Annotated in this window: 43 protein-coding genes and 1 riboswitch; of the genes, 33 read left to right on the top strand and 10 right to left on the bottom strand. The window is 67.4% G+C overall.

The annotated features are described in order from the left end of the window. The first annotated feature begins 5 nt into the window (after window positions 1-5). Window positions 6-1,010, top strand: a complete 1,005-nt coding sequence (cydB, locus tag ASE66_RS01550) for a cytochrome d ubiquinol oxidase subunit II (protein ID WP_057187814.1) — start codon at window positions 6-8, stop codon at window positions 1,008-1,010. A gap of 75 nt (window positions 1,011-1,085) precedes the next feature. After that, window positions 1,086-1,976 (top strand): neutral zinc metallopeptidase, encoded by an 891-nt coding sequence (locus ASE66_RS01555; RefSeq protein WP_057187815.1) that lies wholly within the window; start codon window positions 1,086-1,088, stop codon window positions 1,974-1,976. 4 nt (window positions 1,977-1,980) lie between these two features. On the opposite strand, the gene ASE66_RS01560 is transcribed toward ASE66_RS01555, so the two are convergent. Continuing rightward, window positions 1,981-2,481 carry a hypothetical protein gene (locus ASE66_RS01560; RefSeq protein ID WP_057187816.1) on the bottom strand — a complete coding sequence of 167 codons (501 nt, stop codon included), beginning with the start codon at window positions 2,479-2,481 and terminating at the stop codon, window positions 1,981-1,983. Window positions 2,482-2,597: 116 nt separating this feature from the next. Here ASE66_RS01560 and ASE66_RS01565 point away from each other — a divergent pair, with 116 nt between their 5' ends. The 5 genes from ASE66_RS01565 to ASE66_RS01585 all read left to right on the top strand — a co-directional run bounded on the left by ASE66_RS01565 (window position 2,598) and on the right by ASE66_RS01585 (window position 7,650). After that, window positions 2,598-3,785 carry a PA0069 family radical SAM protein gene (locus tag ASE66_RS01565; protein ID WP_082613123.1) on the top strand — a complete coding sequence of 396 codons (1,188 nt, stop codon included), beginning with the start codon at window positions 2,598-2,600 and terminating at the stop codon, window positions 3,783-3,785. Window positions 3,786-3,846: 61 nt separating this feature from the next. Continuing rightward, entirely contained in the window at window positions 3,847-4,740 is an 894-nt protein-coding gene (locus ASE66_RS01570) for an alpha/beta fold hydrolase (protein WP_057187817.1), read from the top strand. 60 nt (window positions 4,741-4,800) lie between these two features. After that, on the top strand, window positions 4,801-5,421 hold the full coding sequence (locus tag ASE66_RS01575; RefSeq protein ID WP_057188634.1) for a ribonuclease HII: 621 nt from the start codon (window positions 4,801-4,803) through the stop codon (window positions 5,419-5,421). Between the two features lie 16 nt (window positions 5,422-5,437). Continuing rightward, the gene (locus tag ASE66_RS01580; RefSeq protein ID WP_244494770.1) at window positions 5,438-6,229 is read left to right on the top strand and encodes a PhzF family phenazine biosynthesis protein; all 792 of its coding nucleotides are present in this window, start codon (window positions 5,438-5,440) and stop codon (window positions 6,227-6,229) included. A 218-nt stretch (window positions 6,230-6,447) separates the two neighbouring features. Beyond that, window positions 6,448-7,650 (top strand): site-specific DNA-methyltransferase, encoded by a 1,203-nt coding sequence (locus ASE66_RS01585; RefSeq protein ID WP_156411985.1) that lies wholly within the window; start codon window positions 6,448-6,450, stop codon window positions 7,648-7,650. Here ASE66_RS01585 and mutY read toward each other — a convergent pair. Further along, complete coding sequence (gene mutY / locus ASE66_RS01590; RefSeq protein WP_057187819.1) at window positions 7,647-8,717, bottom strand: A/G-specific adenine glycosylase; 1,071 nt, start codon at window positions 8,715-8,717, stop codon at window positions 7,647-7,649. The two genes, ASE66_RS01585 and mutY, sit on opposite strands and share 4 nt — an antisense overlap. A 94-nt stretch (window positions 8,718-8,811) precedes the next feature. Here mutY and ASE66_RS01595 point away from each other — a divergent pair, with 94 nt between their 5' ends. From ASE66_RS01595 to ASE66_RS01630, 8 genes are all read left to right on the top strand, one after another. Further along, window positions 8,812-9,309, top strand: a complete 498-nt coding sequence (locus ASE66_RS01595) for a DUF721 domain-containing protein (RefSeq protein WP_057187820.1) — start codon at window positions 8,812-8,814, stop codon at window positions 9,307-9,309. A gap of 82 nt (window positions 9,310-9,391) precedes the next feature. Beyond that, window positions 9,392-10,012, top strand: coding sequence for a DsbA family protein (locus ASE66_RS01600; RefSeq protein WP_057187821.1), 621 nt, complete (start codon window positions 9,392-9,394; stop codon window positions 10,010-10,012). A 27-nt stretch (window positions 10,013-10,039) separates the two neighbouring features. Then, window positions 10,040-13,495 carry a chromosome segregation SMC family protein gene (locus ASE66_RS01605; RefSeq protein WP_057187822.1) on the top strand — a complete coding sequence of 1,152 codons (3,456 nt, stop codon included), beginning with the start codon at window positions 10,040-10,042 and terminating at the stop codon, window positions 13,493-13,495. 181 nt (window positions 13,496-13,676) lie between these two features. Beyond that, a complete protein-coding gene (locus tag ASE66_RS01610) occupies window positions 13,677-14,186 on the top strand; it encodes an AtpZ/AtpI family protein (protein WP_244494771.1) in 510 nt (169 codons plus the stop codon). 48 nt (window positions 14,187-14,234) lie between these two features. Then, the gene (locus tag ASE66_RS01615; RefSeq protein WP_057187824.1) at window positions 14,235-14,981 is read left to right on the top strand and encodes a F0F1 ATP synthase subunit A; all 747 of its coding nucleotides are present in this window, start codon (window positions 14,235-14,237) and stop codon (window positions 14,979-14,981) included. 61 nt (window positions 14,982-15,042) lie between these two features. Beyond that, the gene (locus ASE66_RS01620) at window positions 15,043-15,270 is read left to right on the top strand and encodes a F0F1 ATP synthase subunit C (protein WP_057187825.1); all 228 of its coding nucleotides are present in this window, start codon (window positions 15,043-15,045) and stop codon (window positions 15,268-15,270) included. A 124-nt stretch (window positions 15,271-15,394) separates the two neighbouring features. Then, window positions 15,395-15,949 (top strand): hypothetical protein, encoded by a 555-nt coding sequence (locus tag ASE66_RS01625; protein WP_057187826.1) that lies wholly within the window; start codon window positions 15,395-15,397, stop codon window positions 15,947-15,949. Between the two features lie 4 nt (window positions 15,950-15,953). Beyond that, a complete protein-coding gene (locus ASE66_RS01630) occupies window positions 15,954-16,445 on the top strand; it encodes an ATP F0F1 synthase subunit B (RefSeq protein ID WP_057187827.1) in 492 nt (163 codons plus the stop codon). 95 nt (window positions 16,446-16,540) lie between these two features. On the opposite strand, the gene ASE66_RS01635 is transcribed toward ASE66_RS01630, so the two are convergent. Beyond that, window positions 16,541-17,851, bottom strand: a complete 1,311-nt coding sequence (locus ASE66_RS01635) for a L,D-transpeptidase family protein (protein WP_057187828.1) — start codon at window positions 17,849-17,851, stop codon at window positions 16,541-16,543. A gap of 166 nt (window positions 17,852-18,017) precedes the next feature. Between ASE66_RS01635 and ASE66_RS01640 the strand changes: the two genes are divergently transcribed. Together ASE66_RS01640 and ASE66_RS01645 are read left to right on the top strand one after the other, a co-directional pair. Continuing rightward, complete coding sequence (locus tag ASE66_RS01640; RefSeq protein ID WP_057187829.1) at window positions 18,018-18,281, top strand: type II toxin-antitoxin system Phd/YefM family antitoxin; 264 nt, start codon at window positions 18,018-18,020, stop codon at window positions 18,279-18,281. Then, window positions 18,278-18,706, top strand: a complete 429-nt coding sequence (locus ASE66_RS01645) for a type II toxin-antitoxin system VapC family toxin (RefSeq protein WP_057187830.1) — start codon at window positions 18,278-18,280, stop codon at window positions 18,704-18,706. Before ASE66_RS01640 ends, ASE66_RS01645 begins: the two co-directional genes overlap by 4 nt. A 5-nt stretch (window positions 18,707-18,711) precedes the next feature. On the opposite strand, the gene gcvPB is transcribed toward ASE66_RS01645, so the two are convergent. From gcvPB to ASE66_RS01675, 6 genes are all read right to left on the bottom strand, one after another. Further along, window positions 18,712-20,286 (bottom strand): aminomethyl-transferring glycine dehydrogenase subunit GcvPB, encoded by a 1,575-nt coding sequence (gene gcvPB, locus ASE66_RS01650; RefSeq protein WP_057187831.1) that lies wholly within the window; start codon window positions 20,284-20,286, stop codon window positions 18,712-18,714. Beyond that, a complete protein-coding gene (gcvPA, locus tag ASE66_RS01655) occupies window positions 20,286-21,626 on the bottom strand; it encodes an aminomethyl-transferring glycine dehydrogenase subunit GcvPA (RefSeq protein ID WP_057187832.1) in 1,341 nt (446 codons plus the stop codon). Before gcvPA ends, gcvPB begins: the two co-directional genes overlap by 1 nt. Before the next feature lie 104 nt (window positions 21,627-21,730). Then, window positions 21,731-22,105: a glycine cleavage system protein GcvH gene (gene gcvH, locus ASE66_RS01660; protein WP_057187833.1), complete on the bottom strand. Its 375-nt coding sequence runs from the start codon at window positions 22,103-22,105 to the stop codon at window positions 21,731-21,733. A gap of 26 nt (window positions 22,106-22,131) precedes the next feature. Continuing rightward, window positions 22,132-23,280, bottom strand: coding sequence for a glycine cleavage system aminomethyltransferase GcvT (gene gcvT, locus ASE66_RS01665; RefSeq protein WP_057187834.1), 1,149 nt, complete (start codon window positions 23,278-23,280; stop codon window positions 22,132-22,134). Window positions 23,281-23,441: 161 nt separating this feature from the next. Next, window positions 23,442-23,541: riboswitch (glycine riboswitch) on the bottom strand. A gap of 75 nt (window positions 23,542-23,616) precedes the next feature. Further along, entirely contained in the window at window positions 23,617-24,234 is a 618-nt protein-coding gene (locus ASE66_RS01670) for a hypothetical protein (protein WP_057187835.1), read from the bottom strand. Beyond that, window positions 24,231-24,740, bottom strand: a complete 510-nt coding sequence (locus tag ASE66_RS01675) for an invasion associated locus B family protein (protein ID WP_057187836.1) — start codon at window positions 24,738-24,740, stop codon at window positions 24,231-24,233. Before ASE66_RS01675 ends, ASE66_RS01670 begins: the two co-directional genes overlap by 4 nt. A gap of 363 nt (window positions 24,741-25,103) precedes the next feature. Between ASE66_RS01675 and coxB the strand changes: the two genes are divergently transcribed. The 12 genes from coxB to ASE66_RS01730 all read left to right on the top strand — a co-directional run bounded on the left by coxB (window position 25,104) and on the right by ASE66_RS01730 (window position 38,238). Continuing rightward, on the top strand, window positions 25,104-25,985 hold the full coding sequence (gene coxB / locus ASE66_RS01680) for a cytochrome c oxidase subunit II (RefSeq protein ID WP_057187837.1): 882 nt from the start codon (window positions 25,104-25,106) through the stop codon (window positions 25,983-25,985). 56 nt (window positions 25,986-26,041) lie between these two features. Then, the gene (gene ctaD, locus ASE66_RS01685; protein ID WP_057187838.1) at window positions 26,042-27,676 is read left to right on the top strand and encodes a cytochrome c oxidase subunit I; all 1,635 of its coding nucleotides are present in this window, start codon (window positions 26,042-26,044) and stop codon (window positions 27,674-27,676) included. Between the two features lie 132 nt (window positions 27,677-27,808). Further along, window positions 27,809-28,765, top strand: a complete 957-nt coding sequence (locus ASE66_RS01690; protein ID WP_057187839.1) for a heme o synthase — start codon at window positions 27,809-27,811, stop codon at window positions 28,763-28,765. Further along, window positions 28,762-28,938 carry a hypothetical protein gene (locus ASE66_RS31925; RefSeq protein ID WP_156411986.1) on the top strand — a complete coding sequence of 59 codons (177 nt, stop codon included), beginning with the start codon at window positions 28,762-28,764 and terminating at the stop codon, window positions 28,936-28,938. Before ASE66_RS01690 ends, ASE66_RS31925 begins: the two co-directional genes overlap by 4 nt. A 4-nt stretch (window positions 28,939-28,942) precedes the next feature. Continuing rightward, entirely contained in the window at window positions 28,943-29,521 is a 579-nt protein-coding gene (locus tag ASE66_RS01695) for a cytochrome c oxidase assembly protein (protein WP_057187840.1), read from the top strand. Window positions 29,522-29,570: 49 nt separating this feature from the next. Next, a complete protein-coding gene (locus tag ASE66_RS01700) occupies window positions 29,571-30,428 on the top strand; it encodes a cytochrome c oxidase subunit 3 (protein ID WP_057187841.1) in 858 nt (285 codons plus the stop codon). Window positions 30,429-30,502: 74 nt separating this feature from the next. Next, a complete protein-coding gene (locus tag ASE66_RS01705; RefSeq protein ID WP_057187842.1) occupies window positions 30,503-30,877 on the top strand; it encodes a DUF983 domain-containing protein in 375 nt (124 codons plus the stop codon). Continuing rightward, on the top strand, window positions 30,874-31,641 hold the full coding sequence (locus ASE66_RS01710) for an SURF1 family protein (protein WP_057187843.1): 768 nt from the start codon (window positions 30,874-30,876) through the stop codon (window positions 31,639-31,641). The genes ASE66_RS01705 and ASE66_RS01710 overlap by 4 nt, the downstream gene beginning before the upstream one ends. 225 nt (window positions 31,642-31,866) lie before the next feature. Further along, window positions 31,867-33,282 (top strand): threonine synthase, encoded by a 1,416-nt coding sequence (gene thrC, locus ASE66_RS01715; RefSeq protein WP_057187844.1) that lies wholly within the window; start codon window positions 31,867-31,869, stop codon window positions 33,280-33,282. After that, a complete protein-coding gene (locus tag ASE66_RS01720) occupies window positions 33,279-34,631 on the top strand; it encodes a M16 family metallopeptidase (protein ID WP_082613125.1) in 1,353 nt (450 codons plus the stop codon). The genes thrC and ASE66_RS01720 overlap by 4 nt, the downstream gene beginning before the upstream one ends. A 5-nt stretch (window positions 34,632-34,636) precedes the next feature. After that, entirely contained in the window at window positions 34,637-35,248 is a 612-nt protein-coding gene (locus ASE66_RS01725; protein WP_057187845.1) for a GNAT family N-acetyltransferase, read from the top strand. 137 nt (window positions 35,249-35,385) lie between these two features. Continuing rightward, window positions 35,386-38,238 carry an EAL domain-containing protein gene (locus ASE66_RS01730; RefSeq protein WP_057188638.1) on the top strand — a complete coding sequence of 951 codons (2,853 nt, stop codon included), beginning with the start codon at window positions 35,386-35,388 and terminating at the stop codon, window positions 38,236-38,238. A gap of 114 nt (window positions 38,239-38,352) precedes the next feature. Here the strand turns inward: ASE66_RS01730 and ASE66_RS01735 are convergent, their stop codons facing one another. Beyond that, entirely contained in the window at window positions 38,353-38,964 is a 612-nt protein-coding gene (locus ASE66_RS01735) for a YqgE/AlgH family protein (RefSeq protein ID WP_057187846.1), read from the bottom strand. A 206-nt stretch (window positions 38,965-39,170) separates the two neighbouring features. Between ASE66_RS01735 and ASE66_RS01740 the strand changes: the two genes are divergently transcribed. The 4 genes from ASE66_RS01740 to ASE66_RS01755 all read left to right on the top strand — a co-directional run. After that, window positions 39,171-40,010, top strand: coding sequence for a protein-disulfide reductase DsbD domain-containing protein (locus ASE66_RS01740; protein ID WP_057187847.1), 840 nt, complete (start codon window positions 39,171-39,173; stop codon window positions 40,008-40,010). 45 nt (window positions 40,011-40,055) lie between these two features. Further along, the gene (locus tag ASE66_RS01745) at window positions 40,056-40,541 is read left to right on the top strand and encodes a peroxiredoxin (RefSeq protein ID WP_057187848.1); all 486 of its coding nucleotides are present in this window, start codon (window positions 40,056-40,058) and stop codon (window positions 40,539-40,541) included. A gap of 224 nt (window positions 40,542-40,765) precedes the next feature. Beyond that, the gene (locus ASE66_RS01750; RefSeq protein WP_057187849.1) at window positions 40,766-41,215 is read left to right on the top strand and encodes a GNAT family N-acetyltransferase; all 450 of its coding nucleotides are present in this window, start codon (window positions 40,766-40,768) and stop codon (window positions 41,213-41,215) included. A gap of 245 nt (window positions 41,216-41,460) precedes the next feature. Beyond that, the coding region (locus ASE66_RS01755; protein WP_200964532.1) for an autotransporter-associated beta strand repeat-containing protein at window positions 41,461-44,589 on the top strand (3,129 nt) is incomplete at its 3' end.

Here is a 44,589-nt window from a genome sequence, read left to right on the forward strand (position 1 = left end):
CTACTATGGAATGGTATCTCCCCGTGATCTGGGCCGGGCTGATCGGCACCGCCGTGATCTTCTATGTCGTGCTGGATGGTTTCGACCTCGGCATCGCCATCCTGTTCCCGACGACCGGCGACGAAAGCGAGCGCGACCAGATGATGAACTCGGTCGCGCCGTTCTGGGACGGCAACGAGACCTGGCTGGTGCTCGGCGGCGCCGGCCTCCTGGTCGCCTTCCCGGTCGCCTATGCGGTGATCATGCCGGCCCTGTACCTGCCGGTGACGCTGATGCTGTTGTCGCTGATCTTCCGCGGCGTCGCCTTCGAGTTCCGCTGGGTGGCGAAACCGAAGCACCGGATCTGGGACCTCGCCTTCTGGCTCGGCTCGACCTGCGCGGCCTTCGCGCAAGGCGTCATCCTCGGCGGGCTGCTGCAGGGCATCAAGGTCGTCGACAAGCAGTTCGCCGGCGGTCCCTTCGACTGGCTGACCCCGTTCACGCTGATGTGCGGCGTCGGCGTCGTCATCGGCTATGCCACGCTCGGAGCGACCTGGCTGGTCTACAAGACCGAAGGGCCGGTGGCCGAGCGCGCCCGCCGGCAGGCGAAGACGCTGCTCATCGGCCTGCTCGCCTTCGCCGTGCTGGTCTCGCTGTGGACGCCCTATGCGCATCCGCGCATCGCCGAGCGCTGGTTCACCCCCTCGAACCTGATGCTGCTCTGGCCCTTCCCGGTGCTCACCGCCTTCTGCGGCTACATGGCCTGGAAGCGGCTGCACGGAAACCACGAGTTCACGCCCTTCGCCTTCACCATCGCGATCTTCGTGCTCTGCTTCCTCGGCCTCGCGATCTCGAACTTTCCCTATCTCGTGCCGCCGGGCCTGACGATCTGGGACACGGCGGCGGCACCGAGCTCGCACATCTTCGTGCTGATCGGCGTCAGCTTCCTCCTGCCGATGATCCTGTTCTACACCGCCTTCGTCTACTGGACCTTCCGCGGCAAGGTGAAGGCCGATAGCGGCTATCATTGAGGCGGCCTGCGCGACGGGGCTTGAGTTCCAGCGCCGCCTCGCGGACATTGGCGGCGCTGCAACAAGGGTTCGCGCATGCGTTGGGAAGATTACCGCCAGTCCGACAATCTCGAGGATCGGCGTGGCGGGGGCGGTGGCGAATATGCCGGCCTTCCCGGCGGACGCGGCGGCATCGGCATCGGCACCATGGTCGTGCTCGGCCTGCTCGGCTGGGCGCTCGGCATCGATCCGCGCCTCTTGATCGGCGGCGCCGAGATGATCGGCGGCATCGGCGGGCGCAGCGCACCGACACAGGACCAGCGCAAATCGGCCGGCCCGCCGCAGGACGAGATGGGCCGCTTCGTCTCGGCCGTGCTGGCGCAGAACGAGGACATCTGGGGCAAGGTGCTGCCGCAGCAGGCCAACCGCAAATACGTGCCACCGAAGCTGGTGCTGTTCAGCGGCGTCGACCGCTCGGGCTGCGGCACGGCCCAGGCGGCGATGGGGCCGTTCTATTGCCCCAACGACCAGCGGGTCTATCTCGACCTCTCCTTCTTCCAGGAGATGCAGCGTAAGCTCGGCGGCGGCGGCGACTTCGCCTATGCCTATGTCGTCGGCCACGAGGTCGGCCATCACATCCAGAACCTGCTCGGCATCCTGCCCAAGGTGAACGAGCTGCGCCAAAGGGTCTCCGAGCGCGAATCGAACCAACTCTCGGTGCGGACAGAACTGCAGGCAGACTGCTTCGCCGGCGTCTGGGCCTACAACATCCAGGCGATGGACCGCATTCAGCCCGGCGACATCGACGAAGCGCTGCGCTCGGCCTCCGCGATCGGCGACGACAAGCTGCAGCAACAGGGGCGCGGCGTCGTCGTGCCTGATTCCTTCACGCACGGCTCTTCGGCGCAGCGCACACGCTGGTTCAACACGGGCTTCAAGTCCGGCAACATGCAGAGCTGCGACACCTTCCGCACCAACCAGCTCTGAAACGTCAGAGCGCGGCGCGCTCGCGGCGGACGGCGAGCCGGCGCGGCGCGCGCGCCAGCCGGCCGGACAGAATCTGCGTCTTCGGCGCCAGCAGCCCTGCCCTGACGCCGCGCGAGCGCAGCGAGACCGCACCCCATTCGCACAGCGCCGCGGCCATGCCGCGCAGCGGCATCAAGGCCGGCCGCATCGCCATCGTCAGCAAATGCCGCTCGATGCTCGGCGTCCATTGTGGCTCGGGCAGATCGCCGGCTTCGAGCAGGATGACCCAGTCGCCGCGCGCCTGGGCGACCCCACTGGACCAGGCCTCGCCGTTCTTGGCCAAATTCTTGGCCCTCACATAGCTGGCGCCGGTCTCGTCGGCGAGACGTTCGATCGCGGCATCATCCGCTTCGTCGATCACCACGGCATGGCCGATCACGCCCTGCGCGACCGCGGGAATCAGCACGGACAAGGTCGCTGCAAGCGCTTCGACGTCGCGATTGGCCCGGATGACGGCGGTGATCATGGGCGATCAGCTTATGACGCAGTGCAACATGTCGCAATCCTGTCACTTGCATTCTGTTCCTGTTATGTTCACATTCCTTGGTCTGGGAACAACCGATTCCGCCGGGAGACGAAGCCATGTTGCAGGCCAGGCCCTCAGCCAGGGCGCAACCGCTCAAGCGCCGCGACACCGAGCCCGGAAGCGTTTCGGCGCCGGCACGGCCCCTGCCGGTCGATCCGCTCGCCCATGTCGGCAGCCAGATCGACCCCGAGCGGCGGCGCGGACGCGGCGCGACGATCAATCCCGGCGGCCGCTACGAGGCCGAGACACGCATCAGCGAGGATGACGGCTGGGGCTCGCTCGGCGAGCTGCCGCCGTTCAAGACCGAGGTCTCGGTCGAGAAGCCGCGGACGATCATCACCAGGAATGACTCGCCGGATATCTCGTTCGACCGCTCGATCAACCCCTATCGCGGCTGCGAGCATGGCTGCGTCTACTGCTTCGCCCGGCCGAGCCACGCCTATCTCGGGCTGTCGCCGGGGCTCGACTTCGAAAGCAAGCTGACCGCCAAGCCGGACGCGGCACAACTGCTGGAGAAGGAACTGTCATCACCGAGCTACCAGCCGCGCACCATCGCGATCGGCACCAACACCGACGCCTACCAGCCGATCGAGAAGAAGCTGCGGATCATGCGCGGGATCCTGGAGGTGCTGGCGAAGTTCAACCATCCGGTCGGCATCGTCACCAAATCGGCGCTGGTGCAGCGCGACATCGATATCCTTGCGCCAATGGCCGCGAAGGGGCTGGTCAAGGTCGCGCTTTCGGTGACGACGCTCGACCCCAAGCTTGCCCGCAACATGGAGCCGCGCGCCGCTTCACCCGCCAGACGGATCGAGACGATCCGCAAGCTGACGGAAGCCGGCATTCCTGTGACAGTGCTGGTCGCCCCGATCGTGCCGGCGATCAACGAGCACGAGATCGAGCGCATCCTCGATGCCGCGAAGGCCGCGGGAGCGCGCGAGGCCGGCTATGTGCTGCTGCGCCTGCCGCTCGAGGTGAAGGACATCGTGCAGGACTGGCTGGTGACGCACCATCCCGACAAGATGCGCCATGTCGTCTCGCTGATCCGCTCGACCCGCGGCGGCAAGGATTACGACGCCGCCTGGGGCCAGCGCCAGGTCGGCTCCGGCCCCTATGCCTGGATGATCGGTCGGCGCTTCGAGATGGCGGCCGAGCGGCTCGGCTTCAACAGCGCGCGGCTGCGCCTGCGCACCGACCTCTTCGTCAAGCCGGAGAAGGAGAAGGCGCAGCTCAGCCTGTTCTGAGCGCTCAGCCTCGGCACCGATCGGACTGCCATGCGTTTCCGCCTATGAAGCGGAGGCCGTCATGGACGATTTCAGCAGCGAGATCATTGCAACGGAAGACGCCGAGATCTTCCTGCGGAGAAAGGGTTCCGGCCCGCCACTCCTGCTGTTGCACGGCTTTCCGCAGACGCATCTGATGTGGCGGGACGTGGCTCCGTTGCTGGCGGATGAGCTCACCGTCATCTGTGCCGATCTGCGCGGCTATGGCGCGAGTTCTTGCCCATCCTCGACCGCTGACCACGCGCCCTATAGCAAGCGTGCCCTCGCCGCCGACATGGTCGCGGTCATGGCGAAGCTGGGCTTCACGCGCTTCGCCGTGGCCGGGCACGACCGCGGTGGTCGCGTCGCCTATCGCCTGGCGCTCGACCATCCCGAGACGATCACCAAGCTCGCCGTGCTCGACATCGTACCGACAGCCGAAGCCTGGGATCGGGCCGATGCCCGCTTTGCCCTCGGCTTCTGGCCGTGGACGCTGCTCGCCCAACCCGAGCCCCTGCCCGAGCGCCTGATCGCAGCAGCTCCGGACGCGATCATCGACAGCGCGCTTAATGGCTGGGGCAGCCCGGCCTCGACCTTCTCATCTGCCGTGCGTGCAGCCTACATCGAAGCCCTTCGCTCTCCCGGCCACATCCATGCGATCTGCGAGGAGTACCGGGCGGCCGCCGCAATCGATCGCGAGCACGATGCCGAGGACCAGCGAGACGGACGGCGGATCGCCTGTCCCGTGCTCGCCCTGTGGAGTGCGGAGGGCGCTCTGGCGCAATGGTATCAAGCGGATGGCGGGCCGCTCGCGATCTGGCGTCGCTGGGCTGTCGCGGTCGAGGGCGGCGCGGTGGCGGGTGGGCATTTCTTCCCGGAAGAGCGCCCGATGGCGACCGTGGACGCCTTGCACATGTTCTTCATGGCTCCGGCCTGAGTTGTGGATGTGATCCAGCCGGCGGCAGACCTTCGCATCCCGATCTGGCATAGCGAGGCCATGACCGCCGATTTCAGCCGCGAGCAGGCCGCGATGATTGCCGGGCGCGCCCGCGTCGCCGGCGTGGACGAGGTTGGGCGCGGGCCCCTCGCCGGCCCGGTCGTCGCGGCCTCCGTCATTCTCGATCCCCTCGCGATCCCGGAGGGGCTGGCGGATTCCAAGGAACTTTCAGCCGCCCGCCGCGAGGAACTCGCCGTCCTGATCCTGGCCAGCGCGCTGGCCATCGGCATCGGCAGCGCCTCGGCGACCGAGATCGACACGATCAACATCCGGCAGGCGACCCTGCTCGCCATGCGGCGTGCGGTTGCAGCGCTGCCGCTGTCGCCCGATCTCGTGCTGGTCGATGGCAATGACCCGCCGGCGCTGGCCTGCGGTTGCGAGTCGATCATCGGCGGTGACGGGCTGATCGCCTCGATCGCCGCGGCCTCGATCGTCGCCAAGGTGATGCGCGACCGGATGATGGCGCGGCTTTCGCTGACCTACCCTGCCTATGGCTTCGCCAACCATGCCGGCTACGGGACCGCTGCGCATCGTGCCGCGCTGAAGACGCATGGCCCCTGCCCCGCGCACCGCTATTCCTTCTCCCCGATCAAAGGTGTCTGGTCGCGCTCGCTTGGCTGAGCTTGCCGGAGGCACCATGACCATTTTGACGATGCATCAGGTCGACGCCTTCACCGACCGAGTGTTCGCCGGCAATCCGGCCGCCGTCCTCATCCTGGACGACTGGCTGCCGGAAGCGACGATGCAGGCCATCGCCAACGAGAACAATCTCGCCGAGACCGCTTTCGCGCGCCCAAACGGCAACGGCTGGGACCTGCGCTGGTTTACCCCGGCCCATGAAGTCAACTTCTGCGGTCATGCCACGCTCGCGACCGCGCATGTCCTCGCCAGCGTCCATCGTGTCCGCGGCGATATGGAATTCGTCACCCGCGTCGGCCCGATCCGCGTTTCGCAGCTCGGGAATGGCTACCGGCTCGATCTGCCGGCCTTCGCTCCGGAGCCGGTCGAGGCACTGCCTCCCGCGATCGCCGCGCTCTTTCCGGTTCCGCCGCGCGCGCTCTTCCGCAATTTCGAGAACGTCTTCGCCGTTCTCGCGGACGAAGAGGCCGTACGGGCATTCATGCCCGATGCCGCTGCGATCGCGACCCTCGCCCCGCTCTGCTTCGGCATCACGGCGCGAGGCGAGAACCATGATTTCGTCTCGCGCTATTTCGCCCCCAGCGCCGGGATCCCGGAAGATCCGGTCACCGGCTCGATCCACGCGACTCTGGTCCCATACTGGGCCCGCGAGCTCGGCAAGACCCGCCTCGAAGCCTTCCAGGCCTCAGCGCGCGGCGGGCATCTCGGCTGCGAACTGGCGGGAGAGCGCGTGCTCGTCACCGGGCAGGCTGCGACCTTCATGAAGGCCGAAATCTACCTGCCAGAGTGACGCTCCGGAGCCCCGCGCAGAGCCCCAAACTGCCGCAACGGCAGCTGCAGGCCCCTTACCCTTCCTTAACTTCCGTTACGAATTTCATAACATATTCAAAGGGCTAGGCAAAATCTGCAGCCCCAGAATGGGACGCATTTTTTTCAACGCGGAAACCCGACCTTTACCCTGACCGGCCAGGATCGCGAGCATTGAAGTTGCGTAACGGTCTTGGCGTCATGAGTACCTCGCGTACCGGGACCGCCAGCGCTCCCGTCCGGATTCAGGTTTCGCGTACCGGACGGCCTGCGCTGGGGGCCCGGATGAAGGCCAAGAGCCTTCTCCACACCCAGATTCTCCCTCGGGAGCTGCCGCTCGATCAGGTGATCGTCGGCGATTGCGTCGCCGCGATCGAGGCCCTGCCGCCAGGCAGCGTCGACCTCGTCTTCGCCGATCCGCCTTATAACTTGCAGCTCGGTGGCGATCTGCGCCGCCCCGACGACAGCCTCGTCGACGCCGTCGACGACGACTGGGACAAGTTCGCCTCCTTCGCCGATTACGACGCCTTCACCCGCGCCTGGCTCACCGCCTGCCGCCGGGCGCTGAAGCCCGACGGCGCGCTCTGGGTGATCGGCTCCTATCACAACATCTTCCGGGTCGGCTCGATCCTGCAGGATCTCGGCTTCTGGATGCTGAACGACATCGTCTGGCGCAAGGCCAACCCGATGCCGAATTTCCGCGGCAGGCGCTTCACCAATGCGCATGAGACGCTGATCTGGGCGGCGCGCGGCGAAGCCTCGAAGTACACCTTCCATTACGAGGCGCTGAAGGGCGGCAATGACGACCTGCAGATGCGCTCGGACTGGTATCTGCCGCTGTGCACCGGCGATGAGCGCCTGAAGGACGAGAAGGGCACCAAGGTCCATCCGACCCAGAAGCCCGAATCGCTGCTTGCCCGCGTGCTGCTCTCGGCCAGCAATCCCGGCGACGTCGTGCTCGACCCCTTCTTCGGCACCGGCACGACCGGCGCCGTCGCCAAGGCGCTCGGCCGCCATTTCATCGGCATCGAGCGCGAGCAGGTCTACGCCAAGGCGGCGCGCGAGCGCATCGCTGCGGTTCAGCCGCTGCCCCCGGAAGCCTTCGCCACGGCGCCGTCGAAACGCACCGAGCCGCGCGTGCCCTTCCTCAGCCTGGTCGAGGCCGGGCTGGTGAAGGCAGGTGAGCGCGTCTTCGACGAGAAGCGCCGCCACAGCGCCACGATCCGCGCCGACGGCACCCTCGTGCTCGGCCCGGCCGTCGGCTCGATCCACAAGGTCGGCGCGCTGGCGCAGGGGCTCCCGGCCTGCAATGGCTGGACCTTCTGGCATGTCGAGCGCGAGGGCAAAGCCCTGCTGCTCGACGCGCTGCGCGGCGAGATCAGGACGCAGATGGCGGCGGCCTAAGGCCGCTGCAGATCTTCCAGCCCGGCCTCGAGCGCCTTCAGGAAGACATTGGGAAACGCTTCCTCCTTCAGCCGATTGAACGGCGTGAAGCGCATGCCCTCCGGCGCCTGCGTCTCCAGCGGCACGCGCCCGGCGAAGATCGTCAGCTCCAGCGAGAAATGCGTGAAGACGTGGCGGACCGGCAGCATCAGCCGGCGCCATTTCGCCGACACCGGCGCATCGCGCAGGGCATCATCCACCTCGTAATCCGCCCGCCAGTCGCCACCGGGCACTTCGACCATGCCGCCGAGCAAACCTTTGGCCGGCCGGGTGCGGACCAGCACGGCACCATCCTCGCGCATCGCGACGAAGGCCGCGCCATAGCGCGTCTTGCCGGTCTTCTTCGCCGCCTTGCGCGGAAAGCTCTCTTGCGTGCCGGCGATGCGCGCCCGGCAGGGCTCGCGCCAGGGGCAGAGCCCGCAGGCCGGCGAACGCGGCGTGCAGATGGTCGCGCCGAGATCCATCAGCGCCTGCGCGAAATCTCCGGGCCGGCCGTGCGACAGCAATGCCAGCACCCGCTCGCGGATCAGCGGCTTGGCGCCCGGCATCACGTCCTCGATCGCGAAGAGCCGGGTGATCACCCGCTCGACATTGCCGTCGACCGCGACCGCCGGCCGGTCGAAGGCGATCGCCGCGACGGCGCCTGCCGTATAGGCGCCGATGCCCGGCAAGACGCGCAGGCCCTCCTCGGTATCGGGGAATCGGCCGCCATGTGTGGCCGCGACCGCCTGTGCACAGGCATGGAGATTGCGGGCGCGGGAATAGTAGCCGAGCCCAGCCCAGGCCTGCATGACGTTCTCGGACGGCGCGGCGGCCAAGGCCTCGACGCTCGGGAAGCGTGCCATGAAGCGCTCGAAATAGGGCTTCACCGCTGCGATCGTGGTCTGCTGCAGCATGATCTCGGAGACCCAGACCCGGTAGGGATCGGCCCGCTCGCCCGGCAGCGCACGCCAGGGCAGGACGCGGCGATGGCGGTCATACCAGGTGAGGAGATCGGCAGCGCGGGCCTGGGGAGCGGAAGCGTCCATGGCTTCCGATGTAGCGCGGCAGCCAAGCTAAGCAAGCATCCCTTCGGCAGCGCAACGGGCTGTCTATCGGGAGCAGCAGTTGTAAGGTAGCGGCATGGTCGCAAAACCCCTCGCCGAACTGATCGACGACTGCCTCGCCCCCGCGCTCGCCGCGCAGGGCTTCGCCGGGCGCTCTGTCGTGGCGTTCTGGCCGGAGATCGTCGGCGAGCGGCTGGCGCAGCGCACGCGGCCGCTCAAGATCGACTGGCCGCGGCGGCGTGGCGCGCCGGGTGAGCTCTCGGACCCGGCGACGCTGGTGGTACGCGTCGAGGGCGCCTTCGCGCTGGAGATGCAGCAGCTCGGCCCCCTCGTGCTGGAGCGGGTCAACAGCCATCTCGGCTGGCGCGCCGTCGGCAAGCTGGTGCTGAAGCAGGGACCGGTCGCGCTGCCGGACGCGCCGAAGCCCGCCCCGCCGCCGGACCCGGCCGCTCTGGCCCGGATCGAGGCGCAGGTCGCAGGCGTCGAGAGCATCGAGTTGCGTGAGGCACTGGCGCGGCTCGGGCGCGGCATCGCGCAGCGGCGCCAGGCCGCGGCCGACGACACGGCTTCGTGAGCAGGAAGCGGCGAACCGATCTTGCCACAATCCTGCTGGTGACTATGGTCCGCAGCAATTACGTCGCATCAGGGATTGTCTCATGACCAGCCGCCGCCAGGTGTTGATCGGCTCCGCCGCCTTGGCCCTCTCGCCGCTTCTCGCCGGCCAGGGCGCCTCGGCCCAGACGCTTCCCGGTGTCGCCAACCCGCTCGGCGACGTCTGGCTCGGCAGCCCCGACGCCAAGGTCTCGATCATCGAGTACGCCTCGCTGACCTGCAGCCACTGCGCCACCTTCCACAAGGACACCTGGCCGGCGCTGAAGGCGAAGTACATCGACACCGGCAAAGTGCGCTTCGTGCTGCGCGAATTCCCGCTCGATCCGCTCGCCACGGCCGGCTTCATGCTGGCGCGCTGCAACGGCACCGACAAGTACTACCCGTTGACCGACCTGCTGTTCGCGCAGCAGCGCAACTGGGCCTTCACTGAAAAGCCGGTCGATGCGCTCTCCAGCCTGGTCAAGCAGGCCGGTTTCACACAGGAATCTTTCGAGGCCTGCCTGAAACGGCAGGACATTTACGACGCTGTCACGCAGGTTAAGGAAGGTGGGGCCAAGGCTGGCGTGGACTCCACCCCGACCTTCTTTATCAATGGGCAGAAGCGCTCCGGTGCACTCAGCCTCGCCGAGTTCGACAAGATCATCGAGCCGCTGCTCGGCAGCTGAGCCGGCCGATAGCGTGATGGCGCGTCGATGCATCTGACGCGCCTCAAGCTCGCCGGCTTCAAGACCTTCGTCGAACCGGCCGAGTTCCAGATCGAGCCGGGGTTGACCGGCATTGTCGGGCCCAATGGCTGCGGCAAATCCAATCTTGTCGAAGCCCTGCGCTGGGTGATGGGCGAAAGCTCGTTCAAGAACATGCGCGGCTCGGGCATGGACGACGTCATCTTTGGCGGCTCGTCCGAGCGCCCGGCCCGCAACATGGCCGAGGTCGCGCTCACGCTCGACAATAGCGACCGCAAAGCGCCAGCCGCCTTCAACGATGCCGAGGTTCTCGAGGTCACGCGCCGGATCGAGCGCGAGGAAGGCTCGACCTACCGCATCAACGGCAAGGAGGTGCGCGCCCGCGACGTACAGCTCCTCTTCGCGGACGCCGCGACCGGAGCGCGCTCGCCGGCGCTGGTGCGCCAAGGCCAGATCAGCGAGATCATCTCCGCCAAGCCACAATCGCGCCGGCGTATCCTGGAAGACGCCGCCGGCATCGCCGGGCTGCACAGCCGCCGGCACGAGGCGGAGCTGCGCCTCAAGGGCGCCGAGGACAATCTCAACCGGCTCGAGGACGTGCTCGCCGAGATCGACGGGCAGGTCGAGGCACTGCAGCGCCAGGCGCGCCAAGCGACGCGCTATCGCAACCTCGCCTCGGACATCCGCAAGGCCGAGGCCGTGCTGGCGCTGATCGCCCATCACGAGGCGCGCACGCAGGAGGCGGTGGCCGAGCGGGCCCTCGAAGCGGCGGTGCGCGAGGTCGCCGACAAGACCGGCGTGCAGGCGGAAGCGGCGCGGCTGCAGGCGATCGCGGCGCATGCGCTGCCGGCACTGCGCGAGAGCGAGGCGGCCGCGGCTGCGGCACTCGTGCGACTGAAGCGCGGCCTCGACGAGATCGAGGCCGAGAACCGGCGCGCCAAGCAACGCACCGAAGAATTGGCGAAGCGGCTCGCCGAGCTGCGGAGCGATCTCGCCCGGCAGGACAGCCTCGGCAAGGATGCGAGCGACAGCCTGTCGCGGCTGACGGCCGAGGATGAGGGCCTGCGACTGGAGGCCGAGGCTGCGGCCGGCGGCAGCCAGATTGCGGCGACCGAGCTCGCCGAGGCCGAGAAGGCGCTGGCAGCGGCGGAAGCCGAGCATGCCGCGGTGCAGGCCCGGCTGTCCGAGCTCGCCGCCCGGCGCGGCGCGCTCGAACGCGCCCTGCGCGAGGCCAGGGAACGCGAAGCCCGCCATGCCGGCGAGCGCGAACGACTGCAGCGCGACCAGGCGGCACTCGATGCCGACGGAACCGCCGCCTCGCTCGACGGCTTGCGCACCACGGTCGCGACTGCCGAGATGGCGATGCAAAGCGCAGATGCGGCCGCCGGCGCAGCGCGCAGTTCCCTCGCCGCGGCTCGTGAACACGAAACGCAATTGCGCGGGCCGGTCGCGGAAGCCGATCGCAAGGCGCAGCGCCTCGAAACCGAGGTCCGCACCTTGCAGAAGCTGCTCGCTCCGGCAGCGGGCGGACGCTGGCCAGCCGTGCTCGACGCGATCGCGGCCGCCAAGGGCTATGAGACGGCGCTCGGCGCAGCCCTCGGCGACGATCTCGACGCCTCGGCCGATCCGGCGGCGCCGGCGCATTGGTCCGAGAGCGGCGGCGGCGAGAACGACCCCGCCCTTCCCGATGGCGTCGAACCGCTCGCTCAGCATGTCCGCGGGCCGGCGGCGCTCGCCCGACGGCTCCGCCAGATCGGCGTCGTCGCCCGGGCGGATGGCGCTGCCTTGCGGCCGAAGCTGCTGCCGGGCCAGCGCCTGGTCTCGCGCGAAGGCGATATCTGGCGCTGGGACGGCTTCACCAGCGCGGCCGAGGCGCCCTCGCCCGCCGCCCGCCGGCTCGCCGAAAAGAACCGGCTCGGCGATCTCGAACGCGAAGCGCAAGCGGCGCGTGAGGCGTCCGAAGCGGCGCGTGATGGCCTCGACCAGGCGAGCGAGCACACCAAGGCTGCGGCACAGTCCGAGACGAAAGCACTGGAGGCGGCACGCGAGACGCGTCGCAATCTCGACCAAGCCCGCGAGCGGCTGGCCCAGGCCGAGCGCAAGGCCGGCGAGACCGCGGCCCGCCGCTCGGCCCTGACCGAGGCGATCGGCCGGCTCGGCCAAAACATCGCCGATGCGCAGGCACAGACTGAGGCCGCGAATCAGGATCTCGCCGGCTTGGCCGCGGCACCCGAATTGGAGAGCGCCCTGCTCGCCGCGCGGGCCGAACTGGGCGAGCGGCGCGCGGCAGCGTCCGAAGCCCGGGCGCGGGTGCAGACGCAGGGGCGCGAGGCCGAGTTGCGCGGCCGCCGGCGCGAGGCGATCGCAGGGGATCTGCGGGCCTGGCGCGAGCGGGCAGCGACGAGCGAGCAGAGCGCGACCGATACGCGCCGGCGAATCGAGACGGCAGCGGCCGAGCACAGGGCGCTGTTGGAGGCACCCGACACCTTCCTGGTCGAGCGCCGCCGGCTCCTGGCCGAGATCGAGACTGCCGAGGGCGCCCGCCGCACCGCCGCCGACAAGCTCGCCGCCGGCGAGGCCACGCAGGCCGAGGCCGACCGGCAGGCGCGCGCGGCGCTGGAAGGTCTGGCGGCGGCGCGCGAAGGCAGGGCGAGCGCCGAGGCGCGGCTCGATGCGGGGCGGCAACGCCTTGCCGATGTCGTGCGCCAGATCGTCGACGGGCTGGAGACCGAGGTCGCCGGCCTGCATCAGATCGCCGGGCTGAAGGTCGGAGACACGCCGCCGGATGCCGAGGATGTCGAGCGCCGGCTCGGCGGGCTCAAGGCCGAGCGCGAACGGCTGGGCGCCGTCAACCTGCGCGCCGACGACGAACTGACCGAGGTCCAGGGCAAGCGCACCGGCCTCGCGACCGAGCGCGACGACCTGACCGAGGCGATTCGGCGCCTGCGCCAGGCGATCGGTGCACTCAACCGCGAAGGCAGGGAGCGGCTTCTTGCCGCATTCGAGATCGTCAACGGCCATTTCCAGCATCTGTTCGGGGTGCTGTTCGGCGGCGGCACGGCAGAGCTCTCGCTGGTCGATTCGGAAGATCCGCTCGAAGCGGGTCTCGAAATCATCGCGCGGCCCCCGGGCAAAAAGCCGCAGGTGATGACGCTGCTCTCCGGCGGCGAGCAGGCTCTGACCGCGACCGCGCTGATCTTCGCCGTGTTCCTGACCAATCCCTCGCCGATCTGCGTGCTCGACGAGGTCGACGCGCCGCTCGACGACGCCAATGTCGAGCGCTACTGCGACCTGCTCGAGGAGATGGCGCGTAACACCGCGACGCGCTTCATCCTGATCACCCACAACCCGATCACCATGGCGCGCATGGACAGGCTCTTCGGCGTCACCATGGCGGAGCGCGGGGTGAGCCAGATGGTCTCGGTCGATCTCGATACCGCGGAGCGTATTCGCGAAGCCGTCTGACGCAGTTGCCGCATCGCACAAGAATCGTTCCGAACGCTTTGCCGCACTCTAAAATCATTTTATTTTTCAATGCATTAATCGCCACCCGCTCAGCTTGACACCACTTGGACCCGTCAATATGGTGCGCCCGATTTTACCGAGCGGTGGGGCTTTTTCATCGCTTGGAACGATCGGCACTCCGATGAGCGCCCGCCATGGCGATCCGGCAATGGATCGGCCGGCTCAGGCAGCGCAAATCAGCGACAAATCCGGTATTGTCCGGTTCTTTCGCGAACCGAGCACGGAAGGGTCGTGTCATGATGGCGGTCTATCTGAGATGACGGGCCAGGACGAAAAAGGTCCGGGCCCGCGAGAGCCTGCCGAAACGGATGCGAGCCTGGAGAGCCGGCTCAAATCGCTTGATGCGGGTTTGAAGCGTGTGTCCAGCCAGGCGGAGGCCGAAAGCCGGCGCGAAAGCGCCAAGGCCGATTCCAGTGGAATCGGTCAGGCGATGCGGCTTTCCACCGAATTCATCGCCGGCATCATCGTCGGTGGCGGGCTCGGCTGGGCCGTAGACAAATGGTTTGGGACGGCGCCCTTCGGGATGATCGTCCTGCTGATGCTCGGTTTCGGCGCTGGCGTGATGAACGTCGTGCGCGCAGCGGGCTTGATGAAATCGCGCGCTGACGATAAGTCGAGCGCGCAGAACTGAGGCGCGGCTCCGAAAGGGGCCGTCTTATGGCAGGAACAAGGGCGACAGATGGCTAGTCCGATCGAACAATTCGAGATCAAGCCGATCGTGTCGTTCGGCAAGATCGGCGGAAGCGAGATCGCTTTCACCAACTCCGGCCTCTTCATGGCCATCGCCGTCGCCATCATCGGGCTGCTCTTCGTCTACGGCACGCGCAACCGCTCGCTGGTCCCGGGCCGGCTGCAGGCTCTGGCGGAGATGGGCTACGAGTTCGTCGCCAGCACGGTAAAGGACTCTGCCGGCCATGACGGCATGAAGTTCGTGCCGCTGGTGTTCTCGCTCTTCATGTTCGTGCTGGTCTGCAACCTGCTCGGCCTGATCCCCGGCGCCTTCACCGTGACCAGCCATCTGGTCGTCACCGCCGCTCTCGCCGCGATCGTGATCCTCACCGTCATCATCTACGGCATCGCCAAGCATGGCGCGCATTTCTTCGGCCTGTTCGTGCCCAAGGGCGTGCATCCGCTGATGCTGATCATCCTGGTGCCGATCGAGGTGATCTCCTTCGTGTCGCGCCCGATCAGCCTGTCGGTCCGCCTCTTCGCCAACCTGCTCGCCGGCCACATCGCGCTGAAGATCTTCGCCGGCTTCGTGGCGACGCTGGTCTTCGCCGGCGGCTGGATCGTCCTGTCGCCGCTGCCGCTCCTGCTCACTGTCGCGATCGTCGCGCTCGAGTTCCTGGTGGCGGTGCTGCAGGCCTATGTCTTCGCCGTGCTGACCTGCATCTACCTGCACGACGCCTTGCATCCGGGCCACTGAGCGGCCCTGATCCCAAGTTCACCCCTCGACTGTCACAACCATCCCCCTAAGGAGCACTTCCATGGATCCCCAAGCTGCCAAGTACATCGGCGCTGGTCTCGCTTGCCTCGGCATGGCCGGCGCGGGCATCGGTCTCGGCAACCTGTTCGGCCAGTTCCTCTCGGGCGCCCTGCGCAACCCGTCGGCGGCCGATGGCCAGCGCGGCACCCTGCTGCTCGGCTTCGCGCTGACCGAAGCGCTCGGCATCTTCTCGCTGCTGATCGCGCTTCTGCTGCTCTTCGCGGTCTGATCGCGAACGCTACCCGAGCCTGCCGCAAGCGACTCCCTGCGGGGCGTCACACGGCGGGCTCCCGCCTCCCTTCCCTATCGCCGTGCGAACCGTTCGGGCTCGTGCGGCCGGATGAGGTTCAGTGATGGCAGCGCCAGCCACGACCACCGGAACGACCGCCCATGGCGGCGCCGCTCCCGCCCATGGCGGCAGCTTCCCGCCGTTCCAGGGCGATACCTTCGCCTCGCAGCTGCTCTGGCTCGCGATCACCTTCGGCGCCCTCTATTGGCTCTCCGCAAAGGTCATCGTGCCGCGCCTCGGCAACATTCTCGAGGATCGCGCCAACAAGATCGGCAACGATCTCGACGAGGCGGCCGCGATGAAGACGAAGGCCGAAGAGGCCGGCCAGGCCTATGAGAAGTCACTTGCCGAAGCCCGCGCCAAGTCGCAGGCGATCGCGCAGGAGACCCGCGAGAAGGTCAACGCCGACAGCGCCGCGCGGCGCAAGACGGTCGAAGCCGATCTTGCCGCCAAGCTCGCCGATGCCGAGGCCAAGATCGTCGCCACCAAGACCGAGGCGATGAGCCATGTCGACGCGATCGCCGCCGATGCGGCCGGCGCGATCGTCGGCCATCTGACCGGCACGGCCCCGGCTCCCGCCGAGGCTGCCAAGGCGGTCAAGACCGCGCTGGGAGGCTGATGACATGACCCTGCTCGCCAATCCAACCTTCTGGGTCTTCGTCGGAACCGTCATCTTCCTCGCCATGGCGGCGAAGATGGGTGCGTTCAAGAGCCTCGTCGGCGCGCTCGACGCGCGCGGCGAGCTCGTCGCCCGCGAACTCGCGGAAGCGAGGCGCCTGCGTCACGAGGCCGAGCTGCTGCTCGCCGAGTACGAGGGCAAGCGCAAGGCGGCCGAGGCCGAGGCCGAGGCGATCGTCGCCAACGCCAAGGACGAGGCCCAGCGCCTCGCCAAGGATGCCGAGGAGAAGCTGGCTGAGTTCGTCACCCGGCGGACCAAGTCGGCCGAGGACAAGATCGCCCAGGCCGAGACGCAGGCTACCGCCGAGGTCCGTGCCGCCGCCGCCGAGGCCGCGGCCCGCGCCGCCGAGGTCATCCTGCGCGGCCAGGTCGCCGGCAAGGCCGGCGCCGACCTGATCGCCGCCGGTCTCAAGGACGTGCGCGCCAAGCTCAACTGAGCTCCTGCGCCTCAGGCAAGAAAACAAGAACGCCGCGGTCTTTGGACCGCGGCGTTTTCATTTGCATTGCGGATCGAGGCGTAAGAGCGCCGGCCCTACTGGATGGCGACAGCCGTCCCAGGCGGCGGGAGCGGCATCGGGACCGGAGCGGCCGCAGACTTCGACATGGCTGGTCTGACGACAGGCTGAGGCAGCTTCGCCGTGGCGGGCGCTGCCGTCGGCGCGACTACCGGCTTGGGCTTCGGCCGGCGCGGCTGGATTGTCGAGGTGACGATGCCTTGCGGCGTATCGAGCCCGTAGATGTCGTCGCGGAACTGCACCAGCCCTTCGGCATCCTGCCAGCCGGTCATGTAGACCCAGGCGACCGGCACCGCCTTCTTCAGCGTGATGTTCTTGCGCTCGCCCTTGGCGATCTCGGCCTCGATCGCCGGTTGAGTCCACTCGGTGCCCTCGAGCAACCAGGCTGCGAGGTCGCGCACGCCCTCGATGCGGGCGCAGCCCGAGGAGTTGAAACGGATATCGTTGCGGAAGAGCGACTTCTTCGGCGTGTCATGCATGTAGACCGCCTCGCTGTTCGGCATATCGATCTTGAGCTGGCCGAGCGAGTTGGTCGGTCCCGGCTCCTGCCGGACGTAGAAATACGGGTTGGTCAGGCTCGCCCAGTTCACGCTGGCCGGATCGATCTCGCGGTTCTCGGCGCCGAGCAGCTTCATGTTGGACTTGGCGATGAAGTCCGGTTCCTTGCGCATCTTCGGGATGATGTCGGCCTTCACGATCGACATCGGCACCGTCCAATAGGGATTGAGGTTGACCGAAGTGATACTGGCCTGCAGCACTGGCGAGGCCCGGTCGGGCCGGCCGACAATGGCTAGATGCCGGCGCTGCACCGCGCCCTTCTCCACCGCCTCGACGCTGGCGCCGGGGATGTTCACCACGACGTAGCGCTCGGTGAAGCTGAAGCCGTTGCCCTTCAGCCGCTCCAGCGTCGCAGTGAGCTGGTTGAGGCGAATCTCAACCGGGACGTTGAGGGATTTCAAGGTCAGGCGGCCGACGGTGCCGAGCTCGGACAGGCCGTGACGGCGCTGGAAACGCTTCACCGCGGCAATGACGGTCGCGTCGTAGATGTCTCCCGGCAAGGCGTCCGGCGACAGGTCGCCGCTCAGCATCAGGCGCTGCTTCAGCAGCGCGACGTCCGGTCCCTGCGAATCGGGCTTCAGCGCAGCTGCGGCACCCGGCACCTTCGGCCAGCCACCGCGGCCAGCAATGTCCTCATGCGTGATCAGCGCCTCGAGCGTGCGGTCATAGGTCTTGGGGCCATAGCCCGGCTCCTCGGCACGGGAGGCCGAGAGCATCGCCGCGAAGGAGACCGCGGCTGCGAGCACATGGCGAAGGCGAACGCGATACATGGGCGAGCTTCCAAGGCGCGAGGATACACGCCGTCGGAAGCTTCCCTCGCATATGGTCAAGGAAGCCTTAAGGCAAGCCAGGACGCTGACCATAAGTCAGCTCGCCTTGCCGGCGAGAAGGAATGACCCATATAGTCATCATGGTCATTTCGAACGGAGGCCGCGCATGACATCGGCATCGAAGACGAGCTGGAGCGTCGCCACCGCCAAGGCACGCTTCTCCGAACTCATCGACAAGGCGAAATCCGAAGGCCCGCAGACGGTGACCCGCAACGGCAAGCCGGCGGCGGTGCTGGTGTCGGTGGAGGAATGGGAGAAGAAGACGGAGCGGAAAGGCACGCTCGTCGAGTTCTTCCAGAACTCGCCGCTGTATGACAGCGGGATCGAGATTGAACGCTTCAGGGGCGGCTTTCGAAAGGTCGACCTTTGAGCTTCCTGCTCGACACCAACGTGGTGTCCGAACTCGCCAAACGGGACCTGTCGCCGAATGTAGCTCAATTCATTCGGACGAAGCCCCAGAACGAGTTCTTCATCAGCGTGATCACCCTTGCAGAGATACGCTGCGGTGTCGCATTGCTGGCAACTGGTAAGCGGCGCGATGCGCTGGAAACCTGGCTCGGCGCCGACCTGCCACAGCGTTTCGACGGTCGCATCATCGAGGTCGCACACGACATCGCATTGGCCTGGGGCGACCTCATGGCGTGGTCGCGCCGAAGCGGCGCGAATCTCGAACCCATGGACGGGTTGATTGCGGCGACGAGCCGGATGCGCGATCTGACGCTCGTCACGCGCAACATCCGCGACTTCGATCGCCTCGGCCTGCGGCTGGTCGATCCCTGGATCGACCAGCCGTAAGTCCCCTACTCCGCGGCGTCCTTCGCTGGCGCGGGCTTCTCCCATTTCAGCACCGGCTGGCGCGCGGCTCTCGTCTCATCGAGGCGGCGCAGCGGGGCGTGGTGCGGAGCTGCGGTAAAGCGGCTCTTGTCGTTGCCCTTGGCGGCGATGGCCAGGTCGCGCAGCGTCGCGACGAACAGATCGAGCGAGGCCTTCGATTCGGACTCGGTCGGCTCGATCAGCATGGCGCCGTGGACGACCAGCGGGAAATATACCGTCATCGGGTGATAGCCCTCGTCGATCATCGCCTTGGCGAAGTCGAGCGTGGTGACCCCGGTGCCCTTCAGCCATTCGTCGTCGAACAACGCCTCGTGCATCGAGGGGTGGTCAGGGAAGGGCAGCGACATCAGGTCGGCGAGGCCGGCGCGGATATAGTTGGCGTTGAGCACCGCGTCTTCCGAAGCCTGCTTCATGCCGTCGGCGCCATGGCTGAGCATGTAGGCGAGTGCGCGGACATACATGCCCATCTGGCCGTGGAAGGCGGTCATGCGGCCGAAGGGAGCGTTACCCGCAGGCGCATCAGCCTTGTGCTCGACGAGGCGCGACTTGCCGCCTTCAATATGGATGAACGGCACCGGCGCGAAGGGCGCCAGCCGCTCCGACAGCACGACCGGGCCGGCGCCCGGGCCACCGCCCCCATGCGGGGTCGAGAAAGTCTTGTGCAGGTTGATGTGCATGGCGTCGACGCCGAGATCGCCCGGCCGCGCCTTGCCGACGATCGCGTTGAAGTTGGCGCCATCGCAGTAGAAATAGGCGCCGGCCTCGTGCATCGCCGCGGCGATCTCGACGATCTGAGGCTCGAAGATGCCGCAGGTATTGGGGTTGGTCAGCATGATCGCGGCGACGTCGGGGCCGAGCAGCGCCTTGACGTCCTCGACCGCGACCGTGCCGTCGGCGCGCGCCGGCACCGACTTCACGGAAAAGCCGATCAGCGCCGCGGTCGCCGGGTTGGTGCCATGGGCCGATTCAGGCACCAGCACGACATTGCGGGTCGCACCTTCGCCCTTGGCGGCAATCGCGGCCTTGATCGCCATCATGCCGCAGGCTTCGCCATGGGCGCCGGCCTTGGGCGAGAGCGCCACAGCCGGCATGCCGGTCAGGGTCATCAGATAGCGGGCGAGCTCGAGCATGACATCGAGCGCGCCCGGCACAGTCGAGACCGGCTGCAGCGGATGCACGTCGGAGAAGCCCGGCAGGCGCGCCACCTTCTCGTTGAGGCGGGCATTATGCTTCATCGTGCAGGAGCCGAGCGGGAAGAGCCCGGTGTCGATGCCGTAGTTCTTCTGGCTCAGGCGCACATAATGGCGCATCGCCTCGGGCTCGGAGAGGCCGGGCAGGCCGATCTCACCCTGGCGGGCATGCTTGCCGAGGCGGCTCTTGAACGGCGCCGGCTTGTCGATGTCGACACCAGTCGTCTCGTGATGGCCGATCTCGAAGATCAGCGGCTCGATCTGCTGGAGCGCGCGGTTGCCGGTGAAGGTCTCGTGGCGCTCGGCCCCGGCCTCGCCGGCCTGGCTGGGACGTCCCTGACGGTTCAGCATCACAGCACCTCCGCGAGCACCGCCACGAAGGCCGCCCGATCTTCATCTGTGTTCACTTCGGTATTGGCGACGATCAGCAGATCGTCGAGGCCCGCGCCCGGCAGCAGGCGCGAGGCCGGCACCCCGGCGAGAATGCCCTTGGCAGCGAGCGCCTCGGCCACCTCGGCCGCCGGCTTGGCGAGCTTCACGGTGAACTCGTTGAAGAAGCTCTCGTTCAGGACCTCGGCACCCTTCACGCCGGAAAGCGCGTCGGCGAGCTTGACCGCATTGGCATGGTTGACCTCGGCAAGCCGGGTCAGGCCGGCCTGGCCGAGCAGCGTCATATGGATGGTGAAGGCCAGCACGCAGAGGCCGGAATTGGTGCAGATGTTCGAGGTCGCCTTGTCGCGGCGGATATGCTGCTCGCGCGTCGAGAGCGTCAGCACGAAGCCGCGGCGGCCATCGGCATCGACCGTCTCGCCGCAGAGCCGGCCCGGCATCTGGCGGATATATTTCGACTTGGCGGCGAAGAGGCCGACATAGGGGCCGCCGAAGTTCAGGGCATTGCCGATCGACTGGCCCTCGCCGACGACGATGTCGGCGTCCTGCGCACCCGGTGGGATCACGGCGCCGAGCGAGACAACCTCGGTGAAGACCGCGATGAGGAGTGCACCATGGGCGTGCGCCTTGTCGGCGATCGGCTTGAGATCACGCAGATTGCCGAAGACGTCCGGCGACTGCACGACGACACAGGAGACGCTGTCGTCGATCTGGCTGAGGATATCCTCGGTGGCGCGGACGTCGGGCTTCAACGCCACGACCTCGTCATTGGCCATCTCGGAGAGCGTCTCGACGACCTGGGTGTAATGCGGGTGCAGGCCGCCGGACAGCACCGCCTTGCGCCGCCTGGTGACGCGATGCGCCATCAGCACCGCCTCGGCCGTGCCGGTCGAGCCATCATACATCGAGGCGTTGGCGACCTCCATGCCGGTCAGGCCTGCGACCTGGGTCTGGAACTCGAAGAGATATTGCAGCGTGCCCTGGGCGATCTCGGGCTGGTAGGGGGTGTAGCTGGTCAGGAATTCCGAGCGCTGGATCAGATGATCGACCGTCGCCGGGACATGGTGCTTGTAGGCCCCTGCCCCGACGAAGAACGGCACCGAGCCGGCCGCCATGTTCTTCGCCGACATCCGCCCGAGGATACGCTCGACCTCGAGCTCGCCCTTGGCGCGCGGCAAATCAAGCGGCTCTTTCAGCAACTTGCCGTCCGGCACGTCGGAAAACAGCGCGTCGACGTCGGGTACGCCGATGCGCGCGAGCATGTCCTCGCGATCGGTCTCGGTCAGGGGGAGATAGCGCATGGAGGTTCCTTGAATGGCGTCATGTTCGGGCCTGACCCGAGCATCTCTTCAACCAGTGCCCTCTCGTCCGGAGATTCTCGGATCTCCGGACGAGAATGACGGTTTCAGAGCGTCTTGACGTAGTCCTGGTACTCGGCCTCGCTCAGCAGGCCGTCGAGCTCGCCGGTGTTCGTGAGCTTGAGCTTGACGAACCAGCCCTTGCCCGCCGGGTCCTCGTTGACCGTGCCGGGCGCAGCCTCGAGATCGCTGTTGACGGCGACGACCTCGCCGGAGACCGGCGCGTAGACCTCGGAGGCCGCCTTGACGCTCTCGACGACGGCGGCCTCGCCGCCCTTGGCGAGCGCCTTGCCGACGGCAGGCAGTTCGACGAAGACGACGTCGCCGAGCTGGCCCTGGGCATAGTCGGTGATGCCGACCGTGCCGGTATCGCCCTCGATGCGGATGTATTCGTGGTCCTTGGTGTAGCGGGTCTCGGCCATGGTTTCCTCCGACGAAACAGGTGGGTTCAGCGCTTGTAGCGGTTGGGGACGAAAGGCATCGCGGCGATGGTCGCCGGCAGCGGCTTGCCGCGCACGATCAGGTCGAGCTTGGTGCCGGGAGCGGCATGCTCCCTGGCGACGTAGCCCATGGCGCAGGGGCCGTTCAGCGTCGGGCCGAAGCCGCCCGAGGTGACCTTGCCGACGATGGTGCCGTCGGCGGTCGCGATATCGGCCCCTTCACGCGCCGGGGCACGGCCTTCCGGCAGCAGGCCGACGCGGATGCGGGCCGGCTTCTCGGCGAATTCGCGCTGGATACGAGCTGCACCCGGGAAGCCGCCTTCCTCGCGCCGGCGCTTCTGGATCGACCAGTTGAGCCCCGCCTCGACCGGCGAGGTCGTGGTGTCGATGTCATGGCCGTAAAGGCAAAGCCCGGCTTCGAGCCGCAGCGAATCGCGGGCGCCGAGGCCGATCGGCTTGACGCGAGAATCGAGCAGGAGCGCGTCCCAGATCTCGCCGATGCGGTCGGCCGCGGCGGAGATCTCGTAGCCATCCTCGCCGGTGTAGCCGGAGCGGCTGACATTGGCCTTGACGCCGCCAAGCTTCAGCGTGCGCAGGGTCATGAAGCCCATCTCGGCGGCTTCGGGATTGAGCGCCGCGAGCGCCTCCTCGGCCTTCGGACCCTGCAGGGCGATCAGGCCGCGATGCTCCGCCTTAACCAGCTTCACATTGGCCGGCAGCCGCGCCTCGATATGGGCGTAGTCTTCAGTCTTGCAGGCGGCGTTGACGATCAGAAGCAGCGCGCCGTCCTCGTCCGGGTCGGCCGAGCGCGTCACCATCAGATCGTCGAGGATGCCGCCCTCCTCGTTGAGCAGCTGCGAGTAGCGCTGCTTGCCGGGCGGCAGGTTGACGATATCGGCCGGGATCAGTGCTTCCAGCGCACGGGCCGTGGTCTCGTGGTCGGGACCAACGAGGAAGGCCTGGCCCATATGGGAAACGTCGAACAGGCCGGCGCTTTCGCGCGTCCAGTTGTGCTCGGCCATGATGCCGGCGGGATACTGCACCGGCATGTCGTAGCCGGCGAACGGCACCATGCGCGCGCCCAGCGTGACATGGCGGGCGTGAAGCGGCGTCTCGAGCAGCGGTTCGGTGCTTGCAGTCTCGGCTTCGGCAGCCATGGCATCCCTTCCAGAGTCGAGCGCGAGCCCCGGACAGAATCGTCCGGAGCGCGCCCCCTCTGTCTCGGGACCTGAGAGATTTCCCCGCCGGGCTTAAAGCCTTGAGCGAGTTACCCCCGTCGGTGGGCGAACCTCAAAGGCCCGCCACTTTCCAGAGCGCCAATTCCCACGCGGTCCGTTTGCCTGAGCGTTTCCGGGGCGGTTGCGCCTTCGGCGCCGGCGCCGGACAAGTCCGGCTCCGGTCTCTCCCGCGGGGATGATGCGGCTTCGCCAGCAATAGACGAGCGAGGGGCCGAGTCAATCGGCCTCCCGCCTCACTTCACGGCTGCGTGCCGCTTATCGGCGTTTGCGCCGCGCCGGTTCACCGCCGCCCGGGTTCAGGCCAACGACGATCTCCACTTCGCCGGAGCCCGGCGGCACGACGATATTGCTCTCGACATGCGAGAAATCGGCGCCGGTCTGGCCACTCGGGATCGCTCCGCCGACGCGGGCGCTGCGCCGCGCGATGACTTGGTTGTTGCGCATCACCTGGGTGTACAGCGTCGCGCCATAATTGCCGGGGCTGCCGGCCGGGCCGATCAGGATACGGCCCTCGATGCCGACCTTGAGGTTGAAACCACCCTCCTTGGTCGCCTGCGTGCATTCGCGCGCGACGGTGTTGATCGAGACCTGGCTGCGCAGACTGCCGCTATCTGGCCCCGACTGAGCGCGGATCGCGGCGCCGCCATCGGAGATGACCACCTGCGGGCAGATGAAATTGACCTCGTCATCGGTCGGCAACTGATTGGGCGCCGGCGGCGTGCTCGACTGGAACATCAGAATATTGCCGAGCTTCTGCGTGGTGCTGGGCTCGCCGGTGCTCGACGAACCGGAGGAACCGCAACCAGCGAGCGCAAGCGCCAGGCCGGCGGGCAGAATGAACCGGCCGAAGCGGCCAGCAAAGCGATCAATCACGGCAAAGCCTCCACGCCGGGGCCGAATCCGTTGAGCGAAACCGGAATACCGACCCCTTCCTCCGGCGTCTGAAACACGATGAATGTGGCGCTCTTACCAGTCTTGAGCTGGCCGAGCAGGGTATCGTCCATCACCACCTCGGCGACGCAGCCGGTGGTCAGGCAGCGCACGAAGCCGGCGCGGCCGATATCCTTGTCGTCGATCTTGAGCCCGAGGCCGGAGGGCAGCAGCACGCCGAGCGGGGCGACGACGCGCAGCAGCCGGCTCTTCTGATCGGCCGTTTTCAGCACGATGACGAGCAGCGTCAGATTCGGACGATCCTCGGCCGCGACGTTCTGCACGAGGGCGCATTGCTCGGCCTTGGCGCCCGGCGGCGTCTCGCAGCGCATCTGCCAGTCGCCATGGGTGGAGCGCACCGCACCTTGCGCATGGGCCGGCGTGGCCGAAAGCCAGCCGCAGCCGAGGACGGCGAGCGCCGCGGCCACGGGACCGATGATTGAGCGCATCCCTGTCCTCCTCTTCCAGGCGTGGGAATGCGCGCATACCCACGCCGAACGGCGCCCCCGCCATTACGAGAGTGCGTTCCGACCATGCGTCCCGATTCCTGTCAAGGCGAAGCATCACCTACGCTCGCGCGACGGACTCGTGCCGGGAAGCACCGACCGGCCGCCCGGCAGCCATGCGCATGTCGCGTACTTATGCCGCACGGGCTGCGTCACAGCCTGTCATTGCCCCACTGGCGCAAGCGTGATCTTTGATTTATCGCAATGCCGAAGAACCGGGGTGGCCAGACGTGGCGGTCCCGGCGCGCGCCTGTCTTAAGCTGACGAAGGCGGGCCGCGCGGCACCAAAGGAGCTATGTCGGACCGATGCGATTTGTGACCACTCCTCTCAGGAACGCGCTGGCGGCCTTTGCCGCGGCTCTGGTGGCGTTTTCGCCGGCCATCGCATCAGCTCAGAACGGCATGCCCCAGCCCTGGCAGCTGAACCTGCAGCCCGCCAATTCCGAGGTGATGACGTTCATCCACTGGTTCCATGACTGGGTGAACGTCCTGATCTTCGTCATCACGCTGTTCGTGCTGGCGCTGCTGATCTATGTCGCCTGGCGCTTCAACGAGAAGCGCAACCCGGTCGCCTCCAAGACGACGCACCACGCGCTGCTCGAGGTCGCCTGGACGATCGTCCCGGTCCTGATCCTGGTCGTGATCGCGATCCCCTCCTTCCGCCTGCTCAAGCTGCAGCTCGAGATCCCGCAGGCCGACATGACTGTGAAGGTCACCGGCAAGCAGTGGTACTGGTCCTATGAATATCCGCAGGACGGCGCCGCCTTCGGCTTCGATTCGCTGATGCTCGACGAGAAGCAGCGCGCCGAGGCGATCCAGTCCAAGAAGATCGCCGAGTCCGAGGCTCCCCGTCTGCTCGCGGTTGATAACGAGGCGGTCGTCCCGGTCGGCAAGATCGTGCGCCTGCAGGTCACCGGCGCCGACGTCATCCACAAGTTCGCACTGCCGGCCTTCGGCGTGAAGATCGACGCCATCCCCGGCCGCCTGAACGAGACTTGGTTCAAGGCCGACCGCGAAGGCATCTTCTACGGCCAGTGCTCGTTCATCTGCGGCCAGAACCACGCCTTCATGCCGATCGCCATCCGCGTCGTCAGCCAGGAGCGCTACACGGCCTGGCTCGCGGAAGCGAAGCAGAAATTCGCCAACGCAGCCGACGCCACCAGCAAGGTCGCCGAAGCGGCCCGCTGAACCCGACATTCTAAAAGAACTCACGCGAACCGTATTCGCAGGAGGAGACGAATTCCATGGCTACCGCGGCTCCCCACGCCCACGGGCATGACGACGCCCACGCCCACGAGCACCACACCCCGACGGGCTGGCGCCGCTGGCTGCTATCGACCAACCACAAGGATATCGGCACGCTCTATCTGATCTTCTCGATCGTCGCGGGCCTGATCGGCGGCTTCCTGTCGATCATGATGCGCATCGAGTTGCAGCAGCCGGGCCTGCAGATCTTCGCCAACGGCCAGAGCTACAACGTCTTCGTCACCGGCCACGGCCTGATCATGATCTTCTTCATGGTCATGCCCGCGGTGATCGGCGGCTTCGGCAACTGGTTCGTGCCGCTGATGATCGGCGCGCCGGACATGGCCTTCCCGCGGATGAACAACATCTCGTTCTGGCTGACGGTCGCGGGTCTGATCCTGCTGCTGATCTCGATGTTCGTCGAGGGCGCCCCCGGCGCACACGGCGTCGGCACCGGCTGGACGATCTATCCGCCATTCTCCTCGACAGGCCACCCCGGCCCGTCGGTCGATTTCGGCATCCTGTCGCTCCACCTTGCCGGTGCGGCCTCGATCCTGGGCGCGATCAACTTCATCACGACCATCCTGAACATGCGCGCGCCTGGCATGACCATGCACAAGATGCCGCTGTTCGCCTGGGGCGTGCTGGTCACCGCCTTCCTGCTGCTGCTGGCGCTGCCGGTCCTGGCCGGTGCGATCACCATGCTGCTGACCGACCGCAACTTCGGCACGACCTTCTATGATCCGGCCGGCGGCGGCGATCCGGTGCTCTACCAGCACCTGTTCTGGTTCTTCGGCCACCCCGAAGTGTACATCATGATCCTGCCGGCCTTCGGCATCGTCAGCCACATCATCTCGACCTTCTCGAAGAAGCCGATTTTCGGCTATCTCGGCATGGCCTACGCCATGGTCGCGATCGGCGTGGTCGGGTTCATCGTCTGGGCCCACCACATGTACACGGTCGGCCTGTCGCTCAACACGCAGCGCTACTTCGTCTTCGCGACGATGGTGATCGCGGTGCCCACGGGCGTGAAGATCTTCTCCTGGATCGCGACGATGTGGGGCGGCAGCTTGCGCTTCACCGCGCCGATGCTCTGGGCGGTCGGCTTCATCTTCCTGTTCACCGTCGGCGGCGTCACCGGCGTGGTGCTGGCCAATGCCGGCCTCGACCGCTCGCTGCACGCGACCTACTACGTGGTGGCGCACTTCCACTACGTGCTGTCGCTCGGCGCGGTGTTCGGCATCTTCGCGGGCTTCTACTACTGGTTCCCGAAGATGAGCGGCTACATCATCCCGGACTGGATCGGCAGCCTGCACTTCTGGGTCGCCTTCATCGGCGCGAACCTGCTGTTCTTCCCGCAGCACTTCCTCGGCCTCGCTGGCATGCCGCGGCACTATGTCGACTATCCCGATGCCTTCGCCGGCTGGCACTTCTGGTCGTCGATCGGCTCCTATATCTTCGCGGCCGGCCTCCTGATCTGGCTCTACGGCATCGTCGTCGCCTTCACGAAGAAGGAACTCGCCGGCAACAATCCGTGGGGCGAAGGCGCGACCACGCTGGAGTGGACCCTGTCCTCGCCGCCGCCCTTCCACCAGTTCGAGACGCTGCCGCGCATCACCGGCTCGGACCACTGAATACTTCGGCGGCGGGCCCAACAGCCCGCCGCCGCCCCTCCCCCGAGCGCCTGATACGAGGCGTTCCGGGGACGGGCGGATCCCGCAAACGGTGTCCTCGGGCACCACGAAAATTGAAGTGAACGAGTTTCGATGTCTGCTGCCTTCGATCAGATCAACCAGGCTGACGACGGTGTCGCGCTGAGTTCCACCGGCGAGGCGCGCGACTTCTTCGCGCTGCTCAAGCCCCGGGTGATGTTCCTCGTGATCGTGACGGCGCTCGGCGGCATGGTCGCAGCGCCCGGCATGGTCAATCCGGTGATCGGCTTTGCCGCTCTCTTGGCGATTGCAGTCGGGGCCGGCGCCTCGGGCTGCCTCAACATGTGGTGGGACGCCGACATCGACGCGGTGATGACGCGCACTGCCGACCGTCCCATTCCCGCCGGACGCATCCTGCCCTCCGAAGCGCTCGCCTTCGGCCTGACGCTCTCGATCGGCTCCGTGCTGGTGCTCGGCCTTGTCGCCAATCTGCTCTCGGCGGCGATGCTGGCCTTCACCATCTTCTTCTACGCCGTCGTCTATTCGATGTGGCTGAAGCGAGCGACCCCGCAGAACATCGTCATCGGCGGCGCCGCCGGCGCCTTCCCGCCGATGATCGGCGAAGCGGTGGTCACCGGCGATTTCGGCCTGACCTCGATCGTGCTGTTCGCGATCATCTTCCTGTGGACGCCGCCGCATTTCTGGGCGCTCGCTCTGGTGAAGTCGGCTGACTACGCCCGCGCCGGCATCCCGATGCTGCCGAACGTCGCCGGCCCGGCCGCGACGCGCCGCCAGATCGTCGCCTATACGCTGGTGCTCGCCCCCGTCGCGGTGCTGCCGGCGCTGATGGGCTTCGGCGGGCTGATCTACCTGATCGTCTCGGTGGTGACGGGGCTCGCCATGATCGGCCTGTCGCTGCGCGTGCTGAAGGTCACCGAAGGCGAAGCAGCCAACAAGGCCGCCTATGCCCTGTTCGGCTTCTCGATCCTCTATCTCTTCCTGCTCTTCGCCGTGCTGCTGGCCGAGAACGGCCTCGGCTTGATGTGGGCACTGCCCAAGGTGCTGGGATGAGCCAGGACCCGCAGGACAAGAAGCAGCCACCGGCTCCCTTCTCGCCGGAGGACATGGCGAGGCGCAATCGCCGCTCGGTCGCGCTCGCGCTCGTGCTCGGCGGCCTCGTGCTGTTCTTCTTCATCGTGACGCTGGCCAAGACCGGGCCGGCGATCCTCAACCGGCCGCTGTGACGCGATGAACACCGCTTCCCGCAACCGCCGCACCGTTCTTGCCTGCAGCGCCGCCGTGCTCGCCATGACCGGGCTCTCCTTCGCCGCGGTGCCACTCTACAACCTGTTCTGCAAGGTCACCGGCTTTGCCGGCACGCCGATGGTCGGCACCGCCGCCACCGGCAAGACCAGCGACCGCATCGTCTCGGTCGCCTTCGACGCCAATGTCGCGCCGGCCCTGGGCTGGCGCTTCGAGGCGGAGAGGACGGAGATCAAGGCGCAGGTCGGCGTGACGCAGACGGTGTTCTACAAGATTACCAACACGTCCTCGCGGCCGATGACCGGCATCGCGACCTACAATGTCCAGCCGAACCAGTCGGGCGCCTATTTCGTCAAGATCCAGTGCTTCTGCTTCACAGAGACGACGCTGCAGCCTGGCGAGACCCTGGAAGCGCCGGTGGTGTTCTACATCGATCCCGAGATCGAGTTGAATCGCGAGCTCGCCAGCCTGAAAGCGATCACCCTGTCCTACACCTACTTCCCGTCGAAGAACGGGCAGCCGGTGGCGGAAAGCAAGGGTGACGGCAACCAATCGAAACTATAAAGCTGCGCGACAAGCGCTGCACTTCTATGGACGCGGAGACTTGAGCACGATGGCCGGGGCCCATACCAAGAACCACGACTACCATCTCGTCGACCCGAGCCCGTGGCCGATCGTAGGCGCCGCCAGCGCGACCATCATGGCGATCGGCGCGGTGATGTGGATGAAGGCGTTGCCGGTCGCCGGCATGCACATCGGCCCGCTGGTCTTCGGCGCCGGCCTGCTCGGCGTGCTCTACACCATGCTCGCCTGGTGGATGGACGTGATCCGTGAAGCCGAGCGCGAGGGTCATCATACCCGCGTGGTGCAGCTGCACCATCGCTACGGCATGATCATGTTCATCGCCTCCGAGGTGATGTTCTTCGTCGCCTGGTTCTGGGCCTTCTTCGACGCCAGCCTGTTCACCGGCGAGCCTATCCAGTACGCCCGCGCCGAGTTCACCGGCGGGCATTGGCCGCCGAAGGGCATCGAGACCTTCGACCCCTGGCACCTGCCGCTGCTCAACACGCTGATCCTCCTGACCTCCGGCACGACTGTGACCTGGGCGCACTACGCCCTGATCCAGGGCGACCGGAAGGGCCTGAAGCAGGCCCTGTGGCTGACCGTGATCCTCGGCATCCTGTTCACGATCACCCAAGGCTACGAGTACGCGCACGCCGCTTTCGCCTTCAAGGGCAACATCTACGGCGCGACCTTCTTCATGGCGACCGGCTTCCACGGTTTCCACGTCATCATCGGCACGATCTTCCTGGCGATCTGCCTGTGGCGCGTCTATCTCGGCCATTTCAAGCCGGACCAGCATCTCGGCTTCGAGTTTGCCGCCTGGTACTGGCACTTCGTCGACGTGGTCTGGCTGTTCCTGTTCGCCTCGATCTATGTCTGGGGTGCCGGGGTCCCGGCAGCACACTAGGCCCGGGCCGAAAGCGGCCGCGAACCTCGAGAGGGGCGGCCGCAAGGCCGCCCTTTCCATTTGAGGAGGCCGCGATGGCGCAGCCGAAGATAACACCGCCCTCACCCTTTTCGACGGGCCTCGCCGGCCGTTGCCCGCGCTGCGGCGAGGGCAAGCTGTTCGACGGCTATCTCAAGCTGAAGCCGCGCTGCTCCGCCTGCGGCCTCGACTTCGCTTTCGCCGATTCGGCCGACGGACCGGCGGTGTTCATCATGCTGATCGCCGGCTTCTTCGTGCTCGGCCTCGCGCTCTATGTCGAGATCGCCTACACCCCGCCGATCTGGCTGCATCTCCTGCTCTGGCTGCCGCTGGCGCTCGTCACCTGCCTCGGGCTGCTGCGGCCGATGAAGGGGCTGGCGGTCGCGCTGCAATATGCCAACAAGGCCGAGGAAGGCAGGCTGAAGAAGTGAGCGAACAGATTGCTTCCGCGAGCCGGCCAAAGCTGCTGCTGCCGGCCGCGCTGACCGTCATCGGCGTCGGCGTGCTCTTCTACCTCGGTGCCTGGCAATGGCAGCGCATGGACGAGAAGCGCGCCTTCATCACGCGGCTGGAGACGCAAGCGCAAGGTCCCGCCGTGGGGCTGCCGCCAGCAGGCGAGTGGCCGCGGCTCGATCCTTCCGCCCTCGACCTGACCCGCTCCGTTGCCAAGGGCAGCTATCTCGACGGCATCGCCGGCGTGCGCACCACCATCGCCGCCGGGCCGCCCGGCTCGCGCCAGCTCTCCGGCTTCGGCCGTTGGGTCTTCCAGGGCTTCCGGCTCGAGGACGGCGCGACGATCCTGGTCAATCGCGGCTTCGTGCCGGAAAGCCGCTTTGCGGTGATCGCCCCGGCAACCGGAGCAGCGACCATCACCGGTTATCTGCGCGCACCGGAGGCCCGCAACAACTTCACTCCTGCCGATCTGCCGCAGCAGCGCGAGTTCTATACGCGCGATCCCGCTGGTATCGCCGCAGCGCTCGGCTTGTCGGGGGCCGCTCCGTTCTATCTCGAAGCGGAACGCCAGGGCGACGGGTTGACGCCGCCGGCCGGCGTCGACGTCAAGGAATTGATCGGCCGCATCCCCGACAACCACCTGCAATATGCGCTGACATGGTGGGGGCTGGCGGCGACGCTGATCGGCGTGTTCGGCGCCTATGGCTGGCAGGCACGCAGGAAGCCGGCTGATACGCCTTGAGGGCTTTGCGAATCCTACAGCCCTCATCCTGAGAAGCGCTCTGCCGGAGCCCGTCTCGAAGGATGCTCCAGGAGGTTCCGGAGAGAGCTGGAGCCTCCTTCGAGACGCAAGCTACGCTTGCCCCTCCGGATGGGGCTCAGGGCGGTTAGCCGGTCTGCATAGCCGGGCTTTGCCCTCCTTTGCCAACGGGCCTATAGGATCAGCACGACATCAGAGATCATCACCGTGCTGCATATTTCGACCCGTGGCGAAGCGCCGACGCTCTCCTTTGCCGACGCGCTGCTCGCCGGACTTGCCCGTGACGGCGGCCTCTATCTGCCGCAAGCTCTGCCGCGCTTCAGCGCGCAGGAGATCGCCGGCTTCGCAGGCAAGCCCTATGCCGACGTCGCCGAGCGCATCCTCGGTGCGCTCGCCGATGGCGACATCGCGCCTGGCGCACTGAAAGCCATGATCGGCGAGGCCTATGGCAGCTTCCGCCATCCGGCCGTCTGCCCGCTCGTCCAGCTCGGCGACAACCTGTTCTCGCTCGAACTCTTCCACGGCCCGACGCTCGCCTTCAAGGACGTGGCGATGCAGCTGCTCGGGCGATTGATGGACCATGTGCTGGCGCAGCGCGGCGAGCGCGCCACCATCGTCGGCGCGACCTCGGGCGACACCGGCGGTGCCGCGATCGATGCCTTCAAGGGGCGGAGCTGCGTCGACGTCTTCATCCTCTACCCGCATGGCCGCGTCTCCGACGTCCAGCGCCGGCAGATGACCACGCCCCTGGCCGACAACGTCCACGCCATCGCGGTCGAGGGCACGTTCGACGACTGCCAGAACCTGGTGAAGGCGCTGTTCAACCACCACGCCTTCCGCGACGAACTGCGCCTCTCCGGCGTCAACTCGATCAACTGGGCGAGGATCGCGGCACAGGTGGTCTACTACTTCACCGCGGCGGTCGCACTCGGCTCGCCGCACCGGCCGGTCTCCTTTGCGGTGCCGACCGGCAATTTCGGCGACATCCTCGCCGGCTGGATCGCCAAGCAGATGGGCCTGCCGATCGGCCGGCTGATGGTCGGCACCAACAGCAACGACATCCTGGCGCGTACGCTGGAGACCGGCGTCTATGAGATGCGCGGCGTCGCGGCAACGACCTCGCCCTCGATGGACATCCAGATCTCCTCGAATTTCGAACGGCTGCTGTTCGAGGCGCATGGCCGCGACGGTGCAGCCGTGCGCCGGCTGATGCAGTCGCTGGCGCAGTCCGGCCGTTTCGAGATCGCCCCGGAGCCCCTCGCCCGCATCCGCGCCGATTTCGACGCGGTCTCGCAGGACGAGGCCTCGATCGCCAACGAAATCGGCACGGTCTGGCGCGAGGCCGGCTATCTGCTCGATCCGCACAGCGCGATCGGCGTCGCCGCGGCGCGCAAGCTGCTCGCGAGCGACCCGGCAACGCCGGTGGTCGCGCTCGGCACCGCCCACCCCGCCAAGTTCCCGGCGGCCGTCGCCGCGGCGAGCGGCGTCACGCCCGCCCTCCCTGCGCACCTCGCCGACCTGATGGAGCGCAAGGAGCGGTTCAGCCAGTTGCCGAACGACCAGGGCGAGCTCGAACGCTTCATCGCCGAGCGGGCCCGGGCCGTCAGGAGTGCCGCGGCATGACGGCGGCGAAGACCTTCAAGGCCAAGACCGAGAAGTCCCAGGCCGCGAAGCAGGGCGAGGCAGCAGGCCACGACCCTGCCGTCAGCCTGACGACGCTGCCATCGGGCCTGCGCATCGTCTCCGAGCGCATGGACCATGCCTCGACCGTCTCGCTCGGCATCTGGATCGGCGCCGGTGCGCGCGACGAGCTGCCGCATGAGCATGGCCTCGCCCATCTGCTCGAGCACATGGCGTTCAAGGGCACGGCCCGGCGCTCCGCCTTGCAGATCGCCGAAGAAATCGAGAGCGTCGGCGGCGACCTCAACGCCGCGACATCAGTCGAATACACCTGCTACACCGCCCGCGTGCTCGGCCAGGACCTGCCGCTGGCGGTCGACATCCTCGCCGACATCCTGACGCACCCCTCGCTGACCGAGGAGGAGCTGGCGCGCGAGAAGGGCGTGATTCTGCAGGAGATCGGCGCCGTGCAGGATACGCCGGACGATCTCGTCTATGACCGTTTCCTGCAGGCCGCCTTCCCGGAGCAGCCGCTCGGCCGGCCGATCCTCGGCACGGCGGAGACAGTGAAGAGCTTCACGCCGGACGCGATCCGCGCCTATCTCGGCCGGCACTACCATGCCGGCAACATGGTGCTGGCCGCCGCCGGCGCGGTCGATCACGCCGAGCTCGTCGCTTTGGCGGAACAGGCTCTCACCGGCCTGCCGGCGCAGCCCGCGAGCGCTCCCGAGGCGCGCTCGCCGGCAGTCTACCAGGGCGGCGAAGCCCGCATCGACGGCGACGAGGAGCAGGTCCACATCGTCCTCGGGTTCCCCGGCAAGCCGTTCAGCAATGGCGCGCATTATCCGCTGCAGATCTTCTCGGCGGTGCTCGGCGGCGGCCTGTCGTCGCGCCTGTTCCAGGAGGTGCGCGAGCGCCGCGGTCTCGCCTATGCGATCGACGCCTTCCACTGGCCCTTCTCCGATTGCGGCGTCTTCGGCATCAGTGCCGGGACCGCGCCGGAGGATGTCGGCGAGCTGGTCGAAGTCGCGCTCGACTGCCTCAGCCAGGCGGCCCGCGACGTCAGCGAGGTCGAGGTCGCCCGCGCCCGGGCGCAGATGAAGGTCGGTCTCCTGGCCTCGCTGGAGAGCCCCGGCGGCAAGCTCGAGCAGATGGCACGGCAGGTGCTGGTCTTCGGCCGAGCGATCCCGCGCGAGGAACTGGCGCGCCGGCTCGATGCGGTCAGCCTCGCCGATGTGCGCGCCGCCGGCCAGGCCCTGCTCGACGGCGTGGTCACGGTCGCCGCCGTCGGCCCGCTCGACGATCTCGCCCCGGCGAGCGCCGTGCGCGCCATGCTGGCGCGGGCCGCCTGACGACGATGGCCCTCTTCCGCTTCGCCACCGACCCGCCGGCGCGGCCCCTGATCAGGACCCAGAACCTGATCCTGCGTGCCCCGATCGCCGGCGACTATTCGGCCTGGGCGAGCTTGCGGATGGAGAGCCGCGACTTCCTCACCCCCTGGGAGCCGGTCTGGACCGAGGACGACCTGACCCGCGCCTCGTTCCGCCTGCGGGTCAAACGCGCCGCCCGCGAGATCGCGACGGACGAAGCCTACTCCCTGTTCATCCTCGACAGCCGCTCGGAGGCCATGCTCGGCGGGCTCACCCTCGGCCTCGTCAGACGCGGCGTCGCCCAGGCCTGCACGCTCGGCTACTGGATGGGCCAGCGCCATGCCGGCAAGGGCCACATGACCGAGGCGGTGCGCGGCGCGCTCGACTTCGCCTTCTCCGAACTCGCTTTGCACCGCGTCGAAGCCGCCTGCCTGCCGCATAACGAGCCCTCGCGCCGGCTGCTGGCGCGCGTCGGCTTCAAGCACGAGGGTGAGGCGCGCGGCTATCTGCGCATCAACGGCGTCTGGGCCGACCATCTGCTCTATGGCATCCTGGCCTCGGAGCTGCGTCGCCCCGCCGAAACCGATCGCAAGCTGTGAACAGGCCGGCATTGCCTTGCCCTCGCCACGTCCCACCGATACCACTGACCATCACGCCTGAAGAGTTCCCCGCAGAGCCCATCTTGTCATCGACACTCCGCTTCCTCCGGTCCGGCATCGCCGTTTTCGGCCTCCTGATGCTGGTGCTGCTCTCACTCCTGCGGCCGGCGCTGGCGGTCGATGCGCAGCGCGTGCCGCTCGACGTGCCGGTGCTCGACCTGACGGACGTGGTCGAACGCAACAAATCGGACGGCGACGTCATCCAGATCTCGACCGCGCCCGGTGCCGACGGCATCGTCCGGCGCATCGCTGTCAGGGCGCGCGAATCGGGGGCGCGGCCGGACTGGATCGTCTTCGCGCTGACCAATGATTCCGACGAGCAGATCGACCGATTGCTGGTCGCGCCGTTCCACCGGCTGATCGGTTCGGGCGTGATCTGGCCCGATCTCGGCGACCGCCGCATCGAGGCGGTCACCGCGAGCCAGGGCCTGCGACCCGAGCGCGAGGAAGCTCCCGACGCCGACATCTTCCAGATCACGCTCGACCCCGGCACCACCGTCACCTTCGTGGCGGAGCTGAAATCGCCGAACCTGCCGCAGCTCTATCTGTTCGAGCCGGAGGCCTACCGCCAGAAGACCAACGGCCTGACGCTCTACAAGGGCATCATCATCGGCATCGCTGGCCTGCTCGCGCTGTTCCTGACCATCATCTTCGTGGTCAAGGGCGCGGTGATCTTCCCGGCCGCCGCGGCGCTGGCCTGGGCGGTGCTGGCCTATGCCGGGCTCGATTTCGGCTTCTTCCAGCGCATCTTCCCGCTGACCCCGGCGATCGAGCGAATATACCGGGCCGGCGCCGAGGTGGTGCTGGCGGCAACGCTGCTCGTCTTCCTCTTCGCCTATCTCAACCTGTCGCGCTGGCATGTGCGCTACAGTCACATCACCATTGTCTGGATTCTCGGCCTCGCCGGCCTCGTCGGCCTTGCGGTGTTCGATGCGCCGATGGCGGCCGGCATCGCCCGCATCTCGATCGCCGCCGTCGCGACGGTCGGCTTCGTGCTGATCCTGCATCTTGCCACCCATGGCTATGAGCGGGCGGTGATGCTGATCCCGACCTGGTTCCTGCTGCTGGTCTGGGTGACGGCAGCGGGTTTCACCGTGGTCGGCCACGTCACGCGCGACCTCGTGCCACCGGCCCTGATCGGCGGCCTCATCCTGATCGTGCTGCTGATCGGCTTCACCGTGGTGCAGCACGCCTTCGCCGGCGGCGCCCTGGGTCAGGGGTTGGTCTCCGACACCGAGCGGCAGGCTCTCGCGCTCGCGGGCTCCGGCGATCTCGTCTTCGACTGGGACGTCTCCGCCGACAAGATCTTCGTCTCGCCTCAGACCGAGACGCTGCTCGGCTTGTCCAAGGGCGCACTCGAGACCTCCGCCGCGCGCTGGCTCGAGCACATGCACATCGCCGACCGCGACCGGTATCGCGTCTCGCTCGACGCGGTGATCGAGCAGCGCCGCGGCAAGCTCCAGCTCGACTTCCGGCTGCGTGCCGCCAATGGCGCCTATCACTGGTTCAGCCTGAGGGCGCGGCCGGTGATCGGCTCGGACGGCGAGGTCATCCGGGTCATAGGCACCCTCGCCGACGTCACCGAGCAGCGCACCGCACAGGAGCGCATGCTGCACGACGCCGTGCACGACAACCTGACCGGACTGCCCAATCGCGAGTTGTTCCAGGACCGGCTCACCGCCGTGTTCGGCTTCTGCCGCGCCGACGACGCCATCCGCCCGACCGTGATCGTCATCGACATCGACCGCTTCAAGCAGGTCAACGAATCGGTCGGCTTCTCGGCCGGCGATTCGATCCTGCTGACGCTGGCGCGCCGGCTCGGCCGCCTGCTCCGGACGCAGGACACGCTCGCACGGATCGGCGGCGACATCTTCGCGATGATCATCGTCTCGGAGAGCGATCCCGAGCGCATCCTGGCACTGGCCGAATTGATCCGCCGCGCCGTCTCGACGCCGATCACCTTCGCCGAACGCGAGATCGTGCTGACGCCCTCGATCGGCCTCACGCTCTTCGACGGCACGCCGACGGCACGCAAGGACGATGCGCTGAAGAACGCCGAGCTCGCCATGGCGCATGCCAAGAACCAGGGCGGCAACCTCGTCGAGGTCTTCGTCCCGGCGATGCGCACCGACCGCAACGACCGGCTCGCGCTCGAAAGCGACCTGCGCCGGGCGATCGAGCGCGGCGAGATCCAGGTGATGTACCAGCCGATCGTCAGGCTGGAGGACCGGACCATCGCCGGCTTCGAGGCGCTGATGCGCTGGGACCACCCGCGCGAGGGCCGGCTGCTGCCGCAGGACTTCCTCTCCATCGCCGAGGAGAGCGGGCTGATCGTCGATCTCGGCGTCTATGTGATGGACCGGACCGCGCGCGAGCTCGCCGCCTGGCAGGCCGCGCTCGAGGTCGAGCCGCCGATCTTCGCCAGCGTCAACGTCTCCAGCCGGCAGCTCCTCCGCCACGACCTCCTGCGCGACGTGAAGGCCGTGCTGTCGCGCCGGCGCGTGCTGCCGGGCACGCTCAAGCTCGAAATCACCGAGAGCCTGGTGATGGAGAACCCGGAATATGCGGCGCAGATGCTGTCGCGCATCCGCGATCTCGGCGCCGGCCTGTCGCTCGACGATTTCGGCACCGGCTATTCCTCGCTGTCCTATTTGCAGCGCTTCCCCTTCGACACGATCAAGATCGACCAGAGCTTCGTGCGCCAGATGGGCAACGGCAAGCCGCCGGTGATCCTGCGCTCGATCGTCCAGCTCGCGGCCGATCTGCAGATGGACGTGGTCGCCGAGGGCGCCGAGACCGAGTCGGACGCGATCGAGCTCTACCAGCTCGGCTGCCAGTACGCGCAGGGCTACACCTTCGGCCAGCCGATGACGGCGGCGGAAGCGCGGCGGCTGGTGGGCGCGTCGAGCTCGTCCTTCGAGGCGGCGTGAGAATAGGCCGTCATTCTTGGGCTTGACCCGAGAAACTCATGACGAGAAAGCTCTGTCCGATGCCTCGTCCGGCCTGAGATGCTCGGGTCAAGCCCGAGCATGACGAGCCTCCCTTCAGGCGTGACCGGCGTCCTTCGACAGGAAGGCCTGGTCGATGCCGAGCTTGTTGAGCGCCCGCGTATATTTGGTGTCGAGCGCGTCGTCGAAGAGCAGCGCCTCATCCGCGGCGCAATGCAGCCAGCCATTGGACTGGATCTCGGATTCGAGCTGCCCAGCGCCCCAGCCGGCATAGCCGAGCGCCAGAACCGCATTCTCCGGCCCGGTCCCGACGGCGATGGCGCGCAGGATGTCGAGCGTCGCGGTCAGGCAGATGCCGTCGTCGATCGGCAGCGTCGCCGATTCCAGGAAGAAATCGGCGCTGTGCAGGACAAAGCCACGCTTGGTCTCGACCGGCCCGCCGCGTAGCACCTTCATCTTCTCGGCCTGGCTCGGCAGGCGGATCGCCTGATCGGGCGGGATCACGTCGAGCTGAACGAGCAGCTCCGGAAAATGCGTGTCGGCAGCAGGCTTGTTGACGATGATCCCCATCGCGCCATCCTCGGAATGGGCACAGAGATAGACGACGCTGCGGGCGAAGCGCTGATCGCTCATGCCCGGCATGGCGATCAGGCACTGCCCGTCGAGATAGCTGCGACCGCTGATGCGCTGGTTCGACCCGAGATTCATGCTGCCATGCTAGAGCATGATGGGCTGGTGTGGGAACCATTTTGGCTCAGGAGCGATCTCGGAATTTCCGGCGCAGCCCGAAGCGCAGGCTCGGCCCCTGCCGCAATGCTGGCGCAAAGCTGGGGATGCTTGGCGCTCTCCCGAAGCCGGATCACAGCACCGGCATTGTCCTCGCAAAATCCGGCTGGATCGCCTAAATCAGACGCGTGAAAACAATCACGGCCCTTACTCTCTTCGCCGCGCTGGCGCTCGGCTCACCGGCTTCCGCCCAGGACGCCGCGGTTTCGCCGTGGTCGAAGGCCGCCTATTCGTCGATGCGCCTGATCGCGGGTGCGACCGCCCCGTCGGGCAAGCAGCGCGTCGGCGTCGAGATCACGATGTCGCCGGGCTTCAAGACCTATTGGCGCAGCCCCGGCGATGCCGGCGTGCCGCCGGTCTTCGACTGGAGCGGCTCGGAGAATGTCGGCGGGCTCGATGTGCGCTGGCCGACGCCTGAGCGCTTCGAGGACGGCGCCGGCTCCGGCATCGGCTATGTCGGCGAGGTGGTGGTGCCGGTCTCGATCCAGCCGGTCGATCCGGCGCGGCCGGTGACCGTGGTGCTGAAGCTCGACTATGCGGTCTGCGACAAGATCTGCGTTCCCGCGAAGGGCGAGGCGCGGCTCTGGCTCGAGCCCGGCGTCACCTCGGTGACCTCGCCGCGACTGGAGCAGTTCGAGGCGCGGATTCCGCATGCGGTCAAGCTGGGGGCGACCAGCGACCGCCTCTCGATCCTCGAAGTCACGCATAGTGACGCCGCGGTGAAGCTGTCGCTGAAAGCGCCCGAGGGCGGCTCGGTCGACGACGTCTTCGTCGAGGGTGCCGGCATGTGGTCCTTCGGCCGGCCGATGCTGATGCCCCAGCCGGACGGCACGGTCTCCGCGAAGCTGAAGATCGTCGAGCGTCCCAAGGGCGCGACCGGCCAGACGCCGCTCATCATCACCGTGCGCGGAAAGCCGCAATCGGTCGAGACGCGGCTCGAACTCGACATCGGCACGGCGAAGCCGTAACCCTGCCTTCGAAGCGGCGCGCTGCCGCATGCAGGAGATACGGACATGGCGATCAAGGTCGGTGACAAGCTTCCGCAGGCGACGTTTCGCGTGATGACGGCCGACGGGCCGGCGGCCAAGACCTCGGACGAGCTGTTCAAGGGCCGCAAGATCGTGCTCTTCGCGGTGCCGGGCGCGTTCACGCCGACCTGCCACAAGAACCACCTGCCCGGCTATGTGAACAAGGCGGCCGAGATCAAGGGCAAGGGCGTCGAGGAAATCTTCGTCACCGGCGTCAACGACGTCTTCGTCATGGACGCCTGGTCGAAGGCAACCGGCGGCGTCGGCGTGATCACCTTCCTCTCCGACGGCAATGCCGATTTCGCCAAGGAGATCGGCCTGTCGATGGACGGCTCGGGCTTCGGCCTCGGCACGCGCTCGCAGCGCTATTCGATGGTCGTCGAGGACGGCGTCGTGACCGCGCTCAACGTCGAAGACGCGCCGGGCAAGGCCGATGTCTCCGGCGCCGAGGCCCTGCTCAACCAGCTCTGAGCCTGCAACGTCATTTTCGGGCGAAGCGCAGCGCAGACCCGAGAATCTCCTGACGAGAAGGCGCTTGCTGGCGCCTCATCCGGCGAGAGATGCTCGGGTCGAGCCCGAGCATGACGCCTGCTGAATTCCAGCACCGAATCCGATCGATCCGATCTGCGCTTGTCATGAGACAGCGCCGAAGACCGCCGCTAGCCTCCTCGGAATAGCGAGGAGACGCCAAGCCCATGTCAGAGATCAACATCCGCCCGCTCACGGCCGATGACCGCGCCGCCTGGGAGCCGCTCTGGCAGGGCTACCTTACCTTCTACAAATCGTCGCTGACGCCGGAGACGACGGACACCACCTTCGCGCGATTGACGGGCGGGCAGGAGCCGATGGGCGGCTTCATCGCCGAGCGCGACGGCCGGGCGATCGGCATCGTCAACTATGTGCTCCACCGCACGACCTGGAGCCAGAAGGAGATCTGCTACCTGCAGGACCTCTTCACCAGCGAAGAAGCGCGCGGCCACGGCGTCGGCCGCAAGCTGATCGAAGCCGTCAGGCAGATGGCCGAGGCCAAGGGCCTGTTCCGCGTCTACTGGCAGACGCATGAGAGCAACCTGCAGGCGCAGGAGCTCTACGACAAGGTCGCGCAGAAATCCGGCTTCATCGTCTACCGGCAGCCGCTGGGCTGAGCGGCGGGCCGCCCTGCGCTCCATCGGTTTGAACGCTCGCTTCCGCAGCGAAACCTGCAGCAAATTCGCCACACTTTATCGATTTGGCGGGATGTGAACGGCTGTTCATTGCCTCCTGCCCGCCCCGGCCTAAGCCTGCGTCCACGGTAGGGTTGGGCAATCTCATGATATCCGTCATCACTCCTGCGAACAGCGGGACATCTCGTACGCGGCTCGCCTCGCGGCTGCTCGCGGGCACGGCACTCATGCTGCTTTTGTCCGCCGGCCATGCGCTCGCAAATGGCGGGCGCGGCGGCGACCGAAGCAGCGCGCAACCCGGCTCCGGCGGCCCGGGTGGCATCGACAACCCGACGGGCGCCGGCGGTGCGGGCGTCCGGGGCCAAACAACCCCAGGAGGCAACGCGGGCGGTGGCGGCGGCGGCGCCGGCGCTGTCAGCGGCGGAGCTGGCGGGCTCCCCGGCACCGGCATCACTGGCGAAGGCCAGGGCGGCGATGGTGGCGTGCATGGTAGTGTCGGCGCGGCGCTGCCTGTCGGCGCCAAGACCGGCAGCAATGGCGGCGACGGTAACTCCGGCTACAACTATTCCGGCGGCGGCGGCGGCGCTGGTGGTTATGGTGCCGTGGTCACGGGCACGGGCGCGACGGGAGCAATCGCCGGCACGCTCACCGGCGGCAATGGCGGCCATGGCGGTGGTAGCTTTTATGGTTTCGGCGGCGGTGGCGGCTCCGGCGGCATCGGCCTGCTCTTCACCGATGGCAGTGCTACGCAGACCCTGACCATCGACGGCACGATCCAGGGCGGCAAGGGCGGAAACGGCGGCTCGTATGTGTCGGACGGCACTGGCGCCGCCGGCGCGGCCGGCGTTGGCGGCGCCGGCCTGGTCTTCACCAATGGCGGCGCGACGACGACCCTGACCGTCAACGGCACGATCCGGGGTGGCGATGGCGGGCGCGGCGGCTCGAATTTGCCGACGTCTTTTGGTCGGACCCCTAATCCAGGCGAAGAGGCGAACGGCGTCGGCGCTGCCGGCGGCGCGGCCATCATCGGTGCCGGCCTTTCGATCACCAACAACGGTACGATCGTGGGCGGCCTCTCAGGCGACGGCTCGGAGCGCGCCGCGGCGATCCACTTCACCGGCGGCAGCAACAGGCTAACGATGGGCAACGCCATTGCCACCATCATCGGCGGCATCGTCATCGACACGGGCACGCTGACCTTCGACCAGACGACGAACATCACGATCAGCAACGTCATCAGCGGCGGCGGCGGCGTGGGCAAGGATGGGGCGGGCACCGTCGTGCTCTCAGGTGCCAACACCTACACCGGCGGGACGACGCTCATCCAAGGCAAGCTCTCGGTTTCGCAGGACGCCAATCTCGGCGCATCCTCCGGCGGACTCACCTTCAGCGGCGCCAGCACCTTGCTGGTTACGGCGAGCTTCACGACAGCGCGGGCAGTGGTGCTCAACGCCAACGGCACCGTCGAGGTGGCCGCGGGCCAGGGCCTCACGATGGATGGCGCCATCGCGGGCACGGGCGGCCTCTTCAAAACCGGCAGTGGGACGCTGATCCTGACCGGCACCAACACCTATACCGGCGGCACCACGGTCACCGGCGGCGGGCTCTCGATTTCGAGCGAGGCTAATCTCGGCAATGTCTCGGCAGGGCTGACGCTGGACGGCGGCACACTGATCGTCACCGCCGATATCGTCTCCGGACGGGCTGTGACGCTGGGAGCCGGCGACGGCACCATCGAGACGACCACCGGCAACCTGACGGTGAATGCCATTGTCGGCGGCAGCGGCGGGCTGACCAAGAGCGGCACGGGGACGCTGACGCTGAGCGGCGTCAACACCTATGCCGGCGGGACGACGATCTCGGGCGGCAAGCTCTCGATCTCGTCCGATGCCAATCTCGGCAATGTCTCGGGCGGCCTGACGCTGGCTGGCGGCACGCTGCAGGTGACGAACAACGTCACCCTGGCGCGCGCAGTGACATTGTCGGGCACTGGCGGCGGCATCGAGATCGATGCCGGCCGCGCCGTGCTCCTGACCGGCGCCATCACCGGCACGGGCGGCCTGACCAAGACCGGTGGCGGCACGCTCGCCCTGCAGAACAACAGCAGCTATTCCGGCGCCACGCTGGTCCAGGCCGGAACGCTGGTCGGCAGCTCGTCGACGGCCTTCTCGGCGAACTCGAACTTCACCGTTTCGGCCGGCGCGACGCTCGAAGTCAGCGATGTCCCGGGCCTCGTCGCCACGGTCGGCTCGCTCGCCGGCGCGGGCGCCGTCCAGCTCGGCTCGGGCTCAACGCTGAAGGCGGGCAGCAGCAACGCCTCGACGACGTTCTCGGGCATGATCTCGGGCAATGGCGCGCTCGACAAGACCGGCACCGGCACGCTGACGCTGACTGGCGCCAACACCTATGGTGGCGGCACGACGGTGTCGGGCGGCAAGCTCGTGGTCAACGGCTCGATCAAGGGCGCGGTGACGCTGAGCGGCGGCGCGCTCGGCGGCTCCGGCACGATCGGCGCGCTCGCGGTCGCGAGCGGCGGCACGGTGGCGCCGGGCAACTCGATCGGGACGCTCACCATCAACGGCAACGTCGCCTTCGCGAGCGGCTCGACCTATCAGGTCGAGATCAACGCCGCCGGGCAAAGCGACAGGATTGCCGCCACGGGCTCGGCCACGATCACGGGCGGCACGGTCCAGGTCCTGGCCGAGGCCGGCAACTACGCGGCGAGCACGACCTACACCATCCTGACCGCGACCGGTGGCGTCACCGGCCGCTTCAGCACCGTCACCTCGAACCTCGCCTTCCTGACGCCCTCGCTGAGCTATGGCGCCCAGAACGTGACGCTGACCATGACCCGCAACGCCACCGGCTTCGGGCCGGGCGCGGGCACGACCTTCGTCGCCTCGACCCGCAACCAGGGCTTCATCGCCAATGCGGCCGAGGCGCTCGGCGCCGGCAATGCGGTCTATGACGCGCTGCTCTCGGGCACCGCCGCCGAGGCCCGCGCCGGCTTCGACATGCTGTCCGGCGAGGCGCATGCACAGGGCGTCAGCGTCCTGATCGACGAGAGCCGTCTGGTGCGCGACACCATCCTGTCGCATCTGCGTGGGCCGCTGCTGACGCAAGCTCCCGGACAGGTCGCGGCGAGCTTTTCCGCCGACCTGCCCGGCCGCAAAGGCGCGGTGCTGATGGCCGCACCGCTTCCGCAGCCGCGCTACAGCTTCTGGGGCGAGGCCTTTGGCGGCACCGGCAACAGCGATGCCGACGGCAATGCCGCGAGCCAGTCGCGTCGCACCGGCGGCGCCCTGCTCGGCGCCGATCTGATGCTCTACGACGCCCCCGGTTCCTCGCTGAAGCTC

Source organism: Allobosea sp. Root483D1 (genome assembly GCF_001429505.1).
In the GTDB taxonomy this organism is placed as follows: domain Bacteria; phylum Pseudomonadota; class Alphaproteobacteria; order Rhizobiales; family Beijerinckiaceae; genus Allobosea.

What these genes read in the sequence shown, in the direction of transcription:
- cydB (WP_057187814.1), top strand. Translation starts at nt 6, where the DNA reads ATGGAATGGTATCTCCCCGTGATCTGGGCCGGGCTGATCGGCACCGCC.
- ASE66_RS01695 (WP_057187840.1), top strand. Translation starts at nt 28,943, where the DNA reads ATGAACACCGCTTCCCGCAACCGCCGCACCGTTCTTGCCTGCAGCGCC.
- ASE66_RS01585 (WP_156411985.1), top strand. Translation starts at nt 6,448, where the DNA reads ATGAGTACCTCGCGTACCGGGACCGCCAGCGCTCCCGTCCGGATTCAG.
- ASE66_RS01615 (WP_057187824.1), top strand. Translation starts at nt 14,235, where the DNA reads ATGGCTAGTCCGATCGAACAATTCGAGATCAAGCCGATCGTGTCGTTC.
- ASE66_RS01580 (WP_244494770.1), top strand. Translation starts at nt 5,438, where the DNA reads ATGACCATTTTGACGATGCATCAGGTCGACGCCTTCACCGACCGAGTG.
- ASE66_RS01690 (WP_057187839.1), top strand. Translation starts at nt 27,809, where the DNA reads ATGTCTGCTGCCTTCGATCAGATCAACCAGGCTGACGACGGTGTCGCG.
- ASE66_RS01605 (WP_057187822.1), top strand. Translation starts at nt 10,040, where the DNA reads ATGCATCTGACGCGCCTCAAGCTCGCCGGCTTCAAGACCTTCGTCGAA.
- ASE66_RS01675 (WP_057187836.1), bottom strand. Translation starts at nt 24,740, where the DNA reads ATGCGCTCAATCATCGGTCCCGTGGCCGCGGCGCTCGCCGTCCTCGGC.
- coxB (WP_057187837.1), top strand. Translation starts at nt 25,104, where the DNA reads ATGCGATTTGTGACCACTCCTCTCAGGAACGCGCTGGCGGCCTTTGCC.
- ASE66_RS01725 (WP_057187845.1), top strand. Translation starts at nt 34,637, where the DNA reads ATGGCCCTCTTCCGCTTCGCCACCGACCCGCCGGCGCGGCCCCTGATC.
- ASE66_RS01750 (WP_057187849.1), top strand. Translation starts at nt 40,766, where the DNA reads ATGTCAGAGATCAACATCCGCCCGCTCACGGCCGATGACCGCGCCGCC.
- ASE66_RS01555 (WP_057187815.1), top strand. Translation starts at nt 1,086, where the DNA reads ATGCGTTGGGAAGATTACCGCCAGTCCGACAATCTCGAGGATCGGCGT.
- ASE66_RS01745 (WP_057187848.1), top strand. Translation starts at nt 40,056, where the DNA reads ATGGCGATCAAGGTCGGTGACAAGCTTCCGCAGGCGACGTTTCGCGTG.
- ASE66_RS01730 (WP_057188638.1), top strand. Translation starts at nt 35,386, where the DNA reads ATGCTGGTGCTGCTCTCACTCCTGCGGCCGGCGCTGGCGGTCGATGCG.
- gcvPA (WP_057187832.1), bottom strand. Translation starts at nt 21,626, where the DNA reads ATGCGCTATCTCCCCCTGACCGAGACCGATCGCGAGGACATGCTCGCG.
- ASE66_RS01720 (WP_082613125.1), top strand. Translation starts at nt 33,279, where the DNA reads ATGACGGCGGCGAAGACCTTCAAGGCCAAGACCGAGAAGTCCCAGGCC.
- ASE66_RS01600 (WP_057187821.1), top strand. Translation starts at nt 9,392, where the DNA reads ATGACCAGCCGCCGCCAGGTGTTGATCGGCTCCGCCGCCTTGGCCCTC.
- ASE66_RS01640 (WP_057187829.1), top strand. Translation starts at nt 18,018, where the DNA reads ATGACATCGGCATCGAAGACGAGCTGGAGCGTCGCCACCGCCAAGGCA.
- ASE66_RS01705 (WP_057187842.1), top strand. Translation starts at nt 30,503, where the DNA reads ATGGCGCAGCCGAAGATAACACCGCCCTCACCCTTTTCGACGGGCCTC.
- ASE66_RS01630 (WP_057187827.1), top strand. Translation starts at nt 15,954, where the DNA reads ATGACCCTGCTCGCCAATCCAACCTTCTGGGTCTTCGTCGGAACCGTC.
- gcvT (WP_057187834.1), bottom strand. Translation starts at nt 23,280, where the DNA reads ATGGCTGCCGAAGCCGAGACTGCAAGCACCGAACCGCTGCTCGAGACG.
- gcvH (WP_057187833.1), bottom strand. Translation starts at nt 22,105, where the DNA reads ATGGCCGAGACCCGCTACACCAAGGACCACGAATACATCCGCATCGAG.
- gcvPB (WP_057187831.1), bottom strand. Translation starts at nt 20,286, where the DNA reads ATGCTGAACCGTCAGGGACGTCCCAGCCAGGCCGGCGAGGCCGGGGCC.
- ASE66_RS01635 (WP_057187828.1), bottom strand. Translation starts at nt 17,851, where the DNA reads ATGTATCGCGTTCGCCTTCGCCATGTGCTCGCAGCCGCGGTCTCCTTC.
- ASE66_RS01565 (WP_082613123.1), top strand. Translation starts at nt 2,598, where the DNA reads ATGTTGCAGGCCAGGCCCTCAGCCAGGGCGCAACCGCTCAAGCGCCGC.
- ASE66_RS01610 (WP_244494771.1), top strand. Translation starts at nt 13,677, where the DNA reads ATGAGCGCCCGCCATGGCGATCCGGCAATGGATCGGCCGGCTCAGGCA.
- ASE66_RS31925 (WP_156411986.1), top strand. Translation starts at nt 28,762, where the DNA reads ATGAGCCAGGACCCGCAGGACAAGAAGCAGCCACCGGCTCCCTTCTCG.
- ASE66_RS01575 (WP_057188634.1), top strand. Translation starts at nt 4,801, where the DNA reads ATGACCGCCGATTTCAGCCGCGAGCAGGCCGCGATGATTGCCGGGCGC.
- ctaD (WP_057187838.1), top strand. Translation starts at nt 26,042, where the DNA reads ATGGCTACCGCGGCTCCCCACGCCCACGGGCATGACGACGCCCACGCC.
- ASE66_RS01625 (WP_057187826.1), top strand. Translation starts at nt 15,395, where the DNA reads ATGGCAGCGCCAGCCACGACCACCGGAACGACCGCCCATGGCGGCGCC.
- ASE66_RS01560 (WP_057187816.1), bottom strand. Translation starts at nt 2,481, where the DNA reads ATGATCACCGCCGTCATCCGGGCCAATCGCGACGTCGAAGCGCTTGCA.
- ASE66_RS01570 (WP_057187817.1), top strand. Translation starts at nt 3,847, where the DNA reads ATGGACGATTTCAGCAGCGAGATCATTGCAACGGAAGACGCCGAGATC.
- ASE66_RS01700 (WP_057187841.1), top strand. Translation starts at nt 29,571, where the DNA reads ATGGCCGGGGCCCATACCAAGAACCACGACTACCATCTCGTCGACCCG.
- ASE66_RS01595 (WP_057187820.1), top strand. Translation starts at nt 8,812, where the DNA reads ATGGTCGCAAAACCCCTCGCCGAACTGATCGACGACTGCCTCGCCCCC.
- mutY (WP_057187819.1), bottom strand. Translation starts at nt 8,717, where the DNA reads ATGGACGCTTCCGCTCCCCAGGCCCGCGCTGCCGATCTCCTCACCTGG.
- ASE66_RS01735 (WP_057187846.1), bottom strand. Translation starts at nt 38,964, where the DNA reads ATGAATCTCGGGTCGAACCAGCGCATCAGCGGTCGCAGCTATCTCGAC.
- ASE66_RS01620 (WP_057187825.1), top strand. Translation starts at nt 15,043, where the DNA reads ATGGATCCCCAAGCTGCCAAGTACATCGGCGCTGGTCTCGCTTGCCTC.